General features: G+C 45.0%; 45 protein-coding genes (1 of these 45 running past the window's edge). 18 read left to right on the top strand and 27 right to left on the bottom strand.

What is annotated here, in order from left to right; translation table 11 throughout:
- Both Nant_RS01540 and Nant_RS01535 read left to right on the top strand, forming a co-directional pair.
- Positions 1–512, top strand: the 3' portion of a protein-coding gene (locus Nant_RS01540) for an SUMF1/EgtB/PvdO family nonheme iron enzyme (RefSeq protein WP_054339883.1). 1555 nt of this gene lie to the left of the window's left edge; the window shows 512 of its 2067 coding nt (coding positions 1556–2067); the start codon falls outside the window, past its left edge; it ends in the stop codon at positions 510–512.
- A 30-nt stretch (positions 513–542) separates the two neighbouring features.
- A complete protein-coding gene (locus Nant_RS01535; protein WP_054339882.1) occupies positions 543–1943 on the top strand; it encodes a DUF4139 domain-containing protein in 1401 nt (466 codons plus the stop codon).
- Positions 1944–1985: 42 nt separating this feature from the next.
- Here the strand turns inward: Nant_RS01535 and Nant_RS01530 are convergent, their stop codons facing one another.
- The 3 genes from Nant_RS01530 to Nant_RS01520 all read right to left on the bottom strand — a co-directional run bounded on the left by Nant_RS01530 (position 1986) and on the right by Nant_RS01520 (position 7081).
- Positions 1986–2465 (bottom strand): tetratricopeptide repeat protein, encoded by a 480-nt coding sequence (locus Nant_RS01530; protein WP_054339881.1) that lies wholly within the window; start codon positions 2463–2465, stop codon positions 1986–1988.
- Between the two features lie 127 nt (positions 2466–2592).
- Positions 2593–4695 (bottom strand): putative bifunctional diguanylate cyclase/phosphodiesterase, encoded by a 2103-nt coding sequence (locus Nant_RS01525; RefSeq protein ID WP_054339880.1) that lies wholly within the window; start codon positions 4693–4695, stop codon positions 2593–2595.
- Positions 4696–4714: 19 nt separating this feature from the next.
- The gene (locus Nant_RS01520) at positions 4715–7081 is read right to left on the bottom strand and encodes a response regulator (protein ID WP_054339879.1); all 2367 of its coding nucleotides are present in this window, start codon (positions 7079–7081) and stop codon (positions 4715–4717) included.
- Positions 7082–7310: 229 nt separating this feature from the next.
- On the opposite strand from Nant_RS01520, the gene cysK reads away from it, so the two are divergent.
- Positions 7311–8279 (top strand): cysteine synthase A, encoded by a 969-nt coding sequence (gene cysK / locus Nant_RS01515; protein WP_054339878.1) that lies wholly within the window; start codon positions 7311–7313, stop codon positions 8277–8279.
- 51 nt (positions 8280–8330) lie between these two features.
- On the opposite strand, the gene Nant_RS01510 is transcribed toward cysK, so the two are convergent.
- The 5 genes from Nant_RS01510 to Nant_RS01485 all read right to left on the bottom strand — a co-directional run bounded on the left by Nant_RS01510 (position 8331) and on the right by Nant_RS01485 (position 14591).
- A complete protein-coding gene (locus Nant_RS01510; protein ID WP_054339877.1) occupies positions 8331–8879 on the bottom strand; it encodes a YfiR family protein in 549 nt (182 codons plus the stop codon).
- Between the two features lie 2 nt (positions 8880–8881).
- Positions 8882–11035, bottom strand: coding sequence for a TonB-dependent receptor plug domain-containing protein (locus tag Nant_RS01505; RefSeq protein ID WP_082400007.1), 2154 nt, complete (start codon positions 11033–11035; stop codon positions 8882–8884).
- Between the two features lie 283 nt (positions 11036–11318).
- Positions 11319–12257, bottom strand: coding sequence for a Dyp-type peroxidase (locus Nant_RS01495; RefSeq protein WP_054339874.1), 939 nt, complete (start codon positions 12255–12257; stop codon positions 11319–11321).
- Between the two features lie 156 nt (positions 12258–12413).
- Positions 12414–13286, bottom strand: coding sequence for a sulfurtransferase (locus tag Nant_RS01490; protein ID WP_054339873.1), 873 nt, complete (start codon positions 13284–13286; stop codon positions 12414–12416).
- 27 nt (positions 13287–13313) lie between these two features.
- The gene (locus Nant_RS01485) at positions 13314–14591 is read right to left on the bottom strand and encodes a tryptophan--tRNA ligase (protein WP_054339979.1); all 1278 of its coding nucleotides are present in this window, start codon (positions 14589–14591) and stop codon (positions 13314–13316) included.
- Positions 14592–14831: 240 nt separating this feature from the next.
- Between Nant_RS01485 and yaaA the strand changes: the two genes are divergently transcribed.
- Complete coding sequence (gene yaaA / locus Nant_RS01480) at positions 14832–15605, top strand: peroxide stress protein YaaA (protein ID WP_054339872.1); 774 nt, start codon at positions 14832–14834, stop codon at positions 15603–15605.
- Between the two features lie 483 nt (positions 15606–16088).
- Here yaaA and Nant_RS01470 read toward each other — a convergent pair whose 3' ends face one another.
- Positions 16089–17180 (bottom strand): YHYH protein, encoded by a 1092-nt coding sequence (locus Nant_RS01470; protein ID WP_054339870.1) that lies wholly within the window; start codon positions 17178–17180, stop codon positions 16089–16091.
- Between the two features lie 389 nt (positions 17181–17569).
- On the opposite strand from Nant_RS01470, the gene Nant_RS01465 reads away from it, so the two are divergent.
- Positions 17570–18172, top strand: coding sequence for a DUF6515 family protein (locus Nant_RS01465; protein ID WP_054339869.1), 603 nt, complete (start codon positions 17570–17572; stop codon positions 18170–18172).
- Between the two features lie 561 nt (positions 18173–18733).
- The gene (locus tag Nant_RS01460) at positions 18734–19711 is read left to right on the top strand and encodes a YHYH protein (RefSeq protein ID WP_054339868.1); all 978 of its coding nucleotides are present in this window, start codon (positions 18734–18736) and stop codon (positions 19709–19711) included.
- A gap of 172 nt (positions 19712–19883) precedes the next feature.
- Here Nant_RS01460 and Nant_RS01455 read toward each other — a convergent pair whose 3' ends face one another.
- The 4 genes from Nant_RS01455 to Nant_RS01440 are packed head-to-tail and all read right to left on the bottom strand — an operon-like array spanning position 19884 to position 23718.
- Positions 19884–20711, bottom strand: a complete 828-nt coding sequence (locus tag Nant_RS01455) for a Tim44 domain-containing protein (protein WP_238377042.1) — start codon at positions 20709–20711, stop codon at positions 19884–19886.
- A gap of 35 nt (positions 20712–20746) precedes the next feature.
- Entirely contained in the window at positions 20747–21643 is an 897-nt protein-coding gene (locus Nant_RS01450; RefSeq protein ID WP_054339866.1) for a DMT family transporter, read from the bottom strand.
- Entirely contained in the window at positions 21643–23280 is a 1638-nt protein-coding gene (locus Nant_RS01445; protein ID WP_238377047.1) for a potassium channel family protein, read from the bottom strand. Before Nant_RS01445 ends, Nant_RS01450 begins: the two co-directional genes overlap by 1 nt.
- Before the next feature lie 57 nt (positions 23281–23337).
- Positions 23338–23718 (bottom strand): DUF6394 family protein, encoded by a 381-nt coding sequence (locus tag Nant_RS01440; protein ID WP_054339864.1) that lies wholly within the window; start codon positions 23716–23718, stop codon positions 23338–23340.
- A gap of 207 nt (positions 23719–23925) precedes the next feature.
- On the opposite strand from Nant_RS01440, the gene Nant_RS01435 reads away from it, so the two are divergent.
- Positions 23926–26775, top strand: coding sequence for an insulinase family protein (locus Nant_RS01435; protein WP_054339863.1), 2850 nt, complete (start codon positions 23926–23928; stop codon positions 26773–26775).
- Between the two features lie 73 nt (positions 26776–26848).
- Here the strand turns inward: Nant_RS01435 and Nant_RS01430 are convergent, their stop codons facing one another.
- Both Nant_RS01430 and sbcB read right to left on the bottom strand, forming a co-directional pair.
- Positions 26849–27328 carry a hypothetical protein gene (locus Nant_RS01430; RefSeq protein WP_143773592.1) on the bottom strand — a complete coding sequence of 160 codons (480 nt, stop codon included), beginning with the start codon at positions 27326–27328 and terminating at the stop codon, positions 26849–26851.
- An 8-nt stretch (positions 27329–27336) separates the two neighbouring features.
- A complete protein-coding gene (gene sbcB, locus Nant_RS01425) occupies positions 27337–28791 on the bottom strand; it encodes an exodeoxyribonuclease I (protein ID WP_054339861.1) in 1455 nt (484 codons plus the stop codon).
- A gap of 84 nt (positions 28792–28875) precedes the next feature.
- Between sbcB and Nant_RS01420 the strand changes: the two genes are divergently transcribed.
- The gene (locus Nant_RS01420) at positions 28876–29304 is read left to right on the top strand and encodes a YchJ family protein (protein WP_054339860.1); all 429 of its coding nucleotides are present in this window, start codon (positions 28876–28878) and stop codon (positions 29302–29304) included.
- A 204-nt stretch (positions 29305–29508) separates the two neighbouring features.
- The gene (locus Nant_RS01415; protein WP_054339859.1) at positions 29509–32412 is read left to right on the top strand and encodes a DUF349 domain-containing protein; all 2904 of its coding nucleotides are present in this window, start codon (positions 29509–29511) and stop codon (positions 32410–32412) included.
- Between the two features lie 111 nt (positions 32413–32523).
- Here the strand turns inward: Nant_RS01415 and phbB are convergent, their stop codons facing one another.
- Both phbB and Nant_RS01405 read right to left on the bottom strand, forming a co-directional pair.
- Complete coding sequence (phbB, locus tag Nant_RS01410) at positions 32524–33273, bottom strand: acetoacetyl-CoA reductase (protein ID WP_054339858.1); 750 nt, start codon at positions 33271–33273, stop codon at positions 32524–32526.
- A gap of 231 nt (positions 33274–33504) precedes the next feature.
- A complete protein-coding gene (locus Nant_RS01405) occupies positions 33505–34851 on the bottom strand; it encodes an MATE family efflux transporter (protein ID WP_054339857.1) in 1347 nt (448 codons plus the stop codon).
- A 170-nt stretch (positions 34852–35021) separates the two neighbouring features.
- Here Nant_RS01405 and Nant_RS01400 point away from each other — a divergent pair, with 170 nt between their 5' ends.
- The 3 genes from Nant_RS01400 (at position 35022) to Nant_RS01390 (ending at position 38832) form a co-directional block, all read left to right on the top strand.
- Positions 35022–35738, top strand: coding sequence for a 16S rRNA (uracil(1498)-N(3))-methyltransferase (locus tag Nant_RS01400; RefSeq protein ID WP_054339856.1), 717 nt, complete (start codon positions 35022–35024; stop codon positions 35736–35738).
- Between the two features lie 257 nt (positions 35739–35995).
- The gene (locus tag Nant_RS01395) at positions 35996–37024 is read left to right on the top strand and encodes a Fe(3+) ABC transporter substrate-binding protein (RefSeq protein WP_054339855.1); all 1029 of its coding nucleotides are present in this window, start codon (positions 35996–35998) and stop codon (positions 37022–37024) included.
- Positions 37025–37137: 113 nt separating this feature from the next.
- Positions 37138–38832, top strand: a complete 1695-nt coding sequence (locus Nant_RS01390) for an ABC transporter permease (RefSeq protein ID WP_082400006.1) — start codon at positions 37138–37140, stop codon at positions 38830–38832.
- 56 nt (positions 38833–38888) lie between these two features.
- Here Nant_RS01390 and Nant_RS01385 read toward each other — a convergent pair whose 3' ends face one another.
- From Nant_RS01385 to ampD, 3 genes are all read right to left on the bottom strand, one after another.
- Positions 38889–40613, bottom strand: a complete 1725-nt coding sequence (locus Nant_RS01385) for a PglL family O-oligosaccharyltransferase (protein WP_162224917.1) — start codon at positions 40611–40613, stop codon at positions 38889–38891.
- 132 nt (positions 40614–40745) lie between these two features.
- Positions 40746–41882: an ABC transporter ATP-binding protein gene (locus Nant_RS01380; RefSeq protein ID WP_054339853.1), complete on the bottom strand. Its 1137-nt coding sequence runs from the start codon at positions 41880–41882 to the stop codon at positions 40746–40748.
- Between the two features lie 107 nt (positions 41883–41989).
- Entirely contained in the window at positions 41990–42556 is a 567-nt protein-coding gene (gene ampD, locus Nant_RS01375) for a 1,6-anhydro-N-acetylmuramyl-L-alanine amidase AmpD (protein WP_420798921.1), read from the bottom strand.
- A 166-nt stretch (positions 42557–42722) separates the two neighbouring features.
- Here ampD and nadC point away from each other — a divergent pair, with 166 nt between their 5' ends.
- Positions 42723–43577, top strand: coding sequence for a carboxylating nicotinate-nucleotide diphosphorylase (nadC, locus tag Nant_RS01370; protein WP_054339852.1), 855 nt, complete (start codon positions 42723–42725; stop codon positions 43575–43577).
- A gap of 83 nt (positions 43578–43660) precedes the next feature.
- Here nadC and Nant_RS01365 read toward each other — a convergent pair whose 3' ends face one another.
- Together Nant_RS01365 and Nant_RS01360 are read right to left on the bottom strand one after the other, a co-directional pair.
- On the bottom strand, positions 43661–44008 hold the full coding sequence (locus Nant_RS01365; RefSeq protein WP_054339851.1) for a hypothetical protein: 348 nt from the start codon (positions 44006–44008) through the stop codon (positions 43661–43663).
- A gap of 322 nt (positions 44009–44330) precedes the next feature.
- Positions 44331–44831 carry a pilin gene (locus Nant_RS01360; RefSeq protein WP_420798920.1) on the bottom strand — a complete coding sequence of 167 codons (501 nt, stop codon included), beginning with the start codon at positions 44829–44831 and terminating at the stop codon, positions 44331–44333.
- A 321-nt stretch (positions 44832–45152) separates the two neighbouring features.
- On the opposite strand from Nant_RS01360, the gene pilB reads away from it, so the two are divergent.
- The 5 genes from pilB to Nant_RS01335 all read left to right on the top strand — a co-directional run bounded on the left by pilB (position 45153) and on the right by Nant_RS01335 (position 50062).
- A complete protein-coding gene (gene pilB / locus Nant_RS01355) occupies positions 45153–46865 on the top strand; it encodes a type IV-A pilus assembly ATPase PilB (RefSeq protein WP_054339850.1) in 1713 nt (570 codons plus the stop codon).
- 93 nt (positions 46866–46958) lie between these two features.
- On the top strand, positions 46959–48182 hold the full coding sequence (locus tag Nant_RS01350) for a type II secretion system F family protein (protein WP_054339849.1): 1224 nt from the start codon (positions 46959–46961) through the stop codon (positions 48180–48182).
- Between the two features lie 75 nt (positions 48183–48257).
- Positions 48258–49133, top strand: a complete 876-nt coding sequence (locus Nant_RS01345; RefSeq protein WP_179078947.1) for a prepilin peptidase — start codon at positions 48258–48260, stop codon at positions 49131–49133.
- 84 nt (positions 49134–49217) lie between these two features.
- The gene (coaE, locus tag Nant_RS01340) at positions 49218–49844 is read left to right on the top strand and encodes a dephospho-CoA kinase (protein ID WP_054339848.1); all 627 of its coding nucleotides are present in this window, start codon (positions 49218–49220) and stop codon (positions 49842–49844) included.
- Positions 49841–50062 (top strand): DNA gyrase inhibitor YacG, encoded by a 222-nt coding sequence (locus tag Nant_RS01335; protein WP_054339847.1) that lies wholly within the window; start codon positions 49841–49843, stop codon positions 50060–50062. Before coaE ends, Nant_RS01335 begins: the two co-directional genes overlap by 4 nt.
- On the opposite strand, the gene Nant_RS01330 is transcribed toward Nant_RS01335, so the two are convergent.
- From Nant_RS01330 to ftsZ, 5 genes are all read right to left on the bottom strand, one after another.
- A complete protein-coding gene (locus tag Nant_RS01330; protein WP_082400005.1) occupies positions 50043–51074 on the bottom strand; it encodes a Nudix family hydrolase in 1032 nt (343 codons plus the stop codon). The two genes, Nant_RS01335 and Nant_RS01330, sit on opposite strands and share 20 nt — an antisense overlap.
- Positions 51074–52291 (bottom strand): bifunctional glutamate N-acetyltransferase/amino-acid acetyltransferase ArgJ, encoded by a 1218-nt coding sequence (gene argJ, locus Nant_RS01325; protein ID WP_054339846.1) that lies wholly within the window; start codon positions 52289–52291, stop codon positions 51074–51076. Before argJ ends, Nant_RS01330 begins: the two co-directional genes overlap by 1 nt.
- 86 nt (positions 52292–52377) lie before the next feature.
- Positions 52378–55137: a preprotein translocase subunit SecA gene (gene secA, locus Nant_RS01320; RefSeq protein WP_054339845.1), complete on the bottom strand. Its 2760-nt coding sequence runs from the start codon at positions 55135–55137 to the stop codon at positions 52378–52380.
- A 199-nt stretch (positions 55138–55336) separates the two neighbouring features.
- Entirely contained in the window at positions 55337–56251 is a 915-nt protein-coding gene (lpxC, locus tag Nant_RS01315) for a UDP-3-O-acyl-N-acetylglucosamine deacetylase (RefSeq protein WP_054339844.1), read from the bottom strand.
- Between the two features lie 89 nt (positions 56252–56340).
- Positions 56341–57504: a cell division protein FtsZ gene (gene ftsZ / locus Nant_RS01310; protein WP_054339843.1), complete on the bottom strand. Its 1164-nt coding sequence runs from the start codon at positions 57502–57504 to the stop codon at positions 56341–56343.
- Between the last annotated feature and the right edge of the window lie 167 nt (positions 57505–57671).

The following is a 57671-nucleotide window of genomic DNA, read 5'->3' as shown; positions in this document are numbered from 1 at the left end:
ATGAAGGCTGGGGACGAGGCTTGCAACCAGTCGTAAACGTCAGTTGGCAAGACGCGACGGCTTACGTAAAATGGCTGGCCGCTGAAACAGGCCAGGGTTATCGTCTACCATCAGAAGCTGAGTGGGAATATGCGGCACGTAGCGGCACCGCTTCTGCCTTTTGGTGGGGTAACGAACTGACGCCCGGACGAGCTATTTGTGATGAATGCGGAACGCTTTGGGACGGCAAAAAACCGGCACCGGTTGGCTCGCTGCCTGCAAACCCCTGGGGACTACATGATCTTAACGGCAATGTTGATGAATGGGTGCAGGATTGCTATGTAGATACCTATGCAGGACTACCGAAAGACGGTTCGGCCCGCTTACTGAGCAGTTGTCCATACCGTTCAATGCGCGGTGGCTCATGGTTTGATATAGGCCGTGTGATTCGCTCAGCCAGTCGCTATCGCCACCCACCAGAGACTTCACGCAATACCTGGGGGTTTCGTGTCGCCCTGGATCTCCCTGAATAAAAAATACCGATTAGCTAAGGATTATCAAACATGCCATGCAAACTCTTGAACATAGTCGTATTCACTTATTTGGTATGCCCAACTACCTTATATGCAGAGTCTGTCACCATTACAGATAAGGAGCAGACAGATTTAGCGGTGACTCTTTATACCGACAATCTCGGCCTCATTCAGGACACTCGTATATTACCTCGCCTGAAAAAGGACGACACCGTTGTTATTCTTGATGTTAGCCAACAGATGCAAACAGAAACCCTTAACATTAAAAATGCCGGCACTATCAAAGAACAAACACTCAATAATTCACTACTTAGCTACAATGCATTGTTACTACATTACATAGGCAAAGATGTGATATTGGCTCATAGCCAACCTAGTGGCCAGGAAATACAACAAACCGTCCAGTTATTGAATGTCGAAGGCAATACCGCCTTGATAGATAATAATGGCCGTATTGAATCTATTCCTCTTTCTTCTGACTGGCGCCTTATCTTCCCATCACGTCCTGACAACATGCTATTAAAACCCAGCCTGACCTTCCGTAGCGAAGGAACCGACCATGCAGGCACCGCCCGATTAAGTTATCTTACGCAAGGGCTAAGTTGGCAGATGGACTATGTGATGACGTTAAACGAAGACAATACATCACTCGCCGTAGACGGGCTGGCATCGTTAATGAATAACACCGGCGCATCTCTGAAAGATGCTCGTATACGGCTGCTGGCCGGGGATGTTTATCGGGACAACAACCCACGATACAGAGCTAAAACATTGATGATGGCGCAGGCCTTAACGGAAGATGCACGTTCGCCACTACCTGAAACACTGAATGATTATCAACTTTATTCATTAGATGAACCGATCACGCTACATAATCAACAACGTACCCAAGTTCCTTTATTGCATGAAGACAAGGTCGCTATTAAATCACTACAGCGTCATCAATTTTATATTAATGCGAACGTCGACAACCAAACTTATAAAGTAAAACCGGAATCATTTATTAGGTTTACGAATGATAAGCAGCATGGACTCGGTTCTCCGTTACCCGCCGGACAAGCGCGCTTTTTTTCGCCCGATAATGCAGGAGAATTGCATTATGTTGGCAGCGCTCAGATTAACCAGACGGCGGCAGGAGAACAGGTTGAACTCTCGATGGGCAAAGCATTTGAAGTCACCATTACGCAACGTCAAACAGATTTTCAACCGGCTTTTGACGGAACTGTAGCAGCCTATGAACTACGTATAAGGAACAGCGCAATGAAGCCTCGCGATGTTGAAATCAGCAGCCTTTTTTCACACCCCTGGAAATTGATCAGTAGCACGCTGCAACCCACAGAAAAAACCGCCGGGATGGCAAAATGGCAGGTTTCAGTGCCTGGCAACAGCGAATCGCTATTAACCATGCGCGTGCGCCTGATAAAGCAATAAGAGACACGTAAAAATAGTAATGCATGAAAACAGCCCAGGCTGCTAAATAACAGGAAGTGCTGGTTGTTTCTCCTGCCAGTGCTTTACTTTTACGTCATCAACCATCTGATCTAACTCACCCGTCTGATACACACTGATCAGACGAGAAATAGCCAACGCATGCCCTTGTGATGCGGCTAACTGATAGTAATGCAAAGACTTATCATTTGACGGTGGAAAATAATGTTCGAATCCCGCTTCATAAATTTTCCCCATCTGGTACTGAGCTTTCATATCACCTTTATCGGCTGCACGCTGAAGATAAATTCCGCCCTGTATCCGATTTTCCACTCCCTCTCCGCGAAAATGCAGCATATGCCCATAAACGGATAATGCCTGCTGGCTATCATTATCTGCAGCAAAGCGAAACACACGCATGAGCTGGCTATGTTTACGACGGGAACTTTTAAACAGTGACGAACGAAAGAAGGCAAAAGCCAACACAAAAATACTCGGCGCAAGCCACTTCATGAGAGTTCGCATTATTAACTAATAGCTCCTTATTAAATAGTACCGTTTTATTAAATAGTACCGTCTTATAAAATAACAACACATCAAAATTAGATTTTACTAATATATAGCTCTAGGCACAATTAAAACAATCACTTGCTTATGCACTCTGTGTAAGCAATGCGGTAAAGGCTTTCTGATTAATAGGTCGAGAATAGAGGAATCCCTGAAACTCATCACAATGCTTTTCTAATAAAAATGCAGCCTGCGCTTCATTTTCAACTCCTTCAGCCACAATATGTAGCTTCAACGACCGAGCCATTGCAATAATGGCAGAGGTTAATGATCTATCTTCGCTGTTACCCGGAAGCTCTGTAACAAATGTTCTGTCAATTTTCAGAGTGTCGAGCGGAAAACTCCGCAAATAAGCCAATGATGAATAACCGGTGCCAAAGTCATCCACCGAAATCCGTAGCCCTATTTTTTTCAGTACCGCCAGTGTTGCCTGGGTCTGCCCAACATCTTCCATAATCGCCGTCTCGGTCAACTCAACTTCTAATCGTTGAGGGTTAATACCGATACGTTTTATGACTTCATCAATTTCCTGAGCCAATCGGGTATCTCTGAACTGAACAGCACTCAGGTTCACTGACATCACAAAATCAGTATATCCCTTATCATTCCATATTTTTAATTGTTGGCAGGCAACTTCCATTACCCAGGCACCTACCTCATGGATCAAGCCTATTTCTTCTAATACAGGAATAAACTCTACCGGCGACACATCACCTATAATGGGGTGATGCCATCGGATGAGTGCTTCGGCGCCAACGATCTTTTTATCAATAGCATTAATACGTGGCTGGTAGTGTAATGTGAATTGTTTTTTGGACAGCGCTTTGTACAGTTCACTTTCCAACATCATATGCCGTTCAGTGGACTCATGCATACTCGCATCATAGCAGCGGGTTATATTACGGCCTTGTCGTTTAGCATTACGCGTTGCATTTTCTGCATTACGGATCAGAACTTCCAGATCCAGACCACTATCAGAGGTTAAGGCGTAGCCTATACTGGATGTAAGTGCTACTTCATGGCCGTTAACTTTAAATGGTGCCGATATACATTTCAGTAAATCCGTAATAATGACTTGAGGACACGGAGAAGCGCTAGAACAACTGATTGCCGCACTAAATTTATCCCCCCCCCAACGACAAGCCTGACTGCTCACTTCATCCGTTTTCTGTTCAAGCGAGTGAAGAAACCTAACAATTCGACGACTCACTTCAACCAATACAGCATCACCTGTACGGTGACCAAAAATATCATTGATGCGTACAAAACGATCGATATCGATCAACACCAAAACAGTATTGCTATCCTCCTTGACGTTTTCATCGATCATCCCAGACACCGCACTCGTAAACGATTCACGATTTTGCAACCCGGTAAGTCGATCAAACGTGGACAAAAAGAGAATGCGGTCTTCTGTTTCTTTACGAACCGTAATATCCTGAAGTGTGCCTTCGATGGATACCAGTGTATTATCACTGGCATATTGAAGCTCTGACTGAATTCTAAATACTTGTGACTCAGTTGCTTTATTTCCCCCTACGCTTATTTCAAAATCAGTCGGAATCGTATAAGACTTAGCAGAACAGGGTCTCTTCAACATACCACGCGAATTTTCTATATCGGCTATGGCAGTAACCATTTGCTCAGATACTATTTTATTAACATCCAAATGCAGTCTTTCTGCCAGCTGGGCCGAAACAATTATTTTTTCCTGAATTAAATCCCAGCGCCAATAATCAAGACCCGCAATAGATTGAGCTTTAGCCAACCGGGCTTCACTTTTAACCAGATCACTCATTGCATGAACGGCTCGCAGCATAAACCTCAACCGTTGCTTCAATAACGTCCAATTAACGGGTTTTGCAATGAAATCAGTGGCTCCGGCGCTGTATGCTTCTTCTATCGAATTATCGCCTTCAAGCCCTGTCATCATGAGAACAGGGATCGTTCGTCCTAATTCTATTTTCCTCAATTGTCGACAAGCGGCAAAACCATTTAACAAAGGCATATCAACATCCAGCATAATCAGATCTGGATTAATGTCCTGCAGAATATCGAGAAGCACACTACCATTCTCAGCGGTAGCTACGGCATATCCTTGTTGGCGAAGATGTGCTGCAGCGACCATCCTAAGCGTAGGGTCATCATCAACAATAAGTATTGTTTGAGTTTCGGCTTGATCCATCATTGCTATACACTCCATTTCGTCATTCTAATACTAGTAACTTCTGTTGCGCAGACTGATTAGCCTTGACTAATAATTGATACTGAGCCTCAATATTATCCGTGTGGGACAGCCTACATCCACGCTCTACTTCCCGGCTCAATGCGTGTACTTTATCTAACCCAATAGTCCCACTAGACGACTTCAGAGCATGGACCAAGCGACGCACTTCTTCAAAATCTTTATGCTTAATCGCTTGGTCCATATCGCTAAGAATTTGGTTGCTATTTTCAATATAAGTATGAATTAAAGACTCCAGCAACGGCCTACCATGCTCATTCTGAAGATCGTTAAGCCCTTCCAATTTTTGCATATTCAGGTCGCTCATATCTGTATAGTCAATAATGGATTGTTTAGTTGCATTAGCAGTGTCTTCTACAGATCTCTCTTTAAGCCACACTGTCAGCAACTGATGCAAACTATGGCGGCTAAATGGTTTACTCAGATAGTCATCCATACCCATACTCAGATATAACTCTCTATCGCCATCCATTGCATTAGCGGTCACTGCGACGATAGGTGTGTAGGTTAGCCGCTTTCGCTGCTCTTCTTCCCGAATGGCGTTGGTGGCTTCGATACCATCCATGACGGGCATCTCAATATCCATTAAAATAAGATCGTAGCGTTGTTCATGCCATCTATCTATTGCTTCACTGCCATTTTCTGCCGTATCAATAACACACCCCATTAAGCGCAGGAGGCCTGTTGCGACCTGTTGATTAACCACATTGTCATCCACCAGTAAGATTCGCCCTTCAAGCTCAGCTAATGGAGTATGGGTAGACGTCAACAGAGTAACAGGCGAGGGGGTTACTTTTACACCCAATAATTCCTTAGCATTCATAGCTGGAATAATGTCTTGTATACTTAAAGGCAATTCAAACCAAAAAACCGAACCTAAACCAACAGTACTCTGGACGCCTAGCCGGCCTTGCATCAGGTCGACCAGCTGCTGACAAATAGCTAACCCTAAACCAGTCCCGCCATACTTTCGGGTAGTTGATGAGTCTTCCTGAGAAAACGATTCAAATATTTTTTCCTGTGCCTCTTCACAAATACCGGGGCCGCTATCATGAATTTCGACTCGAACAAAAGGGAAGCTACCTGAAAGCTCAGCCAATACTTTGACATTGACCCGACCCGCGTGTGTAAATTTGATGGCGTTGCCCAGCAAATTCATCAGAATCTGATTAACCCGAACAGGGTCTCCTGTCATTCGGCCACTAAAGTCAGGGTCAAAAGTGTGTGAAATGGCAATTTTTTTCCCGCTGACCATTTCACTCAGCAATTGCATGACTTCTTCTATTTTCTCATACAGATCAAAACAAATACATTCCAGCTTTAACTGACCGGCCTCTATCTTGGAGTAATCAAGAATGTCATTAATAATATTAAGCAGAGCAGCGCCCGAGCGATGAATCGTTGTAGCATAGCGTTGTTGGTCATCCGAAAGAGGCGAACTTAATAAGAGTTCAGTCATACCTAAAACACCGTTCATTGGCGTCCTTATTTCATGACTCATGGTGGCTAAAAATCGGGATTTTGCGCGGCTTGCTTCTTCTGCAATATCCCTGGCATGCTTTAATTCCTCGTCACGCGTTTGAATCTGCCCGATCATGATATTAAAACCATCCACCATAACACCAAACTCATCGGTTGAATTATTCTCAACACGCCGGGAATAGTCGTTCACTTCAGAGACAACCCGCATCGTATGCACTAATTTTTCTATAGGATGGATAATCACCTTCTGCAAACGAGAAGAGATGAAATAGCCAAGTAAAAGAACAGCGGATAGCACGACAAGTCCGAACATTATCCAGTCATGTATCATAAGTTTATAACTAGCCAGACTCACTCGAACCCCTAAGCTGCCAATAACACGGCCTTGCTCCTCAATAAGCTGTTCAAGCACTAAATAATTATCGAAAAACTTATAATGCCATCCATCATTATTGATCAGCGACTTAACAGCGGAAGCAGCGGGCGGGAAAATAATCGAAGGGAGATTAACGTTCTCGTTTTCAAGCGTCGACACTGATGTAGCGTATTCAGCAAATACTGCTCCCTGCTTATTCCTCAACACAGCATATTCAATATCTTTATCCACACTAAACGTATGAAGTAACTCTTTGGCCGTCGCGTCATCACCAAAAACCAGTACTGCTGAAGCATTAATACTGACTGCTTTGGTGAGTGTATATGCGGATATGACAAGCTGTTCCCGACTATTCAGCCAAAAATTAGCAATAAAAAAAGAATAGGAGATCATCAGCACCGTCAATGATGTAACCATAACGATAGCAGATAGTTTGTGACGTACAGGGAGATTGTGGATAAGCTGTTTCAACAATAGTTACCCTATAAGAAAAAAGTTAATGAATGATGCGTCAATAGTTACCCTATAAGCAATCAGTTAATGAATGATGCGTCAATAGTGATAATAGAATAGCTATTCAAAATAGCATATAAGTGACAGGCAAAGGACTTATAAAGTTTTAGTAAAGGAATCTGTAACAACCTCGTTATCAGCAGTACACTTTGTATCAATATCACACAATTATAAATACGGTGAAAAAATGCACGTTTTTCAGGATAACTCACTCTCGATTGGTAATACACCCCTTGTCCGACTCGGTCGACTGGCACCTGACGTAACTATTTTCGCAAAAATAGAATCGCGAAATCCTGCCGGCTCAGTGAAGTGCCGCATAGGCGCCAGTATGGTCTGGGCAGCAGAAAAATCCGGGCAACTCAAGCCTGGCATGACACTGGTTGAACCGACCAGTGGCAATACCGGTATTGCACTGGCTTTTGTTGCTGCATCACGAGGATATTCGCTGAAACTCACGATGCCTGCCTCTATGAGTATTGAAAGACGTAAATTGATGAAAGCGTACGGTGCCGAAATAATCCTCACACCTGCCGAAAAAGGGATGAAAGGAGCCATTGCTAAAGCACAGGAAATTGTTGATACAGATCCTGAAAACATCTTGATGCTGCAACAGTTCCAGAACCCTGCCAACCCTGCGATCCATGAACAAACTACGGGTCCGGAAATATGGAATGACACAGACGGAGAAATAGATGTTCTCGTCGCAGGAGTGGGTACTGGCGGTACTATTACAGGCATTTCACGCTATATTAAAAACATACAGGGTAAAGCTATTGTTAGCGTCGCCGTTGAACCTGTTGACTCACCTGTGATTACACAAACATTAAATAACAAAGAATTAAAACCCTCTCCGCACAAAATACAAGGCATTGGTGCCGGATTCATACCAGGCAATCTTGATTTAAACATCATAGATATTGTCGAGACCGTAACAAATGAAGAGGCCATTGCCACAGCACATCGGCTAATGAAAGAAGAAGGTATTCTTGCCGGTATTTCATGTGGCGCGGCAACCGCTGCGGCCTTGAGAATCGCAGCGAAACCTGAGTTCAAAGGGAAAACGATTGTGGTAATTTTGCCAGACTCTGGCGAACGCTACCTCTCAACTGTACTTTTTGACGGTATGTTTACCGACAACGAGTCCAACCAATAAGCTTTGATATTATTAAGGGCCACACGCTACGTGGCCTTTTATTCACTTAATTTAACGTTCAATTCTAACCACCCGTAGTAACTTGGAACTCACTTTAAACCCGGCATCCTGCAAACGAGTCAAATTCATTGCTACACGTACTTTACGACCACGTGTCTCAAATCCTACCATGCCTATACCATTAGTTACGAAACCTGAAGCATCGCCAATCAGCAACGTACCCTGTTCCTCAAAGATAGTCAGTTGTTCAGCATCTACTATTAGCCTCTCCTGAAGATATAAAAGATGACATTCACCCCTGACGTCGTTTACGTAATTAAACGGTACAATAATAATTGATCGCTCATTCATCTGCTCATCATGCACTACTGCTGATAGCTTATCGATTAATGCCTGATCAGCAATAACACATAGCCGATAATCACCCGTGACTACCTTTGAATCAGGCCATTGAATAAACGATAAAAAATTGTAGATATACACTGACTTAATATTATCAATGACACTCTCACCAGCCTGCGCAACGGCACCTGACAACAAGCAGCTAATGAGCAATATAGGCTGAATAATAAGCCTAAACTTGACATGAAAAACAGCCATATTTAAAACCTAACCGTAAGCTTGGCTGAGATACTACGATTAATTTCTGTATTATCAGGATAACCACCCACATTTAGTGGCGATGTACTGAACTCCTGATGTGTATCATTAAGTAAGTTCTGTCCGATAATACTGAGTTCCATTTCAGGCGATACTTGCCATCCCAATCTGACATCTGTTCTTACATACTCATCAATACCGTAATCGCCAAAGACCTGAAAATCAGAGCCGGTGGCATGTAGCTTAGAGACATAATACATACTTAGGTCTAATTCAAGAGTAGAAGACAAGTCCCAGCTTGAGCGTAATGACAACTGATGTTCGGGAGCTTTATTAGCTGAAATCATAGGTTCAACCAAGGCAGGCAGATATCCAATCGACTTTTGTAACCAACTATAGGAAGCCTGCAATCGCCAATCAGGATCTATTGTCCAGCGTACCGCCAACTCTGCTCCGTATGCATCAGCATCCGCATCGTTAGCAATACTAAGTTCTCCAGCTGAGCTTGTACTAAGAAAAGGATTGAATGGACGTTCAATTTTGATGGTCGTCAGATCACTGTACCAATAGCGAAACGCAGCTACATCAAATGTCAGAGTATTATCTGGAGAATACCGGAACCCTAGCTCAAATGACGTCAGCTTTTCTGAGCCATGAGCAGGGTCCGCTGTGAATTCATAAGCATTTTTCGCAGGTGCATTAGAAGTTTCCGCCCGAGAAGGCACCCGGGACGAATAAGAGACAGAACTCCATAATTGAGTTTTAGGGTTAGCAGACCATACTCCACGTATACTGGGTTGCCATTGATTACCAGAAACAGAAGAGTATTCGTAACCCACTCCTGTTAAAACCCTAAGGTCAGTGGCTATATTTAACTCGCTCTGTACAAAAGCATTGTAGGTATTATTGCGCTGGGAGGCGGGTCCAAAAGGCACGACAGAGGTAGGCGAAAGGTTAGCCTGAAGATCATCCTCCAAAGATCTGATTCCTACTCCCCAGGCAAATTTCCCGCTACTATTTTGCCAACCGCGTTCATAGTCAATATCAACCGCCGTTGCCCGTTGATCTAATTGATAATCTTCACGCTGAGTATAATCCAGATAAGCCTGGATACTCTGCCAACTGTTATCGGTCACTTGCCGCCAACGCGCTAACAAATGCCCTCCTTCATAAGACTGATTATCCCTGATATCCATCATGCAGTATGAGCACAACCCAAACTGTGAAAATGCCAGCGCTGCAAAGATCTGTTGCTGGGACGCGCCCGCGTCCCTCATATCATTAATAGCCGGCAGTACGACCGTGGCAAAGTCGGGTGCTAATGGATCAAGCTCTGAAGTGAAAAGCCGTTGATCAGATTCTCCACGGAAAAAGCCGGCATCTAGCAATAATGATTCACCATTGCCGTAATCAGTATCAGTACGAAATGACAAACGAGTATGCCGGGCATCATCGTTAGCGACAGAATCCTGAACACCAAAACCGGAATGCGATGTAGGGGAGTTTTCATCCTTCATCAATATTTTAGCGCTGAAACGATAACTGGTATTTTCATTCCATTCACCGCCATAACGTAATCCAGCTTCACGATGTTGGTTGCCCAACGTACCGACAACTTCTCCTCCCTGTGTCGTAAAAGAAGAGCGCGTAATAATGTTAATCACACCATTCATTGCATTGGCGCCCCATACTGCAGAACCTGGTCCACGAATGACTTCTATGCGTTCGATATCCTCCATCCGGACATCCTGCATATCCCAATACACTCCACCAAGTGTATTGCTGTATAAACTCCGGCCATCCAGTAATACCAAAAACTTGTTAGCAAACGTCTCATTAAACCCCCTGGAACTCACTGCCCATGAGTTCCCACTCACGGCGGCCACATTCAACCCGGGGACAATACGTAATGCTTCAGGCACGCTAGTGGCCCCCGAGCGACGCAAATCTTCAGACGTAAGAACAAAAACAGCAGCGGGCGTTTCATTAACTCTGGTGGGGATTTTGGAGGCGATACCGACTTCAAGCGCAGACAATTCATCAATTGACAGCGCCTTCAGATCATCCAGTGATAAGCTTTGTGCAGAAAATGCAGCATGACTTAGCAACAGCATGCATAAGCCAAAAAACTTCCTGTATTTGTACATTCCTGACATGAATAAATTTCCAGATCCAAAAGTGAAAAATAGCGCAACACCTACATTTCTTATTATTCAGAAATCTTTTTATTTATCTGAGTATAGGAGCAAAATAAAAAGAATGCATGAAAAGCACCCACATAACAAATATGACGTCACCAGAGCTATCTGAACAAAAAACCATCTAAACTCAACGTTTCGGCACTTTTATGGCAGCATTACTTATTTTTAATAGTGAGCATGTCTGTCATATCTATATTAATAGCACAGACCAATAGATCGTCCCATTAGCCTAACCAAGTCAGCAAACCTGCTCATCAAACCAATGCAAAGGCGGAGCAAAGAATGCCTGACCCGTCACAGCGGTTGTAAATTGCATCAAACGATCAGAATGTCCATGGCTATCACCTTCCACCATGCTTTTTAGTATCAAGGTAAAGTTTTCTGGTGTATGACAATAACTGGCAAAAACCAACCCCGCTTCTGTCACATTTCCATAAGGCATACTATGACGCAGTATTTCAATTGAATCACCTGCGCTGTCTTTCAGAGAGGCACGCTTAGTATGCGCGGTTAACGGTTTTTCGCTGGATGGATATTCTACATTATCATCCTTAGTACGCCCGTATGTATCCTCCTGCTCTTTAACGGATTGCTGCGACCATTGATTAAGATTGTGTATATAGCGCTGTAAATGAATATAAGAGCCTCCTGCAAAAGCAGCATCTTCCTCACCTACGAGTGCGACGTCTTTTCTATGCTCACCTTCAGGATTTTCTGTGCCATCGACAAAACCCGTTAAATCTCTGGCATCCAGATAACGGAAACACGAAACGTCTTCAACCACATCCACAGCATCGCCCAATAATGCCATCAGTGCTCTGGCAAGTTCAAATGTGATATCACGTCGATTTGAGCGAAGATGCAAGAGAATGTCAGCGGGCGTGGATGGCGCATTAGTAGCACCGTGCAGCACAGGAAACGAAGTAAACAGCGCGGGCCTTAGTGGTGCTGGGTTTGAGATATGGAACGTTAAACGATCCCAATACTCACTTCCAATCGCAATCACAGCATGCAAATCCTGTACTGAGAAGCGTGCTTTCAGTAAATCAACAGTAAACTGCATCTGTTTCAGAGCATGCACGACCTGTTGATCCTGCCCCTGTTTAACATTGAGAGTAATAAACAACGCATCACTGTTGGCTTGTGCAATAACACCGGATTGATAATTAGCTGACATATTAGTTTCCCTCTTGAAGTATAACCTTATCTAAGCATGCCCTTATAATGCAGCTATTAGTGCCTAATCACCAATGACTAAAATCAACCTAGCTCATAGCCTGAATTAATAGCCTTTACTAATGAGCTGTTATTAATTGAGGATATTTATAACGGCTCAGAGACACTCAACCGGACGAGTATTATCACGAATCCACTCACTCCATGAACCTGCATACAGTACCGAGTTGTTCAGCGCTTTATTCTGTAATCCTAAAACATTTAACCCTGCATGAGTCATCGCCAGAATATTATGACAGGCCGTAACACCTGAACCACACATATGAATCACTGGCTCGTGGGCATTAACCAATGCAGACCACTCGTTCGCCAGCTCATCAGCCGGTTTAAATACGCCGGTAGTCGTCAGATTATCCTGAAAAGGACGATTCAGCGCACCCGGAATATGGCCGGCAACAGGATCAATAGGCTCCACTTCGCCATTAAAACGCGGTGTCGCACGCGCATCCACCAGCTGAACATCAGGTAATTGCTGTTGCAACTCTGCACTGCTCACAAGTGGCATACCAGCATCAGTAGTAGAGAGATTGCCCTGATAAACTGTTTGGGCTGGCGAGAATACATTCGCGCTAGTTTCCCCCTCGTGCTGCACCCAAGCAGGATAACCACCATCCAGCACAGCAATAGAGGTATGCCCAAGATAGCGCATTAGCCACCAAAGACGCGCGGCCATAGCACCGCCGCAATCATCGTAAACAACAACCTGAGACGCCGATGTCACTCCCGCCTTACCCAATTTCTCTTTGAGCACCTCGAAATCAGGCAACGGATGACGCCCCGACAGCGCTGTCACTGCTGAGGATAAATCCTGCTCGAGATCCATAAACTGCGCTGCCGGAATATGCCCTTCCCGATACAACCGATGTCCTTTTTTGACATCGGCTAAATCAAAGCGGCAATCAAAAACTACCCAGCCTTGTGGCGAATAGTGCCGTTGTAATGCGTCAACACTGATTAACGTCTGGTACATATTCACCTCTGCTTATACCGCAATTTTTTACAGATAGTGAGCCAACTCTTCCTGCAATATATCCAGCTCATTCTGTGCTTTCTGTTTTTGTTTTTTCTTCAACCCTTCTACTTCAGCTGCTTTTTCCGCGAGTACCTGCTGTGCCACTTCCGATTTATTGTCGGCTGATTTGACGCGCTCAAAAAGCGATTTCAACTGCATAATAATAGCGCGGCGGCGCCCTTCTTCCAGACGGGCAAGTTCTTCAGACGTTTTTTCCTTTTTAACAACATCAGGCTGAGATTGCACGGGAACATAGGTCAAAGGGCGAATACCAGCAGCAATACGAATCTTTTCCATAAAAGGAGCCGACTTCTCACGTGCTTTGTGAGCGCCTTTTTGCAGAACGGCTTCAACTGTACCAAGATCATTCATTAATTCGTTATAGCGGGCTCGTGGCTCGCTGAGTTGCTCGTTCAGAGATTCGAATAATTCATGCTTAGCGTCACTCCATGCAATACCTTCCAGATACTTCTGACGCATCTGATCAGTGCCTTGCGCTGAGGAAAAACTACTATAAAGCTGGAACAGCGTGCTGGTTTCCGGGTCTTTAGGTTCACCCGGCTGACGGGTATCCGTAACAATCTGGTTGATCAGCTTACGCAGTTCATCCGTCGAGCAAAAAAGCGGAATAGTATTGTCGTAGCTTTTTGACATTTTACGGCCATCAAGGCCGGGGATAAGTTGTGACGATTCATCGACCTGCGCATTGGGTAACGTAAACAAAGACTCATAGGTGTGATTGAAACGCCCGGCAATATCACGCGCCATCTCAATATGCTGAATCTGATCTTTACCGACCGGAATAATATCAGCATTAAACATGAGAATATCCGCTGCCATCAAAATAGGGTATCCGAACAACCCCATCGTAACACCATCATCCAGATCTTCGTTGTTTGCTTCACGGTTAGCATCGACTGACGCTTTGTAGGCATGTGACCGGTTCATCAGGCCTTTAGATGTCATACACGTCAAAATCCAGGTCAGCTCTGTGATTTCCGGAATATCTGTCTGACGATAAAATGTGGCTTTATCTGTATCCAAACCTAGCGCCAACCACGTAGCAGCGATTTCCTGTGATGAGCGCGCAATACGCGCAGGATCATGGCACTTGATTAACGCATGATAATCCGCCAGAAAAAAATAACTGTCGTAGTGCGCATTTTCACTGGCTTCAATCGCAGGTTTAATCGCCCCAAGATAGTTGCCAATATGAGGCGTACCTGTGGTGGTAATACCGGTTAACACAGTCTTTTTGGACATTGCAGATAAATCCCAAAACAAATCAGAGAGAAAAAAATACTGATAATAATACACAAAATCAATCGGATATTCCCCCCTATCTTGCCACCTTACTACTCTTCTATCTTCTCCGCTCCAGGCTGCTGATTTTTAGTTATGCGGTTTGCTTCACAGCAACGTAAATGAATGGTAAAAAGGAGATCAATTTTAAGAAGCTTCTTATTAAATCGCTACGGCCACTCATTATCAAACCGGAATACTATGCTGATAGTTATATCTCCCGCAAAAACACTTGATTACGAAACACCTGCCCATAGCGATCAACATACGCAACCCCGCTTTCTTGATCATTCAGCGCAACTTATTAAGGTATTGGAACAACTATCTGTCCAAGGCGTTGCGCAACTTATGAAACTCAGCGACAAACTGGCCAGCCTCAATGTTGCCCGTTATAACTCCTGGCCAGGCGACCTGACAACAGACAATGCTAAACAGGCGATACTGGCTTTTAAGGGTGACGTATATACCGGTCTGAATGCTGAAACACTGTCAGATCAACAGCTCGAATTTACGCAACAACATCTACGCATTCTTTCCGGCCTCTATGGTGTGCTCCGACCTCTGGATCTGATGTACCCGTACCGACTCGAGATGGGCACAAAACTGAAAAACCCGAAGGGTGACAATCTATATCAGTTCTGGGGAAATCGATTAACAGAATCGCTTAATGAGGAACTCAGTAACAGCGCTCAACCCGTGCTGATTAATCTGGCTTCCAATGAATATTTTAAAGCAGTCAAACCCAAAACATTGAACGCCCGTGTTGTCACGCCGGTATTTAAAGACTGGAAGTCAGGACAATATAAGATCATCAGCTTCTACGCCAAAAAAGCCCGTGGATTGATGACTCGATATATTATCGATCATCAAATTGACGAGCCGGAAGCCTTGAAGCAGTTCGATTATGAGGGATATCGTTTCTCGGAGTCGATGTCAGAAGGTGATTCTTGGGTGTTTATCCGCGATCACGAATAGCATAGTGCCAGACCAAAAATCCAATAAAAATAGCGCCTCAGGCGCTATTTTAACTTCTTATATACTGCCGACTCTTGACTTAATAAGGTAATAGAACCTATCAGGCGACTCAATTGATGGGAGAGATTGACTCTCCTCCTCTTGAGAGGTTTTTAAAGAGTTTAATCTAGCTTGATTTTGCCTCATGCTCTTCTTCAGACGCTATCTTGCTGCCCTCGATCTTTTGGATAGCCTGGTTCCTGACACAGATCAAATCAGTTTCTGATATGTACTGGCAGGTACCTATGTATAAGTCACTATGACCTCCTTCATACTGACAGGCCTGTGATTTTACTTTCGCTTCGCAAACGTCCACAGCCACCTTGTTGAGTGAGCCCGAGTGCGCGTGGGAATAGCCAGCCGTTAGCAATAAGCTAAAGGCTGGCAAAAACATAAGTAGTGCTTTGTCTAACCGGTATTGAGATATCATTGATTAACGTCCTATCACTTTTCTGGAGGAGCATCATTACCCGGAGGAGGTCCATCAGGAGGAGGCCCGCCAACTCCACCCGGAGGAGGTCCATCATGCCCACCAGCCTGGCGAACAGATTCTCCGTGAAGGCATCCAATGAACATATTTTCACTCGGACTTGACGCATGGTAGTGATAGCCTCTGATGTCATCGCTTATTCCACGGCACTCATCAAGTGACTCTACTTCTTTACCCTCGGCATTTTTCATTGCATAGATACCATAGCCATCTGATGCATAACCTACGAGTGCAGCGTGTCCATCGTCGGTCTTAGCCTTGCTATCAGTACAACCCGTTGTAGAGTGATAATGATAGCCCTGGTGTACATTAATGTGTCCACCGCAATCATCAAATGCAGCAATCGTATAGGCCCCTAAAATCGCATCAACGGGTGCCGGCCCTGATAGTTCGCTACCGTCCAGTGCAATACCCGCAGTACGCACCCGGCTTGTCTTAGCAGCAGGAATCGGAGTGGTCGGGATGAGGAAGGTTCGGGAAAAGTCATCATCAAGGTACGCCAGTTCACACTCTATACAGTTTTGTTTGTACTGCTCTTCAACATCGGGTCTTGCTGCGCCTAAGCAGGCCGCTTTCGTCGCTGTATAACGTATTTTGTTTGTCTTTGCGTCATAAACCATCCACTTTTCGTCACCATAATATTCACTCAATTTTAGAATGAATTCTCCAGTGATATCGACCAAATCGCCTGAGCCTTCTTTGCTAAACCAGCCTCCGCCGACATCCGCTCCGTCGGTGGTTGTTCTGGGACAGAATGGGCCCGGTATTCGCCCAGCGGGCGCTCCGGCAGTGATAAATTGGTAGCAGGTGGTTGCTGTGCCTTCGGCTGTTTCACAATCAACTATTTTAGGTTCTTGGGTAAATGCCTGCTTGGCAAACATAGAAATGTCTATTACCTTGGGAGCAGCAATTTCTAGTGCTGTAATGCTTTCCTCAGGAGCAGTCACTTGTTCCGTTGCCTTGTTGGGGGAGCTGTTGCATCCCCCTAACGTTAGTGCAGTAAAGGCAATGACACCCATTCGTGATCGGTAGCTTGATAAATTCATAAATATTTCCGCAACTCCAACGGCTTCTATTGTCAATAACTGCACATAATACTGCATGATAATGTAGATAATATGAACTTATTAAGGATAATGCGTTGAGATAACGTGTGGGCACACGCTACCCCACTCCAGGTTCTGAATCTGATAGTACCCTTGATATCCCCATCAAAGATTTACGCCGAAAAATACAACAGATCAGGCAGTTATCCTCTGTACCTGTTTTTAGAACTTCACTTTATCTACATATTCCAAGCCATGTTTTGAATTATGCTGAATCAAGCCATCATTCACTGTGGCAACGGCTAGTCAGTTTCCGTTTAGTTTTGCCCCCCATATTAGATATCAAGAAGGCATTTCGCCGTTATTAAGTAACACCAGGACGATGAATTATGAAATCACGTTGGATACCTATCGTTTGCGCACTAATCTTTTTGAGCGCATGTGGTGGCCCTATGTCACGAGGGGGGCATGGGGGAGGAGGTCCAGCACTGATTCTGGGACTTGGAGTGGCGGCCGGTGTGGCTATTGCGGCACTCTCTGCGCCTCGATATGCGCCGGGCCATAGCATGCATACACTACCCAGAGGAGCTATTGCCATTCACCATGGTGGAATTGAATACCGCTATCACACCGGAATTTATTATCGCCATATGGGTGATGACTATAGGGTGGTACTTCCGCCCCCGGGCTTGATTATTCACTCGCGCCTCCCTCACCCTGATACGATATTTATCGATGATGAAACCTACTATGTGGTTGAAGGTGTTTACTACCAACGTTCAGGCAACAATTACATGGTTGTTAAAGCGCCGATAAATAGTGCACAGACGAATAGTGAGGGTTATAAAGCAGGCCAACATTATGCAGTGTTGCCTGATGGCGCTAAACCGGTGAAAATTGATAATACCCAATATTTCGCTTACTCTGGGTTATTTTTCTTACCGCAATCATCGGACGGCCAAGTGACCTATTTAGCGGTGAAACTCAACTAAGTATTGCCTTGTGCTTACGGGTTGAAACCACATGGACATACACGAAAATAGCAGCCCAAAAAAATAACTGAGCGAGAAGCTTTTATTAAAAATAATCAATGTACGTATTAGTAATCTTGCAATCTATTACAGGGTTATGTGCCTGAATTACATGTCAAAGTAGGGTGTTATGAATTTAAATAAAGTGGCTTTAATAGTAAGTATAATTTGTATTTTACTCGGCACAACAGTCTCTATTTTAGGCATATGGGGCTATATAGGTGACACCGGATTAGTCTGGCGTTCGTTATCGACAATAGGCGTAGTGTTGCTCGGCGTCATACTGGCCGTTGTAATAAATAATATGACAAACGTAAAAGATAAATAGTGCTATTTCCTTAGTTAATCATTTTGCTCACACCTGATTAGCGGCTCAATTGACATTTGTTGAGCCGCTCGTCTTGTACTTTGATAGCGTAAACAATCCGCTTTAATAAAAACAAACACGTATGAACGTAATATGTATAGCGTTTATTATTTCTACACTTCATACGGCATTCGAAATCCACATTGGAAACTAGCATGAAAACTCACCTCAGACTTCTCTCCATTTTAGGTTTATCACTATTAGCCTACGCCTGCTCAAACACGCCAGCTACGACAGCAGCAGCTGTGGGTATGCTAGATCCTTCTTTATTTGCGGAGGGCGCAATAGTGGGTGACGTAGAAATAGTCGATTGCACACTAAGCGGCGGCACTAAAACCACCTGCTACCGAATCACCATTGCCGGCGCCCCAGCCGATCCGGACACCTCACCCGAGGGCCCTTACTGTCCGCCAAGCATTGAATCGGGCGTGGCAGAGGGTGGAACATGGATCGACGGCAAAGGCACGGTCTACGAGGTCGACGGAAAGTTTATTAAAAATCTAGCCACTCTTTATAAAGATAAAGAATGGCAGATGTACGACATAAAAACAGGCAAAGTCACTATCATCACTGGCGCGCGAGGCTGCGAAGTCGCAGGAGATCCTCGTCCTATTCCGGGTTTCAAAAATTTCTGCCTGGAGTGTCCGCTTGAAAATATTGGCGGCGGTATCAAGAAAACCGTCTTGATACCAACAACACCCGTGCCCGCTGCAACACCCACTGAAATTCGTGGCCGTGACAATACCGGCGTTGCTTTAAATGGTGTTCTGTTAGGCCCACCTGCGCCTTTAGAAATGATCCTCAGCAGCCACTCTTTAGGTGTGTTCGATGACTGTGGCGCTCATGCGAATCCGCACGAAGGTTACCACTATCATGCCGCTACCGGCTGTTCTGAGATTGGCATTCAGAAAGATGGACACTCAGCAATGATTGGCTACGCGCTGGATGGCTATGCTCTTTATGCGAAGACAGATAAAAGCACCATAGAGGCCATAGGGCTTGATGAGTGTGGTGGTGAAACGGATGAAGTGCGCGGATATCACTATCATCCCTCTGCTCCTGGCAAGAACCAGATCTTTGGTTGCTATAGGGGTGAAAGAGGTTATTTTGAAGGGGAAAATAAGCCTCATTAATAGAGGTGAAGCTATAATAGAGATGATGCCATGTTTGCGAAAGGCACTGATTATTGCCCGGTCAGTGCGTGACCAGAGAAGTTAAACTTCACATGTCAGCATACAATCTCTTGCCATACGGAGGGAGTCCATACAAGGTACGAATAAGTAGTATCAGGTCATCTGAAGACTCTTATGAAGACTGTTCAATACCCACGATAAACCAAGCAGCATTATCCACGTTCATATTACGTGTCAGGTGCCATATCTCACCAAATTCGGTAGCCTGCTGTTCGCCTGATTCTTTTAACCAACCATAAAAATGAATACTGGCGACCACATCGTCCTGATTATCAATAAAGTTAGTCAGTTCAGTCATCACAGAAACTACTTCGGTATGCTGATCGGCAGGATATTGAGTACGCTGTTGTTTTAACTCTGCCAGTAACGCTTCGGAGGTATAGGTCGAAATTTCAGGCCAATTCTGGCAATCCCAGGCCACTTGCAAGTTGGTGAAATGATCTTGTGCATCCCTCAGAAAGCTAACCTTATTAAACCAGACAGGTAACACCAAACCAGGTTCAGGTAGCGGTGAATTAGCCGCTGACATCGGGGTGAAATGATACGTTTGAAAGGGTTCACGAACCTCAAACTTCATTGAACGGTGCTGGTGCTCGACGTAGTTTGGGGTCGGCTGGCTTTTACGTATCATCGCAAAAAGCTTATACGCGATAAATGAAAAACCAGCGATCATAATGATATCCATTATCTGAATACCGTCAGGTGCACCTCCCATGAACAACGACACTAACAAACCACCGACCAACAAACCTCCCAACATATCACTTAATCCAGGTTTTTTAGCCGTACTGGCTGCCGCCGTTTGAGCGGACGCTTTTTGCTGAGCAGAAGAAGGCGCCACCTGTTTAGGCGCGGAATATGACTTGCCTAAACTAAAGCCTCCACCCAAGCGCTTAGCTTCAGCAACTGGCACAATCAGACTTAAAGTAAAACACATCATAAAAACTGCTAAAAAAATATTGCGCATCCAATACCTCAACTCAATTTCGATGTCCGTTTCATTGCACTAGAGACAACCGCAAGGTAAATCCCCATAAAGATTAATACCATACCAGCCAAATGATAAGTGTGTATCTGCTCTCCCAGAAAGGCTGTTGAAAGCAACATACCGAACAATGGCATAAGGTGGATAAATAAGCCTGCTTTGGCTGCGCCTAATTCCGCTACTCCCCTATTCCAAAACAAATGAGCAAGAATAGAAGGGAAAATCGCCATATAAAGCACAGCCCCAAGTGCTTCAGATTTCCACACAATGGGCTGCGCTGACTGTAATTCATACAAAGAAAAAGGTAACAGTACGACAACACCAATAATGACAGTTACGCCAAAAAAGGTAAAACCATCAAGCCCGACAGGACGCCAGCGTAAGCAAATCGAATAACCAGACCAACATAACGTCGCCGCCAGTATCCATAAATCGCCCTGATTAACATCCAGGCTCAGCAACTGGCTCAGATCCCCTACAGAGATCAGGGTGAGCACACCCACCAGCGAGCAAATAACACCCACCCATTGTCGTGGCGATACAGATTCTTTTAAGAAGGTACCGGTAATCACCAAAATAATGATAGGAATCGCCGATTGCAACAAGGTCCCATTGGTTGCGCCTGTCATCGTCAAACCGACATAGATGAGTGTATTGAAGCTACCCACACTAAGGATGCCAAACACCAACATTATTTTCCAATTTTGCAGAACAACCCGCCAATTTTTTTTCAATCTGGGCACTAAAAAAGGCAATATAATTAATAGTGCCAGGCTCCAGCGCATTTGCGCCATCGTCACCGGAGGTAGCACGTCATGCATAGCGCGTCCGATGACAAAATTACCGGCCCAAAAGAGCGTGGTTAAACTCAGTAAAAGATAAGCCATTATAAATCCTTATTAAACCAGCGGGATAATAGTGTTGTATTGGCATCTTTTCCGGTGAGAACATATTGCAATACGTTGTAGTTATTAACGGTCCATTCAACCTGTGTGAAAGCCTTACTTAAACCGCAAAATAAAATTTCATCACCACATTTTAATTCTTTAAGCTCACCTGGTAACATCTTAATCTCTTCTCCTCGGCGCAACATTAATGGGAAAGCGGGCAACATGTGGCTACGGTCATGCGGGTCTTTAAGGAAGACTTTCATCTGAATAACAACCCCCTCTTCCAACGCCATCCAGATAGCCGGCGTGTCATGCTCACTCAAGGTGAAGGCCCAACTATCCAATTCATCTTCGTTTACCACACTGCTCATACGATTTAGTAAGGTATGCGCCCACACATCATCATAATCTTTTAACGCCTCTATAAAGACAGGCAGCAATGGTGTTTTAATTTGTGCCATGATTTGATTGGCAATGATCCGGCCCGGTTCCATGACAAAATCGGCACCGGAGTGTTGAAACACCAAACGGTTAGCATCCAGGTTTTGCCTGATAACCGTTACAAGCTTGGACTTCATTCCACGTGCCGTCATAATAATCGATAAATTATCAGCATCATTATCGGTACCGGCAACGATACCAATAGCTTCATGAATGCCCGCTTCTTCGAGCGTTTTCGCTTCGGTACCAATACCCCAGATTTGCTGTTCAGTCTGATTTATATTCTGCTCTTTGGCATCAACGATGGTGATATACACATCATCTGCTTTAAACGCATGGTACAACGCCCTTCCAAACCGGCCAAAGCCACAAATAATCCAGCGGCCTTTCTTTAGCTGATAAACACTGGATAATGGCCGATGATATGGATTGACTAGCCAATCATAGACAAGGTGCTTATAGGAAGCGCTAATCGCCATCGACAGGTAACCGGCATAGGCTTTAAAAGGATCGACAACAAGATCGGTGCCAAAAGAGAGTAGATTTGCCGTAGTGACTTCAGCTTCCGTACGGCTGATCACCATTCGTTCAGGCATCAGTAGCTTACTGGCAATCGATACTGCCAAATTCGAGTTATCATCATCCGTCAGCGCCAGCACACCAATACAATGAGGGTTTTGCAGGCCCGCATCATTTAGCACATCAGGCAGTGAAGCATCGGCACACAAACCCGGCACACGTAAAGGTAAGTTATCCATTTCAAGATCGTCGATACGATCTTGCTTCATATCAATAACGACCGATCGAATGTCCCGGTCAGCCAGTTTATGAACAACAACCCGTCCGGTAACTCCGTAATCACATACCAGATAAAAAGGTTCGGCAATACCCGTCACCTCACGCGTAAAAGAGCGGCGTCGTAATAACCGCCCAAACACGGGTTCCTGTAACAAGGCCAACATCGAACCAATACCATACAACCACGAAACTACGGTCGCATAGATCATCAGCAGAGTCCACATTCGCTGAGCATCCGTAAACGCGTAAGGAATTTCGCCGAAGCCAATCGTTGTACCCATAAAAGACACAAAATAGACGGCATGAAAGAAATCCATTTGCCAGACATTACCTTGATCATCCTGCCCGGGAATCAAGACAAAGCCCAAAACGGAAATAGAATACACAACAATCATCGTGATAAAGGGAACACGTAATCGCCGTAGAAGTAAGTAGAAGACGTTATTCATAAATTAGCGACGAACAACAATGGTCTCAATCACGAGTAAAATCACAGACATAATGTTGGCTAACAATGCGCCACCTGACAGCGACACTACACTGGACATCATAGACGGCGTCATACCACCACTGATCTGTTCAGCAAAACCCCACAGAATAGCAGCAATGACCAACTGCAAGTCAGCCACCAGACTTGTCGCTAACATAAGCGCACCTAAATGGGTTCGATCACCAAATTTAAGCACCGTGCAAATCATACTGACGACCAATGCAGCGAACAACTCAAACTCATTATGATGAATCGCCAGATCAATATCCCCGAGAAAAAAGCCGAAATTTAGCGTTAATGCCAATACGATAAAGAAAGCAAAAATCACTTTTTCACGATTCATCAGAAAATCCCTTAAATACCAATAAAATAAAAATTACATGAGCAGCATCAGCCGATTGTATCGACTGTTGATAAATATGGCTATGCTGATTCACGGAACCCGCGCTTTAAGTTAAGGTCTACTATTAATTACGTAATTCACCGATAGCTACACAAGCCTTTTACCGCTAGCTATTTGATTTTATTCTGTGTTTTTGAGGACTGTTTGATGCATACACGGCATTTTTTGCTGCTAAAACCGATCGCAACGCTACTACTCATTTTTAGCGCGGTTTCACTTACCTTTGCCAGCGAGATCAACAAAAGCCCGAATGATGTTCGTGAGTATGAATCAATAACACTCGCCAATAACCTCACGGTGTTGCTTATCTCTGATCCTAATACCGACAAAGCAGCGGTGTCTATGGATATCAGTATTGGCTCTGCGGCCAATCCGGAAAATCGAGCAGGGCTGGCTCATTTTCTGGAACATATGCTCTTTTTAGGTACAACAAAATACCCGGATGCAGGTGAATACCAAGCCTACATTCAGTCGCATGGCGGCTCGCACAATGCCTTTACCGCCTTAACAAACACCAATTATTTTTTCGATATAAATGCCTCTGATCTTGATCCTGCGCTGGATCGATTCTCTCAATTCTTTATCTCGCCTTTATTTTCCGAAGAATATACTGACAGGGAAAGGCACGCTGTTAACTCCGAATACAGTGCTAAAATAAGAGATGATGGACGCAGAATCTATGCGGCTAGCCAACAGGCAATGAACCCTGACCACCCTGCCAGCCGCTTTGCCGTAGGGAATCTTGAGACACTGTCTAATGACACTGAGGGTGCATTACGTAATGAGTTACTCAGTTTCTACCAAACGTACTACTCTGCGAACCGCATGAGACTGGTCATTCTTGGCAAAGAACCCGTCAAACAACTGGAAGCCATGGCTAAAGCGCATTTTTCTACCATCGAAAACACCAACGCGCCTCTCTTCAAGATTACCCAACCACAGTATCTGAAAAATAACCTACCGCTGGAAATATCCATCACAACCCTGAAAGATACCCGCTCTCTGAGCATGAGCTTTCCTACACCCTCTAACCATCCCTACTGGCAAAGCAAACCTCTACATCTGTTTAGTAGTTTGATTGGCTATGAAGGTGAAGGCAGTCTATTGGCATTATTAAAGGATAAAGGCTGGGCGACGGGTCTCGGTGCGTCACCTGGTCAGGACTTTGACTCTGAATCCAGCTTCCATGTTCAGATATCGTTGACACCCGCAGGCCTGAAGCATACGGATGATATTGTCAGCCTGTTTTTTAGTTTTGTGAATGATCTGAAAATAACCGGTATCAGTGAAGCGCTTTACAACGAAGAACGCCTGCTCAGCGAACAACAATTTCGCTTTTTAGCAGAACAAGAACCGATTCATTATGTTACTCAGCTAACCCAGAGCATGCAGGACTACCCAGAAGCGCACTGGCTGGATGCGCCTTATCTGCTGGAACGATACGATACGGCTATTTTCAACCAATTCATCCAATCCATTCGCCCCGACAACATGGTGTTATCACGTCAGGCTCAAGAACTAGATACCGATTCAACCGAGTATTATTACAACAGCACCTACCAAATCAAACCCATTGCGGCACAACGGATTACCCGTTGGAATCAGGCAGGGGAAGAAGATAATTTGCATATCCGCCAGCTAAACCCCTTCGTTGCCGAACATGTTGAGATTAAACCTCAGCCCGCACAAACAACACTCCAATCCACACTCAAACCCATGCGCATAGACACCGGAAAAGACGGTGTTAGCTTGTGGCACCTTCAGGATGCGACGTTTAACGTCCCGAAAGCAGATTTTTACTTCACACTTCTTTCACCTCTCGCCAGAGAGGGGGCGGCGGCAACAGTGGGTTTAAGTCTGTATGCAGATATGATCAGTGATGAATTAAACAAATCACTTTATGATGCGGGCATGGCAGGACTCAGTGCACGTATTTATTCCCATCAACGCGGTTTAAGTGTGCGAATATCCGGTTTTGATGACAAAATCAGCGTATTAAGCGAGCTGATCGCAAAAACACTACGCTCACCTCAGTTGTCACCGTCACGTTTTGACCGGGTGCTTAGAGACTATCAAGAACAGCTCAAAAACGCCGAAAAGGACAAACCCTACAGTCAACTGTTTCGTGTTGGTTCTGAAATACTTATGCACGACTCAACATTAGATGAACTGCAGCAGGTCGCCGCTAACTACACGCTAAAGCAACTGTCTACACTGATTGAGCGGCTTTATCAGTCAGCAGAACTTCGCGTCCTTTCACATGGCAATCTAACCGCCAAAGAAGCCAGTAAAATGACGACGTCACTACTTGATCAACTCGAAACTATCCACACAGCAAATGTTGCACCTCAGGTGAATGCCCTCAGCTTAACGCCGGGAGAAATTCAGCAGCAGACACTCAATATAGAACACAATGATTCGGCGACTATCCTGTATTTACAAGGGTCGGATAAATCATTTCAAACACGCGGTGCAGTGGCGTTGCTAAGTGAAATACTGTCTGCTCCCTTCTATACACAACTGCGTACCGAACAGCAGCTAGGCTATATCGTATTTGCAACACCTATGCCGCTAAGGCAACTGCCGGGCTTAGCGCTTGTCGTTCAGTCGCCGACGGCCTCACCGGAAAAAATACAAAATAGCATGCAGGATTTTTTAACATCTTTTAGTCAGCAATTATCAACGCTCAATGATATTCAGATTGATCAGTTCAAAAGCAGCGTTAACGCACGTATTAATGCGCAGGAGCGCCAGTTACAAGAACGCACCAATCGTTTTTGGCAGGAAATAGATCAGGATGAGACAAATTTTGACAGTCAGCAACAATTAACCAAGGCTATTAATCAACTGACACGCCAAGATTTAATCATGAATTTTGGTGCACTGTTAAGACGGCAAATGGTATTACAGAGTTCCGGGGCTGGGCTGATACAGGAGCAGACAGCAAAAAATCAGCAGAATATAACAGTACCGGTGCCTGAAATCAGTCCCAAATGATGTCCATCTTATCGATGTGGTTTTTTATAACAGTGGTGGCAGCTATATCGTAACCATATAGCAACAGTGTGATTTAATCTGAGGTGATAATGTTACGACGCTGCCGGGAACTGATTTCAGAATCACAGGAATCAGGTTCCCAGAGACATTTTTCTTTACCCTGATCGTCGGAGATGCGCTGATAAATCGCATCTTCGCCTTTCAGTTCTGGCTTAGCTGATACCTTCTCTACCCAAATCATCTGAACCTTAGACAGTGGAGAGTATGCGACCACTGTTGGCGGAGGTAAATCGGAAGGATTATCTTGATAAATAACTTCATTCATTCGTTCTTTATCAAAAACACCCCGATCTTTTCCCATGTAAGCCGTTCTACCGTCATCACTTCCCTCTAAATAGCCATGCGGCAGAACCACCTCATACGAGATCGAATCATCCGCTGCCAGCGCAGACTGCTGCATAGTCACGCTAGCAATCATGAACACTAACGCAGCTTTACCAGCATAGCGGCTTACAGCATCACCAAGAGAGCAGCGTAAACATGCTACCCCCATTAATGGGTTTACCACGACTCTTCCATGGGATAAATTGACTCAGCGTAGATAGCCAGCTCCTCAAGAATCTCTCGATCAGGCGTACTTAATTCTGCCTTCTGATACAGCGCATTTAACTGCTCATAAAATGCCTTCATCGTTAACAGCCCTCGCTTATCTGCAATTAGCAACTTATCACTCCGGTATTGCTCCCATTGAGCCTGTTCTTCATCACTCAAGGTCAAAGGGTAATTTCTGGCACGATAGCGGAACAACATTTCCTCAAGACGAGGATCCTGAAAAGCCAGCTCTATTTCAGCCAGAGCCTGCGGATCACTCTCGCGAAGCAACTGCATTGCTTTCTTATCTGAATCATTAAAAAAACCACCCGAATACAACATGTGATCCGGATCTCCATCTGTTTTAAAATCCGCTTCACTCATTATGTCGGCCAGTTTCGCTTTTAATTCAGGTGCATTTCTCAATATAGACAAATGAACCCGGCACGCCTCTCCATCAATCGCTAAACGGGCTGCTTCTTCTTTATTGAGCATAGTCGCCGGTGCCAATATTGGGCATTTATTCGCATGTACCTGTTTTAACGCAATAACGGGATCTGCGGCGGAACGCTGACTCGCAGGCAGATACATAAAGTGGCGTATCTCTTCAACAGATAAGGAGAGCAACGGTGCAGGATCAACACGCAAATCCCATACCAATGTACTGTTTTTGTTCACCGGATGATGAGCAATCGGTGCAACAACCGCCAAATTACCTAAGGCTGTGGAATAACGGGATGAGACATGGATAACCGGCTTCATAGACGCCACATCCAACATCCGCTGAGCCGATACTTTATCTTTGTTAGACAACACAAAATCATACAATTTTGGTTGCTTGTGCTTCACCAGCTTAGCCATATCAATCGTTGCATACACATCAGACAAAGCATCGTGCGCACGCCCATGGTCGATGCCATTCGCTTTTGTCAGGTCCTCTAATTTAAGACTGGGTGTGCCATCCTCATGGTTTGGCCACACAATACCTTCCGGCCTGAGCGCCCGTGTCAGACGTAACATATCGATAATATCCCAGCGCGAGCAGCCATTTTGCCACTCTCTGGCATAGGCATCGTGAAAATTACGATACAAGGTATAACGTGTGACTTCATCATCGAAACGGATACTATTATAACCGACCCCACAGGTACCAGGCTGAGACAGCTCCGCATTTATCCGGTCAATAAATTCAGCCTCATTGACACCCTCACGGATCGCTTTCTGGGGCGTAATCCCGGTAATCAAACAGGCCTGAGGATTAGGCAAGACATCATCGGCAGGTTTACAAAATAACATCATAGGTTCACCTATGATGTTGAAGTGTTCATCGGTGCGAACCCCGGCAAATTGTACGGGACGATCTCTCTTAGGATCGATACCGAAGGTTTCATAATCGTGCCAAAAAAAAGTGCGTTCCGGTGTCATTGTATTCAAATATCCGTGATATATGCTGACTAAGCAGGCTATAATAAATGCGAATAGTAACAGGTCTGATAGGGAGGATTACATATGCTGACTAGTCAAACAACAGAACAACGTTGCCCGTGTGGATCAGAAAAGCCATTTGCTTATTGTTGCGAGCCCTATATTGAAGGTCAAAAACCTGCTCCTACCGCCGAGCAACTCATGCGCAGCCGTTATACTGCCTTTGCATTAGGTGCTATTGATTATCTTATTGATACCACCGCTCCTGAAAAAAGAGATGTCATTGATCGTGCCATTATTGCCGAACAGATCCAGTTCACGACATGGACAGGACTGACAATACTCGATAAAGAAGCAGGTCATAAAGGAGACTCTAAAGGCGTAGTTGAATTTGAAGCGAAATTTGAAACAGATGAAGAGCACTGCATATTGCATGAGCGTTCTAACTTCTACGCCAAAAATGGCCAATGGTATTACGTTGATGGAGAAGTCGATGTCAGATCAGCTACCTGATACGAATATCCTTTTATAGTTATATTCTGAGGCTTATGTTGAGCATCTGGCTATAAGCCAAACAGTAAAATATGGGGGCTCTCCCCCCTTTTTAAAACTTATTTATCAAGGCTTTAACTGACGGCCCTATCACCGTTAGTATAAGCATCCCCATTCATCTGGATTCCTGTCATCCAGTATTTGCTAATACAAGAATATCTTTTAATGTTATCAAAGTTTTTTAAGCCTAAATGGCAACATACAAATCCAGCTATCCGATCAACTGCCGCCAAAAAATTAAGCGATGATTGTGTCGATGAATTTCACATTCTCTCGGTGTTGGTCACTAAAGATCCTGACCATATAGTCAGACAAACGGCAATCGAACAGATTGCTAGTATTAATAACCTCATTGATCTGCTGGAACAGTCAGCATCTGATTCGGATATTATTGAAAAGCAGCTAACGCATAAATTGAATGCAGAGGATCATCCGGAAAGATCGTTTGATAGACTCCAGCACTGCAGCAATAAGCCCGCCGTTTGGCGCGTTGTGTGCCAAACGCATTTTCCGGATTTGCAATCCAGCCTGATTCAGCAAGTCGACAATCAGAATCAACTTTTGGATATTGCCACGTCTACGGCACCTATTAGCATTCGTAAAACCGCTGCAGAGCGCATTACCGATCCCGATATTATTGAGAAATTGCTGAAAATAACGCGCCAAAAAGACAAAACGATTTACCATATGATGCGTGATAAATCCAACGCATTACGCGAACAAGAAAAGCAGCAACAGGCACGACATGCCCTTGCCGAAAATATACTTGAGCAAATAAAAAGCCTCGCCAACGGTGTATGGCAACCCCTCTATGCTGCAAAATCTGAGGTTATCTCTCAAGAATGGCAAGCACTGGGAGAGTCTGTAACGGCTACTTATCAACCGCAGTTTTCTGAAGCGATCGATACCTGCAAAGAGCGTATTAAACTTATCAACGATAAGGCCGCTGAAGAAAAGCAAGAGCATGAGCGTATAGCGTTGGTACGCATCACAGCAGACGAATTATTGGAACAACTGCAAGCCTTCATCACGTCATTAGAATCAGCTCCCATCGCAGCCACCCCCACAGAAGAGCACTTAACCCAAGGATTCTTAACTGAAGGACTCTTAACCGAAGGGCAAGACAATAGTATTTCTGCGCATACTCTTCAGTTTGAAGTCTACCAAACACAATGGATGACTATCACTGACGATACTTCCGGGGCTCAACAAAAAACTTTTAATCAACTTCAGCAAAAATTCTCCGGCATTCTCAAACATGCCAGTTCCATAGATGTAAAACTTGCCGATATTTCTGCTTTTTTGGCGACGACTAAGCAACCTGTTTATCAGAAAAAAACCACATCACAGCAGCTGAAACAGGCGAAAACAGTTCTGAAAAAAACAGCATGGCCAGTACCCGTTGAGCGCCCTGAGCCATTGTTGGAATTAGATCGACTTATTTTACAGCTGACGGATGAACAACAGCAACACACCCAGAAAACAGCTGAGCTGTCTAAAAAACTGCAAACGCAACTCGAACAACTCGAGTCAGCGATTGATAACGGCGTTATCAAAGCAGCCGATAAGACCTCACGTAAAGCCACCGAACTATTTTCACAGCTAACCTCGCAATCAAATGGCGCGATAAATTCGCAGCTTGAGCAACAATTTAAAAGTCTGCAGACCCGTCTTGATGAGCTAAAAGATTGGCAAGGCTTCGCTGTCACACCGAAAAAAGACCAGCTATGTCTTGATATGGAAAACCTGATTTTTCAGGATTTACCCGCGCAGGAAAAAGCCAAACAGATTAAAGCATTCCAGCAACAGTGGAAAATGCTGGATGCGACTGATCCGTTCCATTCGCAAACAACCTGGAAGCGCTTCAAAACAGCCTCCGATAAAGCCTACGAGCCTTGCGAAGTCTTTTTTGGAAAACAAAATGAAGCACGCAGTTACAACCTGCAACAAAAAGAACTTATTTATAAAGAAGTCGCCGCCTACCTACAGCAGATAGAGTGGGATACATCTGACTGGCGTGCGATTGAACAAATAATTCAAGCCGCCAAGACTGAATGGCGACGCTTTGTACCCGTTGACCGTAATCCGGGACAAGCCTTACAAACCAAGTTTAATGCCTTGCTTCAAGACGCTGAAGCACACTTTCAGGAAGCAAAAGAATGTTCAATGGCCAGCAAAGCACAACTAATCATCGATGCAGAAGCGTTAACTGCCTCAGAAGATGTAGTTGCGGCAGCTGAACAGGCTAAAAAATTACAAAAAGACTGGAAAGAATGCGGCCCAACATTCCATAGCCAGGAAAGAAAACTCTGGAAAACATTCCGCGAGCACTGCGACACTATCTTCCAGAGGTTGCAAGAACAATCGCCCTCACGTGAAGCGATGCACTCTGCAAAATTACAACTTCAGATGATCACAGATGAACTGCTGACCTTTGCAGAAGCTCCATTGCATACCCGGACAAAACTTAACCGACTCAATGAAGCGCGTCAGCTCATTGAGCTATATAGCGAATCATTGCCGTCTCAAGATATTGAGAAGTTCAACCAAGCCGCACGCTGTCTGGAACAACAAACGAAAGCACTTACCAGGCTAACAGAACATAAAGATAGCCAGAGCTTGTTATTCCATTCAGACTTATGCGATCGGTTCGAAGAAAACATTCTCAAGAACCCCTTAGTGCAACCCCTTGAGGATTTCTTTGCGGGTTGGACGCTGAATGCTGGTAGCAGCTTAAATGAGAAACTAATCAGTCGACGCAACCAAATTGAATTGATAGCCGCAGATGAAGCTAATCTTGAAACTCTGCTTTGCAACTCAGATCGAGAGCTACGTAAAATCTGTATCCGTTTGGAGATCGCACTCAGCCTGCCATCACCGGAGCACGATCAGGTATTACGTATGGAATACCTGATGCAGCGATTACAGCAAGCATTGGATCAGCAGCAATCTGTGAATCTGACCGATATCAAAAAGTTGGAATTTGAGTCATTATCGGTTCCCTTCCGCTACGCTAACGAAGCGTTGAACCAGCGCCTCCAAACCTTAATAGACACCGTGTTCAATTAATACGCGCCCTCTACTGTCATTACGACGCCCATTACGAGACTGGCTTTGATAAAGCCAGAGCATAAAAAACCCGCGAAATTCGCGGGTTTTTTTGTAACTAAACCGATGTCATTAAGACATGTGCAAGCCACCATTGATAGACAGATCAGCACCCGTAATATATCCAGACTCTTCTTCAGCCAGGAATGTTACGATGCGGCCAATCTCTTCTGGTGTACCAAAACGACCCACAGGAATGGTAGAACAAATTTTCTGCTGAACTTCAACAGCTATTTTCGCTACCATCGGCGTCATGACATAACCAGGAGATACTGTGTTGACAGTAACGCCCTTAGAAGCAACTTCCTGAGCCAATGCTTTCGTAAAACCATGAATACCCGCTTTAGCAGCAGAGTAGTTACACTGGCCGAACTGACCTTTCTGAGCATTAACAGATGAAATATTGATAACGCGACCAAAGCCTTTTGCCAGCATCGGATTGATAACCAGACGAGTCATATGGAACATAGAGTCCAGATTCGCTGACATCACTTCATCCCACTGTTCCCAGCTCATTTTCTTGAACTGTCCATCGCGGGTAATACCGGCATTGTTAACCAGCACATCTACCGTACCACCCGTCAATTCCTGAATGGTAGCAACACATGCTTCACACGAAGCGGTATTAGTAACATCACCATAAGCAACATGGATATCGTAGCCATCTGCTTTTTGTTCAGCTTGCCACGCTTTTGCTTTTTCGTGATTACCACCGCTGTTATAACCGGCAACTACTGTGAAACCTTTATCTGCCAGAGTCCGGCATATTGAAGCGCCCAATCCACCAGTACCACCTGTTACAAGAGCAACCAACTTACCCATAATCACATCCCTTCTCTTTAAAATTATTTTGTTATATTGATTTTATTTACTATTGTTTATTTTGTTTGTCTGTAATGAGCTTGATCATAGACCTAAGACTTCACTTTAATAATATGACTTTTGGTTTATAGCCTTAAGCATAATGCTTAAATATGAACGAATAATGATACAACCTGTCATTCTAAAAACTGAAAATTCCTGAATACTAACTTAATGCCTGAAAAGCCAAGACTATTGTTGTGAGCCACATTTTACAACCAATAATTGGCTAACAACACGATAAGCGACCAATGATGCGGCACTGTTGGCTAATACAAACGCCACGAACATCCCCTGCAGGCCCCACACTTCATTGGCGATCCATGCCATAGGAATGAAGAAAACAAACAAACGCAAAATACTGATACGCATGGCCCGTAAAGGCTGATGAAGTGCATTCAGTGTCGAAGCGCTCAAGAAAATAACGGCCTGCATGCCAAAGCCTAACGGCACAATACTCAGCCACATCAGTAACGGAGCTTTAATCAACTCAGAGGCAGCGAACAAGTCGGCTATGGATTCCCTGAATATCCAGAGCAGTACAAATACTAATAATTGCCATATCAAGGCAAATTTTATCGCCCCCTGATACGCGGTAATCACTCGATGAATATGCCCCGCACCAAAGTTCTGGCTTACAAAAGGCGGTAGCGTCATAGACAATGCCAAACACACCAGCAATGACAATGATTCGAGACGATTCCCCACCCCGAAAGCAGCTACGGCTTCCGCACCATGCTGCGCTACCATCGCAGTCAATACACCTCCAGCGATCGGTGTCATCATGTTTGATAAGGCAGCAGGCACACCAATCTTCATCACGGTAAGCCAATGGCCGAACACTCTACGTGCTATAGGTCGCATCAATATGATTAGTTTATAACGCTGATACAGCACGTATATTACGACAATAAAAATACCCGTCCAGGCAATAACACTCGCCATAGCGGCTCCCTGAATACCCATCGCGGGCACGGGCCCCCAACCAAATATCAGCAATGGATCCAACAGCATATTCAGTACGGAGGAAACAGCCATCACTAATGCCGGGGTTTTTGTATCACCCCTGGCACGCAATACACTGTTGGCCACCATATTAGTGACCAAAAATACGGCACCGAACCACCAGATATTCATGTACGCCAGAATGTAGGGCAACTGCTCTTCAGTCGCTCCCATGAGTGTGAACAACGGCGTCATGAAAAACTGCGCTATTAAGCTGATGCCCAATACCAACAATAGCGTCATCATCAGATTATCCGTTGCCAGCTCTGCCGCTTTTTCCTGTTGTCCCTCACCAATCAAGCGGGCTAATATAGCCGAGGTACCGATACCAAAACCAATCGCCAAGCTCACCACTGAAAAAGTCACCGGAAAGGTAAATGCCAGCGCCGCCATCGGCGCGGTACCCAATAAAGAGACAAAATAAATATCAGCAAGGTTAAACAACATTAGGCTCACGATACCCACCATCATCGGCAGAGTCATTCGAAGCAACGTAGGTCGAATCGTATCTTGCAGTAAATTTGGCGTGGCCATAGAAGGCGCGGCTCTCTGTACTTAAAAAACAAGGGGCTATTCTAACGGCTGATAAGTAAAAGAAAAACGATCATAATAGAAGAATGTGTTCATGATATGTAACTATAGGAACACATCTGGCAAGTACATCCAGTAAGAACATCTATCAAGTACCAGCAAGCGGATAATTAATGAACCTGATTCTTTTTAATGAAAGTGACTTCTGCGCTCATAATCGCATCTGCCTGCGTGACAGACGCCATAAACACATAGTTGACATACATAAAGCGCAGCCTGACTCGTCCTTGCGTGTAGGCCAAATAAACGGCTTAAGCGGCACCGGCCAGGTCATCAGCATTGACGATACACAAGTAACACTTGAGATATCATTGACGCAAGCAGCTCCTGCACAACTACCCCTTACATTGCTACTTGCGTTACCCAGACCAAAAATGCTCAAACGTATTTTACAAACCATCAGCACAATGGGTGTCAAAGAACTGTATCTGCTGCATAGCTACCGTGTCGATAAAAGCTACTGGTCGTCTCCCTTACTGGCAGAAAATGCGATTAATGAGCAACTTCAGCTTGGCCTTGAGCAAGCAATGGATACACACATGCCGGTGGTGCACGTCCGAAAGCGCTTCAAACCGTTTGTAGAAGACGAACTACCTGCCATCTGCGCCAACACACGAGGATTGGTTGCCCATCCGTATTATGCCATCGAATGCCCAGAGCCCGGCCTCTGCCCTACCACCCTCGCTATCGGTCCCGAAGGAGGATTTATCCCCTACGAAGTCGAAAAGCTAAAGCAAGCAGGGCTGACTCCTTTTCATGTGGGGCAACGCATCTTACGCGTAGAAACAGCGATACCCGCTATTTTATCGCGTCTATTCCCTACCCTCTAACGGGCATGAAAGATAATAGCGGGCGCCCTCGGTTATATGATATGAATCAAATAATATAAACTTATAAGAGAATGGTAGTGAGAATTATACGCATCCGCATTGACAACAACTCCTATCTTAACGATAATAATTCGCGTTACCGTTTAGCCGCTTATTTAATTAAATAGCTTGAATTAGAAAGTTTAAATAATGCGTTCAACAAAATGTTTTGATCATGTGTGTTTTTAACATTATTTTTCAACCAGTAGGATATAACCATGTTGCGTAAATCTCTGTTTGCTTTTGCCACCCTAACCACAGCGCTGACTTTCAATACCGCAGCACAGGCCGAGGAAGTGAATATATATTCTTATCGCCAGACCTTTCTTATTGAGCCTTTATTGAAAGCTTTTTCAGAACAGACCGGCATTAAAACCAACGTGGTTTTTGCAAAAAAAGGATTACTGGAACGTTTAGAGCATGAAGGCCGTAACTCACCTGCTGACATCTTACTGACGTCAGATATAGGACCACTGTTTGATGCCACCGAAAAAGATCTGTTTGCACCACTGTCCAGCGATATTGTTAATCAAAATGTACCGGCACAATACCGTGATCCTGAAGGTCGCTGGATCGGTTTAACATCACGGGCGCGCCTCATTTATGCATCAAAAGACCGTGTTAAAGAAGGCGAAATCACTTCATACGAAGAGCTGGCTGATCCTAAATGGAAAGGCCGTATCTGTACACGTAGCGGTAAACACACGTATAACCTCTCTCTGATCGGCAGCATGATCGCACATCACGGCGAAGCAGAAGCCGAAATATGGTTAAGCGCTGTCAAAGAAAACCTCGCTCAGAAACCACAGGGAAATGACCGCGCTCAGGTAAAAGCAATTAAAGAAGGCGTATGTGATCTGGCGCTTGGAAACTCCTACTATTTCGGACACATGCTGACCAACGAAAAAGAACCTGAACAAAAAGCATGGGCTGAATCGGTCAATCTGGTGTTTCCAAATCAGAATGACCGCGGCACTCACATGAACATTTCAGGTGCAGGCGTGACTAAATATGCTCCGCATCCTGAAGCCGCTAAAAAGCTGATTGAGTTCCTTACTCAAGAACAGGCACAACGCTACTATGCCGATGCTAACTTCGAGTTTCCGGTGCGCCCTGATACACCGCGTTCAGCGTTGATCGAAAAATACATGAGTAACTTCAAAGGTGACTCAATCAACCTGCAAGAAGTTTCTGCACAACGTTCAGCCGCCGCCAAGCTGGTTGATAAAGTTGGTTTTGATAACTAGGCCTGCAGCTTCGTTATCAATGTGGTCTTCAGCGCGTTAATTTACTAATGTGCTAGTGACTTTAATTAACCAAAACGATAGTCTTCGCGGCTATCGTTTTATTGTTTTGGCCAATGAATACACATTTAATTTCAAGCTCAACTAAAAGCTTTATTACACGCCCTACTGGCGCAAGTAATAGCACCGGCTGGTACATCAGTAGCTGGGGCGCTGCCTTATTGGTCGCGCTTCCGGTACTTGCTGTATTTTATCTGGCACTTTTTCCGGAAGAAAATATCTGGCGCCATCTGGCTGATACCGTTCTGCCTGTCTACATTATCACCACGCTGCAACTCATGATTGGCGTCGCGTCGTTTTCGGTAATTATTGGTGTCACGACGGCCTGGCTCGTCACTATGTGTCAATTTCCGGGTAAACGATACTTTGAATGGGCGCTGTTGTTGCCTTTTGCTGTACCCGCTTACGTCATTGCTTATATCTATACAGACTTATTAGAGTTTGCAGGCCCCGTACAAGGGTTTTTACGTGATATTTTTGGCTGGCAAAGCGCCAGAGATTACTGGTTTCCACACATCCGATCGCTGCCGGGCGCCATCACAATGCTGACGCTGGTGCTTTATCCTTATGTTTACCTGATGTCACGTGCGGCATTTCTTGAACAATCCATGAGCCTGAAAGATGCCAGCCGCCTGATGGGCTGCACGCCGTGGCAGAGCTTTTACCGTATATCTCTGCCAATCGCCCGCCCGTCTATAGCCGTAGGGCTATCATTAGTTTCAATGGAAACACTCAACGATTTCGGTACGGTAGATTATTTTGCAGTACAAAGCATGAGCGCTGGGATTTATGACACCTGGCTTAACATGGGCAACCTGGGCGGCGCTGCACAAATTGCCACCATGATGATGATCTTCGTCGTGGTACTCATCACGCTCGAACGCGTTGCCCGCGCCAAACAAAAACAATTTCACAGTACTGACCGCTTCAAAGCTATTCAGGTATACCCTCTACGTGGCACCCGTGGAATTCTGGCCTTTATGGCTTGCCTGATACCGATTTTACTGGGGTTTATCATTCCGGTCATACTACTGCTCGTCTATTCCGCCAGCCATCTCGATCAGTTTTTTACGACGGACTTCTTACAACACGCCAGCCATAGTTTTCTGCTCTCCGGTGGAGCAGCCCTTTTATGCTTAGTGCTGGCCGTATTATTAACTTATGCAAAACGCTTAAACCCTAAACGTATCGGATTAACATCAGCCGTGCGTTTTTCCAGCCTTGGCTATGCGTTACCTGGCGCAGTGCTGGCCATTGGTGTCATCATCCCATTGGCCGCCTTTGATAACTGGGTTGATGCCATCATGCGCAGTCAATTTAACCTATCAACAGGGCTGCTGCTGAGCGGTACCGTATTTGCAGTGATGTTTGCCTACTGTGTGCGTTTTCTCGCCGTAGCCACCGGTGCGGTAGACAGCTCGCTGAGTAAAGTCACCCCCACTATGGATATGGCAGCCCGTTCATTAGGGATGTCACCTGGAAAGACGCTGCTAAAAGTTCACTTTCCACTGATCAAAGGCGGATTACTTACCGCCATGCTGGTTGTTTTTGTCGATTGCATGAAAGAACTACCCGCCACCCTGATCTTACGACCCTTCAATTACGATACGCTGGCAACCTTTGTTTATCAGTATGCCTCAGACGAACAACTGGAACAGTGTGCACTGGCGGCTCTGTTAATTGTTCTGGTGGGGATTATTCCGGTGATACTGCTGAGCAAATCGATTACCGGGACACGCTCAGCACATTAGAAACGACTGCTTTATAACAGCGACAGCAATTTTATAACAAGTCGACAGCTATCGCCTCAAGGCGCTATCAGCGCAGAGGCATCGGCCTGATTCGAAGCGTTCTTTTGCAGATCCTCTACCGCCTGTAGTATTAAGGGCTGATCATTATAAAAATACAGAGCACGCTTAATAACACGCTGCATCTGCACCGAATCACCCAGGTAATCGTAAACCCGAATCAAGTCGACGAACACGCCAACATCGGGGTTAGACTTAAGATAAGTTTCCATCCATTTCACATACTCCAAAGTTATCGCTGTGTCATGCGTAACCCTTTCCGCTTTAGAAAGATTCGCCAATAACAAACGCATGGCTATATCCGTAAAGTAGGGGTGCTTACTAATGGAGCTAAGCTCAGTAAACCGATCCTCGCCTGAATAAACCACATAAGCGATTCGTTGAGAGTAATAGAGCGAAGAACCGCAAAAAACAACCACAATAGCCAGCAGCAGGACCGATACACTTCTGATCATCCACCCGGCAGCAATACTCATATGTAAAGGGTATGTTTTATGTCCAGACTGGAAAGTAATAAACAATAAGAATAAAAAAACCACCCAATGATAAGCCGATATATAAAAAGGGAGCTCAACCTGTGTATGCAAGGCTATGGGTAGCAAAAGTGCAGCCATAGCACCGCCACGTTGCCACCCCAGCTTGAATAACTGCAGCAGCACCGTAACGACTGCACAAAGAAAGGCCAGCAACCCAACGATCCCACTTTCCACACCCCACAGTAGCAGTTCATTATGAGGATGACTAAATTGCGTAGTGAGCTTGAAATTCTCATTTTCAAGTTGATATTCAGCGGCTTTTTCATGAAAAGCAGTTTGAAAACTACCAATCCCATGCCCCAACAGAGGCTTATCTTTAATCGCCTGCCAGCTGATACGGTAAACATGCTGACGTATATCTTGCCCCTCTTCAGCCAGCGTTTCCATTTTTGAATAGGCGCGCAATGCCCCATCATTAATGATCAGTCCTCCTACACCACCAACGAGCAATACTACGAGCATCGCTAACGACCAACGCGCATTACGTTTCAGTAAATTAAGGCGACATGAGACCATCAATAGTAGTGCGGCCCCTCCTCCCAACAAGCCAACACGGGAACCTGCACTCAGCAGCACAAATGAGGATAACAGCAGACATAAAAGCAAAAGCGACTTAGCTAATACAGGGCGAGATCGAAAGTCCGGTGTACTCAACAGATAAACCGAAAGCCCGACGGCTGTTGCCATAAGGCTAGCTTGCAAGTTGGGTTGCTGAAACATACCGATAGGGATTTGACTGGCCATATTCGGTATTATTCCAGATATCAACGATCCGGGTAGTAGCTGTATCACTCCTACCAAGCCATGCAATGTAAACGCCCCGCAGAGGATATAAAGCGCATTTTGGAGAGTGTGACGCCGGACATTGAATTGAAACAGAGAAAAAAAGAACAAAAAACCAAGAAATATAGCCGAGATACGCAACATCCAGGAGAGCGGTTGCTCCATGCCTACGATAAACCCTGTTAATAGGATCAATAACGGCATCGCCAATATCCAGCCCCAAAAAGCAGGTAAGCGAATCATCTGCTGCTGCCACATACGCCAAACGGCTAAAATAACGACAATCGCCACTGTTATCCACACCACTGAATTAAAAGGCAGAAACAGCCCCTCCCCCCCTAGATTAGGCTGAAAATAAAAAGCCGAAAAGAAAACACCAATAATAGCAATAAAAAAAGCAGTCAAAAAAAATTCCTCACGTGTAAAGGTCGCCATCAGTCAGCGCTTAAAAATATTTTTATTGATAAATTTACTTTCACGTCTTACTAATATGGGCAGACGTCAATAATCCACACAGAAATCTATTAAGACAGTCTATTAAACAGGAAAAACAATAGGCCGATGCACGGCAACGTCTACACCCACCACATCGTCAATCTTGAAGGGCAATAACTCTCTGACTAAAGCCGACACAGTGCGACCTGAGTCCAGTTGCAGATTATAACGCGTAGCCTCGCCCATAAACTCCCGAGACAGTACCCGTGCTTTGGTGTGCGCTTTGGTATGAGCTTCAGTACAAACAACCGGTGAAATATCCGCCGGGCGAATAAACAGATTGACCGACTGCTGTGCTGCTAATAATATCGGTTCGGCTAAGAGAGGCTCAGCAAATTCCAACAGGCCCAGCTCTGTCTGCACGCGGGTGGGTGATACACAAACTCCCGCAAATAATTCACCTTCACCGACAAATTTTGCCACCTGTACTGTTTCCGGCTGGTAGTAAAGTGATTCAGCGGTGCCCCATTGTTGCAGTTTACCATCCGCTAAAATACCCAGCACATCGCTGATGACAAAAGCTTCTTCCTGATCATGTGTTACCACCACCGCCGCAATTCCCTGCTGTTTAATAATATCTCTTACCTCTAACGAGAGCTCTTTACGCATCTCAGTGTCCAGATTAGAAAACGGCTCATCCATTAACAACAAACGTGGCCGTGAAGCTAACGCGCGGGCCAATGCAACACGCTGCTGCTGTCCGCCAGAAAGCTCGTGGGGATAACGCTTTGACAGATCCGGCAAGCGTACCAGCTCCAGCATCGATAAAATAATAGCATTTCTTTCTATGCGGTTTTTACTCTTCAAGCCAAAGGCAATATTATCGGCGACACTGAGGTGAGGAAAAAGCGCATAATCCTGAAACACCATGCCCATCTGACGCTTTTCCGGTGGCAAGGTGGCAGCCATCGAAGAGATTTCACTCCCCTGCATCACAATAGAGCCTGCAGCAACCGTATTAAAACCCGCTAATGCGCGCAATAATGTGGTTTTTCCACAACCACTCGGCCCTAACAAACAAGCGATCTCACCCTCTTTGATTGAAAAACTCACCTCACTAACGATCAGATGATCAGCATACGCGCAAGAAAGGGATTCTACTGTTAACAAAGGTGTAGAAAGCTGTTCAGGAAAGGACGCAGAAGCAGCAGAATGCAATGAAGAGTTCCGTGAAGACATGAAAAAAAACCAGATAGGAAAAATAAGAAAGTTTATAATAAATGAAAATAAGAATCATTTATAGCGCTAATCAAACACTGCATTTATACCAAAAATAGCACCACAAATCACACGGAATCTTGTATCAACTGAAAATAATATGGCCAATTGAAAGACTCTCCCGGATCTGTTTTTCGCTCAGGTGCAATATCAAGATGTCCGATGATCGAGTCCAGACCAATACACGGATAAGCCTTCTGAATAGCCGACGTCACAGCAGCTAAGACACTGTATTGCGAGAAACTATAAGGCAATGTATCCGTGCCTTCCATCTCAATGCCGATAGAGAAATCATTACAATTTTCACGCCCCTGAAAACAAGAAACGCCGGCATGCCAGGCCCTATCATTCAAATTAACAAACTGGGTAACGCCACCATCCCGCGCAATGAGCAGATGCGCCGATACGGTCGCATCGGCAATGGTTGCAAAGTAGGGATGATCGGCTACGGGTAAACAGTTCTGAAAAAAGGCTTCAATATAGCCATTCTCAAACTGCGCTGGCGGCAAACTGATATTATGGATCACCAGCAAATCAATATCGGCATCGACCACACGCGCATTATAATTAGGAGAAGGGCACCAGCGGCTGCCTGACAAACGCCCGTTATCGATTTTAAATGCTGTTTTCAACACACTACCCTACTCGCTTTGATGCTATTCGTTTAAAATATAAAGCTTAAAATAAAAACGCTCAAAGATTACGGCTAAAATCGTCATCATTAAAAGCTGATATTTTAGCCTAGCCTGTAATGTTTATAGCGCTCTTTATTCAAATTATACCATCATGGCCCGGATCACTATGCTAACAATCACTGACCTGCACTCTACTATTCACGCCAACGTTACCATCGCACTAGCAGAAGATGTGGGTAATGGCGATATTACGGCACAACTGATCCCTGCAACGCAACAAGCAACGGCACGTGTCATTTCGCGTGAGCCGGCAGTGATTAGTGGTGTAGCCTGGGTTGAAGAAGTGTTTCGTCAGGTAGATCCTGCCATGCAGATTCAATGGCAGGTAAAAGATGGAGAACGCGTTAACGCCAATCAGGTATTGTTTACGGCTACTGGCGCGGCACGCTCACTGCTCACAGCCGAGCGCTGCGCCCTTAACTTTTTACAAACACTCTCCGGCACCGCCACGATAAGCCAGCACTACGCCGATAAGGTTGCGTCCACCGCTGTGCGCTTACTGGATACCCGCAAAACTATTCCCGGCCTTAGGATGGCACAAAAGTATGCCGTCACCTGCGGCGGTTGCTTTAACCATCGCCTTGGTCTTTATGATGCTTTTCTAATTAAAGAAAACCACATAATGGCCTGTGGTGGTATTGCACAAGCGATAGACACTGCACATAGAACCGCACCCGGCAAACTAGTAGAAGTGGAAGTGGAATCACTGCCACAGTTGCAACAAGCACTGGCTGCCAAAGCAGATATCATTATGTTGGATAACTTCACATTGGAACAGATGCGCGAAGCGGTCGCGATTAATAATGCACTCGAAAAAAATGCACAGGCCAAACTCGAAGCCTCGGGCAATATCACCGATGCAACTTTACTACCGATTGCTCAGACGGGAGTGGATTATATCTCCATTGGCGCACTGACCAAACACTGTCAGGCTATCGATCTGTCGTTGCGGTTAATCTGAAGGGCTGTGGGGATGGTTTAAAACTCAGTTTTTGATGTGAGCGAGTTTGCTCACATCAAGTTTCCTTAAATATAACGGTTATCTTACTCACACTTAGCCGCGCCCAGTTTGCTCCAGTCATCTGATTTCTGGATTTTCACTACATCATAAATCTCGATTAGCAAACCCGATACCGGTAAAGAGCGTCCATTCAGTAATGCGCAGGCTTGTTTAGCCGCTTCATCACCGGTCACACCTGCAGAAGCGATACCTAAGGCCAGAATTTTATCATCACTCCACCATACCGGTCGCGCGGGAAACAACGGATCATCCAACAAGGTTTGCTCTATGCGGCTTTTAACGTCCGGAGGCAATAGTTTTGTTGTTTGGTTGATGTAAAGTGTGACTGCTACACAAGCAGCTATAAGGAGGATAATTATAGTTCGTTTCATATTGTTGTTTCTATTATCTATCTGAAAAAAATAATTATACGTTGAAATCAGAATTGAAACAAAAGGAAGCTATATAAGCCTCTGAAATTACGATGAGCTTATGTTGAATTCGCGGACTACTGAAACCCACAAAATTAAAATTTAACTATGACCGATACAAATGATCCAAACACATGGTCAAGTTAAGCTCGTTCGACAATACAGATAAACCTAACAGGAACTGAACGGGCTGGCTTTTATCTTACTCCATTAAAAAGCCCCTGCAGATTTGCAGGGGCTTTTTTTAGGTATTAGAGTAATGAACTACCCCTAAAACATTAAATTATGGAGTACAAGTACTTGGCAACCAAGCTGTTGTTGCAGTACCTGATGCTCCACCTGTACAAACCCATTCTGTAATAGCAAAGCCGGCAAGGAAGTTCGCTGCAGTTGCTGCTCCACTTCCTTGCGGAGTTAAAGTAATAGTTAAACCAGCTATGTCAGATGCACCCGTAGCAAGAACCACACCAGCATCACTGACAGCTACGCTCGTTACAAATTTAGTAACAGTACTAGCATCGCATGAACTAGGATCCGCACCTACCTGCGCTCTCTCCGTGACACAGGTTCTGGCCGTACTAGCTGCAAGCATAAGTTCTGTAGCCTTAGCGCGCCCTGTGTAATCCTGATAAGCAGGCAAAGCAATCGCTGCCAAAATACCGATAATCGCAACAACGATCATCAGCTCGATCAATGTAAAACCCTGTTGTTTTTTCATGTTTCTCATGCGTGCTTCCCCAGCAATTTTTAAATAATTTTCAAATAATTTTTGAATATAAGCCAAAGCAAAATCAAACTAGATTTATCCAGATCCCCTATACCCCTTGTATCAGTAGTACTTAACAAGCAGTTTAGACCAGCTTTTTGTTTTTTCCACAAATACAGGACAAAAAACTGATATAAATCGCGTACTGCTTAACTATGCTTTAAACCGATGGCCCAAGTAATGTTGAAAACGGTATTTTAGCCTATAATTATTAATGACATGTGAATATAGTACATCTAAGAGTGCATAAGCCTTAGTCGTCCAGTGAATAAATATATTGCTGAGAATGGCGCCATTAAAGGGCACTATAAAGGAAAAGGAAACAATGAAGGATAAAGAATGCAGAGTCAGCAGCCTTTAAGTGGTTTGGCCAGACGGCTGGTTAAAGACGGTGTGTTTTCCGCTGAGGTTGCGCGAGACGCCATCGAAAAAGCCCGCACTTCACAAAAGCCTTTCATCAGTCATATTATTGACGAGCGTTTGGTCAGTGCGCATCGTGCCGCCAGCGCGGCATCTGATGAATTTGGTTTACCTTTATTAGACCTTAACTGCATCAATACAGATTCGATTCCTCAGGGGTTGGTCGCCGATAGTTTAATTTCCAAGCACCATGCGATACCTCTGGTGAAACGCGACAATCGTCTTTATGTTGCCCTCGCCGATCCTACTAATATTCAGGCTCTTGACGAGTTCAAATTCCATACCGGTATCACTACCGAAGGCATTATCGTAGAAGAGGATAAACTTAAACTGTTTATTGATGCTTTTCTGGATGGCCAGGATTCAGCATTAGAAGAGCTTGACGATGCCGATTTAGACACGCTGGAAATTGACGATGGCAACATTAATGAAGAGGAAGAACAAAGTAGTGAAGATGCTTCCAAGGATGCCCCTATTGTTCGCTTTGTTAACAAAATCCTCTTGGACTGCATCAAAAAAGGCGCCTCTGATATTCACTTTGAACCTTACGAAAAAACCTACCGTATCCGCAGTCGCGTCGATGGTATTTTGCAAGAGATCGCTAAACCCCCTAACAACTTAGCCAAGCGCTTATCGGCACGTTTGAAAGTCATGTCTCAAATGGATATATCTGAAAGACGAATGCCACAAGATGGCCGTATTAAGATGAAAATATCGAAAAACAGGTCGATCGATTTTCGTGTTAATACACTGCCGACATTATGGGGCGAAAAAATCGTGCTGCGTATTCTCGATCCATCCAGTGCGAAAATGGGTGTTGATGCGCTCGGCTTCAGTCCTATTCAAAACGAACTGTATATGAGCACCCTGCATAAACCGCAGGGTATGATTCTGGTGACAGGCCCGACCGGTAGCGGTAAAACCGTGACGCTTTATACCGGGCTGAATATTCTCAACACACCTGAGCTGAATATCTCTACCGCAGAAGATCCGGTCGAGATTAACCTGGAAGGGATTAATCAGGTACATGTTAACGCAAAAGTCGGCCTGACTTTTGCGGAAGCGCTGCGCTCTTTCCTGCGACAAGATCCCGACGTGGTCATGGTAGGGGAGATTCGCGACCTTGAAACCGCTGAAATAGCGATAAAGGCCGCACAAACCGGACACATGGTATTATCTACACTGCATACCAACAGCGCGCCGGAAACCCTCACTCGTTTACGTAATATGGGCGTGGCGTCGTTTAACGTAGCCACCTCTGTCAGTTTGATTATCGCCCAACGCTTAGCACGGCGTTTGTGTGAACCTTGTAAACGACCCGCCAACATCCCTGAAGCCGCGCTGATTGAAGAAGGATTTTCACCCGAGCAGTTGCAGAACATCAATCTGTATGAAGCCAACCCTGACGGCTGTTCTAAGTGCACCCGGGGTTATAAAGGCCGTGTTGGTATTTATGAAATGCTACTCATGACACCTGAGATTGCCGAAATAATTATGAATAATGGGTCATCCATTGATATAACCCGTATTGCTAAAGGTCAGGGGTTCAGGACACTGCGCCAGACCGGCTTGGATAAAGTCGCCGAAGGCCTGACCAGTCTGGATGAGATGAACCGCGTTATTAAAAGCTGATAATCTGACTATTAATAGCTTGGCACTTTATAGATTGATATCTGACAGCCTGAAAAATTGATAGCCTGACAAACTGATAGAGAGCCGATCAACATGGCAGTAAAACAGAAAAAGTCCGCCACCTTTAGCTGGCAAGGTAAAGATAAAAGCGGTAACACCAGTAAAGGAAAGATAGACGCACCTGATGTAGCGACAGCCAAAGCTCTGTTGCGAAAACAGGGCATCTTACCCAAAAAAGTAGCGAAAGAGTCGTCTTTTTCTTTGTTTAGTGATAAAGGAAAAGCAATTAAGCCAATGGATATCGCTTATTTTACCCGCCAGATCGCTACCATGATGCGTGCGGGTGTGCCGCTGATACAAGGTATGGATATTGTGGCCAACGGTGTCGAGAAAACCAAAGTTAAGGAGTTAATTTTCGACATCCGCTCCGCTGTCAATGGCGGTCAGGATTTTGCCCAATCGCTTGCCGACCATCCGAAATATTTTGATGATTTATATTGCAGCCTTGTTAGTGCTGGCGAACAATCTGGCGCGCTGGAAACCATGCTGGACCGTATCGCGACCTATAAAGAAAAAGTTGAATCCCTGAAGAAAAAAATCAAAAAAGCCATGACCTACCCCGCAGCTGTATTAATTGTGGGTATTATTGTCTCTGCTATCTTGCTGGTTAAAGTAGTACCACAATTTGAAAGTATTTTTTCCAGTTTTGGTGCGGAACTTCCGGCCTTTACTCAGTTTGTAGTCGGCCTTTCTGAAATTGCACAGGATTACTGGTTTATTGCATTGATTGCCGTAATGCTAACCGGTTTCTTATTTACCAAAGCAATAGAAAAATCACAAAAATTTGCAGATTTTATTGATAGAAGTGTACTCAAACTTCCTGTACTCGGCCAGGTACTTCATAAAGCGGCGATCGCCCGTTTTGCCCGCACATTAGCCACCACCTTTGCTGCCGGCGTACCCTTGGTTAACGCACTGGATTCCGCCTCCGGCGCTTCGGGTAATGTTGTCTATCGTAATGCGATTATTCAAATCCGAAACGGTGTTTCTACAGGACAGTCGTTACAGAATGCGGTGATTATGACAGGAATATTCCCTAATATGGCAGTGCAGATGATCGCCATTGGAGAAGAAGCCGGATCTTTAGATATGATGCTGGATAAAGTCGCCAGTTTTTACGAAGAAGAGGTGGACAATGCCGTCGATAATCTTTCCAGTCTGATGGAGCCTATGATTATGTCCATTTTGGGTGTATTGGTTGGCGGCTTGGTGATTGCTATGTATTTGCCGATTTTCCAGCTTGGGAATGTCGTGTAGAAACCTACCTGAGTTCTTATTATTGTTTCAAAATCCATCTCATTTTACGACATTACCCTTGGTGAAATTCTTAATATGATACCCCTGATAGATTGGCTGACCGGTGAACCGCTGTATGCGGCTATATTCACCTTCGTTTTTTCATTATTAATTGGTAGCTTTCTTAATGTTGTGATCTACCGTATTCCTGTGATGATGGAACGGGAATGGCAGGACAGCATTCGGGAAGGCATTGAAGAAAAAAAAGAAAATAGTGAACAATCCGCACCCTTCAACCTATCGCATCCGGCATCCACCTGTCCTGCTTGCCAGCATAGAATCCGCTGGTATGAAAACATTCCGGTAATCAGCTACCTGTTTTTGAGAGGAAAATGCGCCTCCTGCAAGACATCTATCTCTTTACGCTACCCGGTGATTGAACTGTTAACCGCCGTTTTGAGCGTTGTTGTTATTTATCAGTTTGGTTTCACTGTGTACGGTCTTGCCGCAGTTGTCTTTACCTGGTGCTTAATCGCGTTAACCTTTATTGATACTGATCATCAACTACTACCCGATCGAATTACTCTGCCTCTGTTATGGCTCGGTTTACTGATCAACGCACAAAACAGCTTTGCCTCTTTAGAATCAGCAGTATGGGGTGCAGCCTTGGGCTACCTTAGCCTTTGGCTTGTCTACTGGGGGTTCAAGCTGGCGACTGGCAAAGAAGGCATGGGCTATGGTGATTTCAAGTTACTGGCCGCTTTAGGTGCATGGTGTGGCGCAACTGCCCTGCCTTTAATCATTTTACTCTCTTCAGTTAGCGGTGTTATTCTGGCGGTGCTATTAATGATATTTAAGCGGCACGATGCCCAGAACCCTCTACCCTTTGGGCCATATCTTGCCATTGCAGGCTGGATAGCGTTGTTATGGGGCGACCAGATAACAACGGCTTATCTGCTCTTTTTATCATAAGCTTTTTTAACATAAGCTGTTTATTCGAATTTAAATAAGCAGCTTTTATAAGTATCTATAATATCGGATATCAGGTTTTTTATTATGTTGGTTGTTGGATTAACAGGTGGGATCGGCTGTGGAAAAAGTGCTGCTTCTGCACAGTTTGAAACACAGGGACGTGCTATTATTGACGCCGATATTGTTGCACGTGAAGTCGTGGAACCCGGCGAAATAGCACTGAAAAAAATAGTGGATAAGTTTGGACCCAGCGTGCTTTCAGACAATGGAGCACTGGATCGGGCAAGCCTCAGAGAAACAGTTTTTTCTGATATTAAGTCACGCGAATGGCTGGAACAGCTACTGCATCCTATTATTCGCCATCGTATTATGGAAAAAATTGAAACTGCCAATCAGAAAGACCAGGGCAATAGCCCTTATATCATTCTGGTATCGCCTCTTTTATTAGAAACGGACCAGCACAAAATGGTTGATCATATTGTCGTGATAGATGTGCCAGAAAGCCTGCAAATAGAGCGAGCCAAATCCCGCGACGGTAATAATGAAGATCAGATAAAACGCATCATGGCGGCCCAACTTCCCCGCCAGTCGCGGCTGGATTTAGCAGACACTGTACTGGATAATAGCGGCACACCGAATCATCTGCACAATCAGATCAAGTTACTTGATCTTAAATTGCGTGAATTAGCAGCAACAGAGTATCGAACATGAAAAAAATCAAATGCCCACAATGCGCAGGCCCGTCACTCTGGGATCCGTCCAATAGCTCCCGTCCTTTTTGTAGCGATCGCTGCAAACTAATTGACTTAGGCGCCTGGGCTAGCGAAGAATATAAGATTCCGCAACAGCCATCAGATGAATTTGATGACGACTATAGCGGTAGTGATGTAATCAATAGCAATTCGCAACTTACGTCCACCATGCATTAATAGCCGCCATCCCCTGGGCGCCCAGGGTTCGGACGAGTGCAAGGTCCACGGCCTTCATTCCACCGAGCAAGAAAACCGGCAGCGGCGTTTCTGACACCATCATTTTAGCGGCTTCCCAGCCTAATGGCTCAGTGCCTGGATGAGTATCGGTGTTGTTCAACGGTGATAATGTGACGTAGTCACACTGCAGCGCTACAGCTTGGTTCAGTTCTTCCTGCGTATGGCAGGAAGCCCCCAAAAAACGTCCGGTAAAGACCTCTCTGTGTGATAGCGCCATCAAGCGCTCTGAGGATAGATGCACGGATTCCGCTTGCAGCTCATTTGCCAAAGCCACCGAACAATTCAGCGTCAGTAATTTACTCTGCATCATTTTATGGTTCTGTAATGTTACGACCCATCGAGCAAACTGAGTTGCTGTTAACTGCTTTTGTCTTAACATAACCCATTGTAGATCATGCTTACCTAACGCTGTTTCTATACCTTGCAGGCAGGCCAAAGCGGTCTCGCATGAAGGTGTAATCAAGAGACGTTCGGGCAATAAGACTGCATTCAATATCGGTTTATTCGCCGCAGGGAAAGCATAACTATCGAGTTCACTGATGGGCACCCAGCGGACTTCCTGCCCTTCCCTCCCCCGCGCCTTTCCAGCAAATTCCGTGACACGAAATACATCCAGAAAAACCGACTTATCAGGATAGTGATAGGGTATTTGTATCAGCGGTTCAGACTGTACAACCTGAATACCTATCTCTTCATCAAGCTCCCGCGCAAGTGCGGTTTCGGATGACTCACCTGACTCCACCTTACCACCAGGAAACTCCCAAAGACCTCCCTGATGCTTATCATCAGGGCGCTTTGCCAGAAAAACATTTCCTTTAGCGTCTTCAATAACAGCAGCGGCGACATGAATCAGTTTTCGATTACGCTCCTGACTCACGCCTTCTATTGACCGTGCATCTGGATTCAGACACTTTTTCTGGCTAGCCGTAGTTAGAAGTACAGGTACAGCCATTAGCTACGGTAATCGGCATTAATGGTGACATAGTCAACCGAAAGATCCGTCGTCCATACGGTTTCGCTAATATCACCACGGTTTAATATGATCTTAATAAGGATATTTTCCTGGCTCATCACCTTCTTGCCTGCCGCTTCTGTATAGCTATCTGCACGTCCGCCTTTCTCAACAATGCAGACATCATCCAGATAGATCTGCAAATTATCCAATTGCAGATTTTCAATACCAGCCCGGCCCACGGCTGCCAGAATCCGACCCCAGTTAGGATCACTAGCGAACAACGCGGTTTTAACCAAAGGAGAATGCGCAACGGTATAAGCTGTCGCTAACGCTTCTTTTTGTGTAGCTGCAGACTCAACACAAATCGTGACCAGTTTAGTAGCACCTTCACCATCTTTTACAATAGCCAGCGACAACTCTAGCATCACCTGATGTAATGCATCTTTAAACAGACGATACAACGTCTCGTTTTCTTTGCTGATAACAACACCAGACTTGCCCGTAGCAATGAGCATGCAGGAGTCATTAGTAGAGGTGTCGCCATCAATAGTAATACGATTGAACGTAAGGTCAGCAGCCTCTTTCAACAAAGCCTGCAGTAGCTCAGCATCAACGACTGCGTCTGTAGCAGCAAAGCCCAACATAGTCGCCATATTGGGCATAATCATACCGGCACCTTTCGAGATACCGGTTAACGTAATTGTTTGCCCTTCATACGAAAATTGTACGCACGCCCCTTTAGGCCGTGTATCCGTAGTCATAATACCTGATGCGGCTTCCGCCCAGAGGTTGTCGTTTAAATTCGCCAATGCCGCCGGCAAAGCGCTGACAATTTTATCGACGGGAAGCGACTCACCGATAACACCGGTAGAAAAAGGCAGAATATCTTCGCGAGTAACGCCAACGGCTTCAGCTAATGCGCTGCAGCAGGCGTAACCATCCTGCATACCTTGCGCACCGGTACCGGCATTTGCATTACCGGTATTGATTAATAAATAGCGGTTAGCTCCCTGTCTAAGATGTTCTTTAGAAATAATAACAGGGGCGGCGCAAAATGCATTTTGTGTAAACACGCCAGCCAGCGTGGCCTGCTCAGCTATTTCTAAAACAACGACATCCTTGCGACCAGGCTTTTTAATGCCCGCTGAAGCAATGCCCAAACGCACACCGTTAATCGGATGAAGTACAGGTAATATTGCAGGACCGACCGCCATTTTATTTTCCTCTTAAAGAAAAGAAAGCAGCCAACGCTGCTTTCTTTCATCTATCATTATTGATGTTCTTAATTTAGCTAAATCGTTTAGCTTAATTGTCCGTGACACTGTTTGTATTTTTTGCCCGAACCACAAGGACAAGGCTCATTACGCCCGACCTTACGCTCGTCTCTGACGAATGTTTCGGGTGTATCAGATTCATTTTCCAGGCTTTTTGTATCAGTGTCATTTTTCGGGCTTTTTTCAGCAAATCCAGACTCACTTGAATGCTCGAAGCTCATTTCCTGTTGTGCTAACTGTTCACGACGCTGCTGCTCAATAACCTCGACCTCTTCAGGCATCTGAACCTGAACATGGCTGAGGATTTTAATCACATCGCGTTTAATATTTTCCAATAACTCCTGAAACAGAGCAAACGATTCACGCTTATATTCTTGTTTCGGATTTTTCTGCGCATAGCCACGTAGATGAATACCCTGGCGTAGATGATCCATGGTTTGAAGGTGTTCTTTCCAGAGAGTGTCGAGCACCTGAAGCATGACCTGCTTTTCAAACAAACGAATACTTTTCTCGCCAGCGATGGCTTCTTTTGCTTCGTAAGCAGCACTGATTTCGCTCTGAATTTTTACACGTAAGGTTTCTTCATGTAATGAGCTATCTTCGTCAAGCCACTGCTGTATCGGCAGGTTTAGCGCAAACTCTGCTTCCAGAGCACGCTCAAGACTTCCAACATCCCATTGTTCAGCCAGGCTCTGCGGTTGAATATGATTACTGATAGAGTTATCGATAACCTCTTCACGAATAGCTTTAATGGTTTCAGAGATATCCTCTGCGGCCATCAACTCATTACGCTGATTATAGATTACCGTACGCTGATCATTCGCCACATCATCATATTCCAGCAATGATTTACGAATATCAAAGTTACGCCCTTCTACTTTACGTTGTGCTTTTTCAATCGCATTGGACACCATTTTGTGTTCAATCGCTTCACCTTTTTCCATACCCAACGCTTGCATAAAGCCACGCACGCGGTCAGAGGCAAAGATGCGCATCAAATCATCTTCCAATGACAAGAAGAAACGTGAAGAACCAGGGTCACCCTGTCGACCTGCACGGCCACGCAACTGATTATCGATACGGCGAGATTCATGACGCTCGGTACCAATAATATGTAAACCACCCGCCGCTAATACCTGCGTATTACGCTGCTCCCAATCGGCTGTCGCTGCTGCAATATCGGCTTCTGTTGGGTTTTCAAGCAGTGAGATTTCAAGCTCCAGCTTTCCTCCCAGCGTAATATCGGTACCACGGCCTGCCATGTTGGTTGCAATCGTCACCGCACCCGGACGACCCGCTTCGGCGATGATGATCGCTTCACGTTCATGGTTTTTAGCATTTAATACATTATGTTGAACATTGGCTTTATTAAGGTAATTTGAGATTAACTCAGACGATTCAACAGAAGCCGTACCGACAAGAACCGGCTGGCCATGCTCACGGCAGGCAGCGATCTCTTTAATAATGGCATCATACTTTTCTTCCATTGACAGAAAAATAATATCATTTGAATCGATACGCGCTACCGGACGGTTCGGAGGTATAACAATAACATCCAATGCATAAGTCTGACGCAACTCGAACGCTTCGGTATCGGCTGTTCCGGTCATACCTGCCAGCTTGCCGTATAAACGGAAGTAATTCTGGAAAGTCGTCGATGCCAGCGTTTGGCTTTCAAGCTGTATAGCGACACCTTCTTTGGCTTCTACTGCCTGATGCAGGCCTTCAGACCAGCGCCGTCCCGGCATGATACGACCGGTATGTTCATCAACAATCACTACCTGACCATCCTGAACAATATAATCTTTATCACGCTGAAAAAGGTTGTGCGCACGCAACGCCGCCAACACATGGTGCAGACGATTCAGGTTATGCGGTGCATACAGGCTTTCACCTTCGGCCAGAATGCCTTCCTTCGTCAGCAAGTCTTCAATCACCTGATGACCCGCTTCAGTCAGTTCAACTGTTCGACTTTTCTCATCAACAACAAAGTGTTCGTTAATTACTTGCTCGGTATCTTTTACATCAATCTCACCATCGAAACGCAACAAGTTAGGAATCAACAGATTCACTTTCTCGTACATTGCAGAGCTATCTTCCGCAGGACCAGAGATAATCAGCGGAGTACGCGCCTCATCAATCAGGATAGAATCCACCTCATCAACTACCGCGTAGTGAAAGTCCCGCTGCACTTTTTCTGCCGGACTGAAAGCCATGTTGTCACGCAGATAATCGAAACCGAACTCGTTGTTAGTACCATAGGTAATATCCGCAGCATACGCCGCACGTTTAATCTCAGGATCCTGACGGGATAAAGCCACACCCACCGTCAAACCCAGCGCTTCATACAATGGACGCATCCATTCAGCGTCGCGGCTAGCCAGATAGTCGTTGACGGTAACGAGGTGAACGCCTTTACCTTCTAATGCATTCAGGTAGACAGCCAAGGTTGCCACCAGCGTTTTACCTTCACCGGTACGCATCTCTGCAACATTACCTTCATGCAGTGTAATACCACCAATCATCTGCACGTCAAAGTGGCGTAAATTCATTGAGCGCTTAGAAGCCTCACGCACCAAGGCAAAAGCTTCAGGAAGAATGTCTTCCAGTGAAGTGCCATTCGCGACCTGTTGTTTGAAATCCTCCGTTTTCGCTTTTATGTCAGCATCGGTCAGTTTTTCGATCTCTTCTTCAAACGCATTGATCAGCTTAACCAGCTTTCCCATACGCTTTAATTCTCGGTCGTTTTTGTTACCAAAGACTTTTTTAAACAATGAGGTCAGCATATATTGATTATCTTTCCATAAGTTCCAGTAGCCGAAAGCGACTGTACTGTATTAATGTAAATACTATAAAAAGGGTATTCTATCTTTATTTGGGGCGAGATGGGGAATCTCAACCTCTCAATGTATAAAGTTATGATTTATCTCTCTTTATATATTAAAAAGCCGGGCTATAAGCCCGGCATTCTGTTTCTCACACTACTTAGTCCGCCAAAGCGGGCTTCTGATATGAGATTGGAGCTTTTTGCTCCTGATCTTCAAAGGTAACAATTTCCCAGGCATCTTTTGTTTCCAACAACTTATTTAACAATAAGTTGTTTAAATAATGACCTGATTTATGACCAAAAAATTCACCAATCAAACTTTTACCCAGCAGATAAAGATCACCGACTGCGTCCAATACTTTATGTTTTACAAATTCATCGTCATAACGTAAACCATCATCATTTAAGATGCGATAGTCATCGACGACAATCGCATTCTCAAGACTACCACCCAACGCAAGATTTTGTGAACGCAGATACTCAAAGTCCCGCATAAAGCCAAAGGTTCTGGCACGGCTGACTTCCTTCACAAACGAGGTACTTGAGAAGTCCAATGTGGTTTCTTTGCTACGACCTTCAAAAGCAGGATGTTCAAACTCGATACAAAAGCCCACTTTAAAGCCTTCAAAAGGACGAAAAGTTGCTGATTTCCCCTCAGAACTGACTGTCACTTCTTTTAAAACACGAATAAACTGCTTAGGAGCTTCTTGCTCCGCAATACCTGCAGACTGAATCAGGAATACAAACGGCGCAGCGCTACCATCCATAATCGGAACTTCTTCTGAACTCAGCTCAACTATCGCGTTATCTATACCTAAGCCCGCTAATGCTGACAATAAATGCTCTACGGTAGCAACACGGACGCCATCCTTGCCCAGATTTGTTGACAACGTAGTATCGACAACATTCTCTGTGCAGGCGGCAATATCAATCACTGGCTCTATATCAGTACGGCGAAAAACAATACCCGTATCAACAGGGGCCGGCTTGAGTGTTAAGTACACTTTTTGTCCGGTATGCAGACCAATTCCGGTAGCCTTAATACTGTTATTCAGAGTTCGTTGTCTGATCATGCGTCCGCCAAGTTTAAAATTTGTCCAATTGCGCAAAATAGTAACAAAATAGCACCAAACCGGCAACCAATGTTACCCGACTCTTCTCTTTAATCAGCCTGACGACGAAGGTAAGTAGGAATATCTAAGGTATCCACATCTTGCGATTTATCGTCTTTACGGTCCTGCGTTTTTGTCGGCTCCAGCAACGCTTCTTGCTTTTGTCGACGCAACACAGTGGGTAGTTCGATCTGATTAAAGTTGATCGTCCCATCCGGGCGTTTGTGCGTTGGCATCACTGTTTTCACAGGCTCAGGACGCTTATCAAAACCTGTCGCAACGACCGTCACTTTAATATCATCTTTCATTTCAGGGTCGATGACAGTACCGACAACAATAGTGGCGTCGTCAGAGGCATACTCTTCGACAATATGACCAACTTCGGTAAACTCACCCAGGCTAAGATCCAGACCGGCGGTAATATTAACCAGAATACCGCTGGCGCCTTTCAAATCCACATCTTCCAGCAGCGGGCTGTTGATCGCTGCTTCAGCAGCCACCGTGGCACGATTTTCACCACGCGCAGTACCGGTTCCCATCATCGCCATACCCATTTCAGACATCACAGTGCGTACGTCTGCAAAGTCGACGTTGATCATACCTGGGTGTGTGATCAGATCAGCAATACCTTGAACCGCACCGCGTAGCACATCATTCGCTGTGTTAAAAGCAGAAATCAGACTGCAATTTCGCCCTAGCACTTTCATCAATTTTTCATTGGGAATAATGATCAGGGAGTCAACGTTATCACGTAACTCTTTTATGCCTTCTTCAGCCAGCTTCATACGCTTGCGGCCTTCAAACGGGAAAGGCTTAGTCACCACAGCAACCGTTAGAATACCCAGCTCTCTGGCCACTTCAGCAACAATTGGCGCGGCTCCGGTTCCGGTTCCGCCACCCATACCTGCGGTGATGAAGACCATATCCGCGCCTTCCAGCAACTTAGCAATATGTTCGCGGTCTTCAATAGCTGCCTGACGACCTACGGCAGGATCCGCCCCCGCACCTAAACCTTTAGTTGTGGTACCGCCCAGCTGCAACAAACCCTTTGCAGACATCTTTGTCAGTGCCTGAGCGTCTGTGTTTACACACATAAACTCAACACCTTCGAGTTCAGTTTTGACCATGTGTTCGACGGCATTACCACCACCGCCACCCACACCGATCACTTTGATCACTGCATTTTGTGGAACACTGTCTAATAGCTCAAACATTTCGTTCTCCTGTCGGATTCCATGCCATTATTGAAATCCGACGATACGGATTAATACCACCCAGGCATCAAATGAATTAAAAATTTCCTTTCAGCCAGTCTTTAGCCCGGCTGAAGATCCCCGGCCCGAGTACGACCGGTTTTATACTGTTCTTTTTCTTACTGCGA

Origin of the sequence: Neptunomonas antarctica (genome assembly GCF_001305295.1) — a bacterium.
GTDB lineage: Bacteria > Pseudomonadota > Gammaproteobacteria > Pseudomonadales > Balneatricaceae > Neptunomonas > Neptunomonas antarctica.
This window is presented reverse-complemented; position numbering and strand designations above follow the sequence as displayed.

Bases quoted from the DNA above. Each gene is read 5' to 3' on its own strand.
- Nant_RS01535 (WP_054339882.1), top strand. From the start codon at position 543: ATGCCATGCAAACTCTTGAACATAGTCGTATTCACTTATTTGGTATGC.
- Nant_RS01530 (WP_054339881.1), bottom strand. From the start codon at position 2,465: ATGCGAACTCTCATGAAGTGGCTTGCGCCGAGTATTTTTGTGTTGGCT.
- Nant_RS01525 (WP_054339880.1), bottom strand. From the start codon at position 4,695: ATGATGGATCAAGCCGAAACTCAAACAATACTTATTGTTGATGATGAC.
- cysK (WP_054339878.1), top strand. From the start codon at position 7,311: ATGCACGTTTTTCAGGATAACTCACTCTCGATTGGTAATACACCCCTT.
- Nant_RS01510 (WP_054339877.1), bottom strand. From the start codon at position 8,879: ATGGCTGTTTTTCATGTCAAGTTTAGGCTTATTATTCAGCCTATATTG.
- Nant_RS01505 (WP_082400007.1), bottom strand. From the start codon at position 11,035: ATGTCAGGAATGTACAAATACAGGAAGTTTTTTGGCTTATGCATGCTG.
- Nant_RS01495 (WP_054339874.1), bottom strand. From the start codon at position 12,257: ATGTCAGCTAATTATCAATCCGGTGTTATTGCACAAGCCAACAGTGAT.
- Nant_RS01490 (WP_054339873.1), bottom strand. From the start codon at position 13,286: ATGTACCAGACGTTAATCAGTGTTGACGCATTACAACGGCACTATTCG.
- Nant_RS01485 (WP_054339979.1), bottom strand. From the start codon at position 14,591: ATGTCCAAAAAGACTGTGTTAACCGGTATTACCACCACAGGTACGCCT.
- yaaA (WP_054339872.1), top strand. From the start codon at position 14,832: ATGCTGATAGTTATATCTCCCGCAAAAACACTTGATTACGAAACACCT.
- Nant_RS01470 (WP_054339870.1), bottom strand. From the start codon at position 17,180: ATGAATTTATCAAGCTACCGATCACGAATGGGTGTCATTGCCTTTACT.
- Nant_RS01465 (WP_054339869.1), top strand. From the start codon at position 17,570: ATGAAATCACGTTGGATACCTATCGTTTGCGCACTAATCTTTTTGAGC.
- Nant_RS01460 (WP_054339868.1), top strand. From the start codon at position 18,734: ATGAAAACTCACCTCAGACTTCTCTCCATTTTAGGTTTATCACTATTA.
- Nant_RS01455 (WP_238377042.1), bottom strand. From the start codon at position 20,711: ATGATGTGTTTTACTTTAAGTCTGATTGTGCCAGTTGCTGAAGCTAAG.
- Nant_RS01450 (WP_054339866.1), bottom strand. From the start codon at position 21,643: ATGGCTTATCTTTTACTGAGTTTAACCACGCTCTTTTGGGCCGGTAAT.
- Nant_RS01445 (WP_238377047.1), bottom strand. From the start codon at position 23,280: ATGATTGTTGTGTATTCTATTTCCGTTTTGGGCTTTGTCTTGATTCCC.
- Nant_RS01440 (WP_054339864.1), bottom strand. From the start codon at position 23,718: ATGAATCGTGAAAAAGTGATTTTTGCTTTCTTTATCGTATTGGCATTA.
- Nant_RS01435 (WP_054339863.1), top strand. From the start codon at position 23,926: ATGCATACACGGCATTTTTTGCTGCTAAAACCGATCGCAACGCTACTA.
- Nant_RS01430 (WP_143773592.1), bottom strand. From the start codon at position 27,328: ATGGGGGTAGCATGTTTACGCTGCTCTCTTGGTGATGCTGTAAGCCGC.
- sbcB (WP_054339861.1), bottom strand. From the start codon at position 28,791: ATGACACCGGAACGCACTTTTTTTTGGCACGATTATGAAACCTTCGGT.
- Nant_RS01420 (WP_054339860.1), top strand. From the start codon at position 28,876: ATGCTGACTAGTCAAACAACAGAACAACGTTGCCCGTGTGGATCAGAA.
- Nant_RS01415 (WP_054339859.1), top strand. From the start codon at position 29,509: ATGTTATCAAAGTTTTTTAAGCCTAAATGGCAACATACAAATCCAGCT.
- phbB (WP_054339858.1), bottom strand. From the start codon at position 33,273: ATGGGTAAGTTGGTTGCTCTTGTAACAGGTGGTACTGGTGGATTGGGC.
- Nant_RS01405 (WP_054339857.1), bottom strand. From the start codon at position 34,851: ATGGCCACGCCAAATTTACTGCAAGATACGATTCGACCTACGTTGCTT.
- Nant_RS01400 (WP_054339856.1), top strand. From the start codon at position 35,022: ATGAACCTGATTCTTTTTAATGAAAGTGACTTCTGCGCTCATAATCGC.
- Nant_RS01395 (WP_054339855.1), top strand. From the start codon at position 35,996: ATGTTGCGTAAATCTCTGTTTGCTTTTGCCACCCTAACCACAGCGCTG.
- Nant_RS01390 (WP_082400006.1), top strand. From the start codon at position 37,138: ATGAATACACATTTAATTTCAAGCTCAACTAAAAGCTTTATTACACGC.
- Nant_RS01380 (WP_054339853.1), bottom strand. From the start codon at position 41,882: ATGTCTTCACGGAACTCTTCATTGCATTCTGCTGCTTCTGCGTCCTTT.
- nadC (WP_054339852.1), top strand. From the start codon at position 42,723: ATGCTAACAATCACTGACCTGCACTCTACTATTCACGCCAACGTTACC.
- Nant_RS01365 (WP_054339851.1), bottom strand. From the start codon at position 44,008: ATGAAACGAACTATAATTATCCTCCTTATAGCTGCTTGTGTAGCAGTC.
- pilB (WP_054339850.1), top strand. From the start codon at position 45,153: ATGCAGAGTCAGCAGCCTTTAAGTGGTTTGGCCAGACGGCTGGTTAAA.
- Nant_RS01350 (WP_054339849.1), top strand. From the start codon at position 46,959: ATGGCAGTAAAACAGAAAAAGTCCGCCACCTTTAGCTGGCAAGGTAAA.
- Nant_RS01345 (WP_179078947.1), top strand. From the start codon at position 48,258: ATGATACCCCTGATAGATTGGCTGACCGGTGAACCGCTGTATGCGGCT.
- coaE (WP_054339848.1), top strand. From the start codon at position 49,218: ATGTTGGTTGTTGGATTAACAGGTGGGATCGGCTGTGGAAAAAGTGCT.
- Nant_RS01335 (WP_054339847.1), top strand. From the start codon at position 49,841: ATGAAAAAAATCAAATGCCCACAATGCGCAGGCCCGTCACTCTGGGAT.
- Nant_RS01330 (WP_082400005.1), bottom strand. From the start codon at position 51,074: ATGGCTGTACCTGTACTTCTAACTACGGCTAGCCAGAAAAAGTGTCTG.
- argJ (WP_054339846.1), bottom strand. From the start codon at position 52,291: ATGGCGGTCGGTCCTGCAATATTACCTGTACTTCATCCGATTAACGGT.
- secA (WP_054339845.1), bottom strand. From the start codon at position 55,137: ATGCTGACCTCATTGTTTAAAAAAGTCTTTGGTAACAAAAACGACCGA.
- lpxC (WP_054339844.1), bottom strand. From the start codon at position 56,251: ATGATCAGACAACGAACTCTGAATAACAGTATTAAGGCTACCGGAATT.
- ftsZ (WP_054339843.1), bottom strand. From the start codon at position 57,504: ATGTTTGAGCTATTAGACAGTGTTCCACAAAATGCAGTGATCAAAGTG.